Genomic DNA, 57,671 nt, shown 5'->3' with positions numbered 1-57,671 from the left:
AAGCTCTTGAATTAGGCGCTGATGTAGCGATTGATAGCAATGGTAACTGGAATGAGGCGTTAAATGGAGAAAAAGCAGATATCGTAGTTGAAACAGTTGGAGCAGCGACATTCCATAAATCACTTGGACAGCTTCGAAAGGGTGGAAAAATGGTAACATTCGGTGCGTCTGCTGGTGATTCTGTGGACTTCAATCTTCGTGAATTCTTTTATGGTCAATATACATTACTTGGCTCCACCATGGCGAGTACAGAAGAGTTTAATGAAATGTTGCAATTTGTCAATGAACATAAAATTAAACCTGTAATTGATAAAGTATACCCTCTGGAAGAAACTAAAAAAGCAATGCAGCGTATTGACGAAGCTGAACAATTCGGAAAAATCGTGATAAAAATCGAAGACTAAAACGTAAAGCTCAAGTCACCCTCACCAACAAAAAGACAAGAAAAGTGCTTTTTACCTTCAGAAGCTATTGACTTGTAACCCAAAGACGATGGCTAGTGAAGCTAGATAACTAGAACTGCACCTATAATAAAGGTGCAGTTTTTTTATCCAAAATAACTAGCTAACTTTTTCTTCATCTGCTCCTTGTTCTCAGCAAATTGTCTATGGCGGTGACCATTTCCACCTGAGGTATGTGGAAATCCATAAAGAACGTTATCTGAGGATACATACCCATTTTCTGCTAGGTAGTTGAACACTGCTGTCACATTAACCCCTAAAGGAATGATGAGTGGATTTTGAATACGCACTAACTCTTCTGTAAAACTATCCATAATATGCTTCTTTAACAATTCCGTATTTAACATCTTTGGAGTTGAGCCACTGTAATTTTTCCCCTTATAGAATACTGGATACCTAATAACAGAAGCTGTTTGAACAAGATGACTGGCAGACGTAAAAAGCTCACTGGTAGATTCAATTCCCAGGTATGAGTGTAACCCAAGTTCATCGAGCATCCCAATCAGATTTTTCCTCATCGGACCTTCAAAACTTGAATTCTTTTTCACCTCGTGTAAGAGTTGCTCATCAGATAGACCTTTATTTTTCGGATCAAGGATTGTTGAAAATGATTTTTTCATTTGATGTAGTCCTGGTGTAATTCCGACTATCATAACTTTTGCAGACTCATTTACGTATTCAAATGGGGCATAATAAATTTCGAGGTGCTTTTTTTCATCAACTTCCAATAAAAATGTCTTGCTCTTAATGTCTTCTTCCTTATAGTCCCTGGGCAAGGATAAAATTTTTTGTTTGTATGTTTCGAACTTCGAACCAGCCACGATTGCCACATGAATTCCTCCCTTAAGCTGTAAAAGGTATACCGGGTTGGTATACCTTTACGCTACTACGTCTCGTTCATTTTTAAATTTTTCGTATTGTTTTTCGTCCATTATTGTTTTTAACATCTGAACAACTTTCCAAACGTCCTCATAGGAATTATAAAGGGGCACTGGTGCAAGTCGGATGATATTTGGAGCTCGAAAGTCTGGAATCACTCCATTTTCTTTTAGCGCCTTACAAATTCGTGCTGCTTCCTTATGCTCGAGACTTACGTGACCTCCCCTAATAGAATTATCACGGGGTGAGCCAATCGTGAAACCCATACATGTTAGTTCAGAAGCGATTAGTTCAATTAAAAAATTAGTCAATCCAAGAGATTTACTCCGAATATTTTCAATCCTTGCCTCAGCAAACATTTCAAGTGAACCTAGTAAAGGTGCCAAACTTAATACATGAGGAGTCCCAATTTGAAAGGTCCCCGCATTGCCCGCTGGCGTAAACGTATGTTCCATATCAAATTGCTTTTCTTTATTCGATCCAAACCATCCCGCTAAACCCGGTAATATACCAAAGTGCTTACGATTCACATACAATCCTGCAACCGCTCCAGGCCCACCGTTAAGATGCTTATAATTGCACCAAAAGGCAAAGTCTACATCCCATTCAGAAAAGGAGTGTGGAATCGCACCGATTGAATGACAGCCATCAAACCCGATTAAAATTCCGCGCTTATGCGCTTCATAAGTGAGACGTTGCATATCTATGATTTGACCACTTCGATACAATATGCTGGGCAAAACCACCAGAGCCACCTCATCGGTCATAGCCGAAATGATGTCTTCTTCAGCAATATATCTTCCATCATGACTTTTTACCCTGATAAGATGCTCATCTGGGTTAAGTCCATGAATTTGCAACTGGCTTTGTAGGGCATAAATATCAGATGGGAAATTTAATTCATCTGCAACAATCTTTGTACGTTTCCCTTTTGGCTTATAAAAGGTGGCAACTAATTGATGGAGATTCACCGTCGTTGAACCCGTTACCATCACTTCCTCAGGTGATGCTCCAACAAGCGGAGCAAGTAATTCGCTTGCCTGTTCAGACATATAAAACCAAGGTTTCCTCCCTTGTGTCCATCCATCAATCCCATATTCTTTCCAATCCTCTAATGAACTAAGTAATGTACGTTCTGCCCGCTTTGATAACAGTCCAAGTGAATTTCCATCCAAATAGATGGTATCCGGTTTTATATAAAATTCATCACGGAACGGAGCTAACGGATCCTCTCTATCAAGTTTTCTTGCATACTCTAAAGAATTCAAAACAGATTCCCCCTTAAAAGAAATCATACATATATGCAGGACGATTCGGAATCATTTTTTCAAATGCTTCTATTTCAATTTCTGATCCTGCAATCATACCAACTGCAAAAAGTTCGTTCGGACGTTGATGACCGAAGAGGGCCGTGGACAATGCATTAATCGAAAGTTTAATCGCTCCATCTGTGTCGTCGGTAATACGAACCTTGCCATCTTTAATAAGGAATGTTTTTTCATTCCAAGGTGCAAATGGGTCTGTAATTTGAAGCTTAATCATCTCGTTTCCTGCAAATTTGTATTCTTGTAGAAATGACTCTACATCAACAATTCGCACCATAAAATATGGACTCACTTCACGTTTCACGGTCTTTTGTCTCTTTAATGCGAAAAACAATGGTTCTTGTTCATATGAAATCATTTCGAGCTCAGAAATCATTGAATCGTGTTGACATATAAAATTCCATAACCCATGTCGAGCCTCAACATTAACAGGGACAAATTCCTCTATTGTCATTTTTTGCTCTTTAATTTCATAGAGGACATAACCAGTTGGCTTATTAGCTGTATCGTAATAAACAGCAATATTCAGATCATCAACCACACTTTTCCACCAATCGCCCTCCCGAACCAGCATCCCCGAGAATGTAGTTGCATACTGCGCATAGATCTGTTTTAGCTCTTCCAGATTGGCGTTTTCAAATTGATAACGCTTGATCGTACCATTTGCAGGTTCAAACATAGTCAAATCAGCTTGCTTATGAAGCGTTTTAAGGCGATTGCTAAATAGTTCCCAGCCATATTTTCGGTAAAAAGATACATCAAATGGATGCAACATCGAAACGGTAAATCCCTGTGTCCTCATCGTTTCAAGCGCATACGTAAGCAATTCCTTCACATACCCACGTCTTCGGTATTCCGGATACGTCGCAACACCTGCTATTCCACCCATTTTAAACGATTGATCCCCCACATATGTGGAGAGTGGTATGAGATGAAACTTTGCAGCTAACTTATTATTTTCATAGATTCCATAAATTTGATGGTTTTTAAGTTTTTTAGGAACCTCATCAAGCTGTTGTTCTGAAAGCTTATATGTAAATGCATATTCTGATAAACGCACAGAATCTAAAAATTGTTCCTCAGTAAGTCTTTCGATTGTCATAGCCTACCAACTCCTGTTTAGAAAAGAATTAATCTATTTTGATCAATACTCATATTTACTCGCAGCTAACTTCGTCTAGACTAAAGATATTTTTCGCTTCAAATACAACAGTTTCCCCTTTGTCCATACACGCTTCTAAAATCTGTGTGTTCATTTCGTGGTTATCTCTAATTTCTAGTATTCTTACAACACCAAACGTTACAATCACAAGACTCCCAATGATTGCAATGAGGAGATTTCGTTTACTTTTACTCATTACTTCACCCCTTCTTTAGGGTAACATAGTTCCCACATTTTTCAATTTACAATATGAAATTTCGCAATTTTTGTAAAATTATTTTTGTGGATTTTACAGTTCATCGGGTGTAAGATAGTAACATTAACAATGGGGAGATGGTAGAAAATGAGGAAGCGATTCGCTCTAGCCATCATCATGTTTGTTGCGATCATGTCTTTTTCAGCTACAATCGCACATTCCCATGCGTTTAAATCACCCGACATTCAAGAAAACACAGTAACTATTAGCAGTGTTTCAATCGACAATTTTTCTTCCAATGATGATGGTAAACCAAAAATTTCTTGGGTGCTTTTTTCAATCACATCGGGTTTTATCGTCCTGCGAGGTGTTTTTAAAAACATCGAAGTCAACAAAACCTACCGAAAATTTATCTGGATAACACCCATTTTTTATCAATCTAATTATGTGGTAAAAGCTCTTTGATTTTTTTACATCATTATAAAAATCAAGGAGGAGAAAAATTATGTGGTTTAGATTCATTATGATCGGATTATGTTCGTTAACGGTGACTAGCCTGTTCATCTTTCAAGGTATCGAGATTACACAAGCCTTTAAAGATTTCTTTACAAATAAATAAATAAGATAAAAAAACGAATGTAGAAGTAAGCTCTACATTCGTTTTTTATTTAGGTTATTCCTGAGCCATTCTTACCGTTGTACGATACAGGAGCTCAGTACCTAGTGAGATATCTTCAAAGGTTGAAAATTCCTTAGGATTATGACTAATTCCATCTTTACAACGGACAAATATCATTCCATATTCACATTCATATGACATGGCTAATGAGTCGTGAAAAGGACCGCTCATTAATTCCATTGGTTCCAATCCTATGCTTTGCATTTCATTGCGCATAATATCTTTGATTCTTTCTGCACAATAACGAGGTTCGCTATTAGTATCTTCTGTAATTTTACTTCGTAGCCCGTGTTCCTCGGTAATTTCCTTAATCTTTTCATGTAATTGTGCCTCAAGCTTGTGACGTCTATTTAAATCAATATCTCTTAAGTCCACCGTAAAACTTACTTTTTCAGGAATGATGTTACGTGAATCCGGGAAAACCCGTAAACTTCCCACTGTACCAACGGTTGGCGCCCCAGGCTCCTGGCTTGCTATCTCGTTGAGTGCTATGATGATTTTTGCAGCACCTACAAGGGCATCTTTCCTCATTGGCATTGGAACGGAACCTGCATGCCCAGCAAAGCCTTCTAATTCAACTGTTAACCATAATGGACCCGAAATACCTGACACAATTCCAACTGGTTTATTCATATTTTCTAGAACAGGTCCTTGTTCAATATGCATCTCAAGGAATGAGCCAATGCTTCCTTTTGGATACTCTGACTCTTTAAATTTTGAAGGATTGCAACCAAATTCAATGAGAGCCTCTCTTCTTGTAACGCCATCTTTATCCTGACGATCTAACTCATCTTCTTCGAGTTTCCCTAGGATTCCCCTTACACCAAATAATCCTTTATTAAAGCGGCAACCTTCTTCATCTGAAAAAGCAACTACCTCAATTGGGCGATTTGGAACTACGTGATTTTCTTTCATTGTTTGAATGACTTCAAGTGCGCCTAATACACCAATTGTTCCATCAAATCTTCCTCCATAAGGCTGGGAATCAATATGCGATCCTAGCATTAATATCGGGGCATCCGGATTTTTCCCTTCCATTCTTCCAATTAGATTTCCAAAGTGGTCAATTCTAGCAGTTAACCCCACTTCCTCCATCCAGCCTTTAACCGTTTCTACCGCTTGCCGGTCTTCCTTAGATAAGGTTAGTCGACACACTCCCGTTTCACCGATTTTCCCTATTTTTGATAACTCTGTAATTCTCTGTTCAAGTCGTTCCTTATTAATGGTTAATGTTTGGATATTCATAGAATCAGCCTCCTATTTAAATAGTGGTTACAAACGGTAGATTATGAGCTCTTGCAACCCCTTCGTAAACGACTTTTCCACCAATCACATTTAGTCCTTTGTGCAAGGCTCTATTTTCCGCAAAGGCACGTTCATAGCCCTTATTTGCAACCTGTAGAATATATGGGACTGTTACATTCGTAAGTGCAATAGTAGATGTTCTAGGAACAGCACCAGGCATGTTACCTACTGCATAATGAACGACCCCATGTTTCGTATATGTAGGATTTGCATGCGTGGTAACATGGGTAGCCGTCTCAAATATACCCCCTTGGTCAATTGCAACATCGACAATCACTGACCCTTCCTCCATTAAACGAACCATTTCTTCTGTCACCAATTTCGGAGCTTTAGCGCCTGGAATAAGAACAGCACCAATCACGAGATCAGATTCTGCAACCGCTTGGCCAATCGTAAATGGATTCGACATCAAGGTTGTGATGGATTTCCAAAAATATCATCTAACTCTCGCAATCTTGTAGCACTGACATCTAATATCGAAACTTGCGCACCAAGGCCCACTGCAATTTTTGCAGCATTCATTCCGACTACACCACCGCCAATAACAGTGACTTTTCCACGACTAACACCTGGTACACCACCTAGTAGAACACCTTTCCCACCTTTTGTTTTTTCAAGAAAAGAGGCTCCAATTTGTGTCGCCATTCTACCTGCTACTTCACTCATTGGGGTGAGTAAAGGAAGGCTTTTATCCTCTAACTGCACGGTTTCATATGCAATCGCAACAACATTCTTTTGGATTAAAGCCTCTGTAAGCTCTCGATCTGCGGCTAGATGCAAATAAGTGAATAATAGTAATCCATCATAAAAATATTGAAATTCCTCTTGGATTGGTTCTTTTACTTTAATCACCATATCGCAAGCCCATGCATCTGCAGCAGTTGGAACTATTCTTGCTCCAGCATCAATATAAAGTTCATCAAAAAAGCCTGAGTTCAGGCCCGCACCAGTTTCAACAAAAACCTCATGATTATGTTGAACCAACTGCATAACACCTGCAGGAGTTAAGGCCACACGATTTTCATTATTTTTAATTTCCTTTGGTACTCCAATTCTCATCTCCATCCACCTTTCTTTTTTCTTGGGAAAAACACCCGCAATCTATTTCTATTATGAAAATAGATTACGAGTGTTGATACATACCCTTTTTTACAATGACTTTATTTCTTCAATTAGGGTTCTTTGGACAAATTCTAGGTCTTCCTCAGAAATTGAAAGAGGTGGTGCAAGGGTTAAGACATTATTGTACCCTGCTACTGTCGCTCCATTTTTTCCGATAATTAGACCCCTTTGTAGGCACCCTGCGATCACTTTATTGACTTGACTTACTTCAAGTGGTTCCTTCGTTTGTTTATCCTTGACGAGTTCAAGCCCAATCAATAAACCTTTTCCTCTAATATCACCAACATAAGGATGGTCCACTAAAGCTGCTATAAGGCCATCTTTTAATTTGTCACCGAGGTGCTTTGACCGATCAAAAAGCTTTTCCTTTTCCATAATTTCTAGGTTTTTAAGTGCCAATGCACATGCTGCTGGGTTTCCACCAAACGTATTAACATGACGGAAATAGTCATATTCCTCTGACCCTTTAAAAGCTTCGTATATTTCTTTTTTCACGGCTGTTGCCGATAAAGGAAGATACGCACTTGTAATGCCCTTTGCCATTGTAATGATATCTGGTTTTACACCGTAGTTCATAAATCCAAATGGTTTGCCTGTTCGCCCGAACCCACAAATAACCTCATCAACAATGAGTAGGGCACCATGCTTTTCACATACTTCCTTTACTCCAGCCATATATTTGTCAGGTGGAACAATGACTCCACCACCAGTAATGATTGGTTCCATGATCACGCCGGCTATTGTTTCACTTAGCTCCCATGTCATCACACGGTCTATTTCCTGAACAAACTTTAAATCCGATACTTCTGCACCCACCTTCTCATCAGATCGGTATAGGTCTGGTGGCGATACATGAATGAAGCCTGGTGCGAGTGGTTCATATTTATATTTACGCTGCGCTTGGCCAGTTGCGGCTAGAGATCCCATGGAATTACCATGGTAAGCACGATATCGAGAAATAAATTTGTAACGAGAGTGTTCTCCTTTTTGCTGATGGTATTGTCTAGCCAATTTAAAGGCTGTCTCATTTGCTTCCGACCCACTATTAGAGAAGAAAATAACATACTCGTCTCCTAGCATTTCATTAAGCTTTTCTGCAAGTTGGATTGCTGGTTCATGGCTTTGTGTTAATGGATAATAGGCCATTTGCTTTAGCTGTTCATATGCAGCATGTGCTAACTCTTCTCTTCCATATCCCACATTTACACACCAAAGCCCCGACATTCCATCAAGATACCGTTTCCCATTATGGTCTGTCACCCATGACCCTTCTGCTTTCGTAATGACTAGCGTAGAATTTGGATTATATGGCTTCATGCCATGCCATACATAATCCTTATCCTTTGTTAAAAGGTCTTCCCCTTGCGTAACCTTCGTCATACCGCTTCCCTCCTCATCCAAATTAGTAATCAAATCGGGATGTAATCATCTTTTTGCGCGTATAGAAATTTACTCCATCTTTACCATTCACATGAAGGTCTCCATAAAACGAATCTTTCCAACCAGAAAATGGGAAAAAGGCCATTGTAGCTGGTACACCCACATTAATGCCAAGCATACCCGCTTCTGCTTCTTCTCTGAATTGTCTTGCTGCCCTAGCATCCTTTGTATAGATGGTGGCGCCGTTTCCAAAACGGGATTTCCGAATATAATCAAGACCTTCGTCTAAATCTTTAGCTCTTAGTAGACTTAAAACCGGTGCAAAGATTTCTTCTTTAGCAATCGTCATTTCTGGGGTTACATGGTCAAAAATGGTTGGACCCAAAAAATTTCCTTCTGGCATTTCATCCATTTCTTTTCTGCCGTCTCTAATAAGTTGCGCACCTTCTTCAAGCCCTTTTTCTACATAACCAAGTACTTTATTTAGATGTGACTCGCGGATAACAGGTGTTAAGAGCACCTCATCATCCATTCCATTTCCAATCGTGAGTCGATCTGCAGCATCCTTTAACGCAGATACAAACTTTTCTCCATCTCCTACAACGACAACGGCACTACAAGCCATACATCGCTGCCCTGCACTACCAAATGTTGAGCTTATGATATTGGCTACTGCTTTTTCCATATCTGCATCTGGCATCACGATATGATGGTTTTTCGCACCTGATAAAGCTTGAACGCGTTTCCCTTGTTGCGCTGCACGTTCATATACATATTTCGCAACTGGCTGTGAGCCTACAAATGAAATTGCACTGACATTTGGATGATCTAACAAACCATTTACAACATCATGTGCCCCATGAACAACATTTAAAATGCCGTTTGGTGCACCCGCTTCTGTAAATAATCTAGCAAGCTCATTAGCTAGCATTGGCGTCCGCTCTGATGGCTTTAAAATAAACGTATTTCCACAAGCAATTGCCAATGGGAACATCCACATTGGGACCATCATCGGGAAATTAAATGGAGTAATTCCTCCTACTACTCCTAATGGATATCGGAACATTTCAGAGTCTATATCCTCTGCAATGTTTGATAATGTCTCACCCATCATTAAAGTAGGTGCACCTGCTGCAAATTCAACACATTCAATCCCTCGTAGAACTTCACCATGTGCCTCTTTATATGCTTTACCGTTTTCTTGGACAACAAGTCTTGCTAGTTTTTCATGATTCTCCATTAATAAATAGTGATATTTGTATAAGATCCTTGCCCTTTTGGGAACAGGAGTATTTTTCCATGTTTTAAATGCCTCTCTAGCCGCTTTTACAGCTAAATCTACATCTTCCTTTGAAGAAAGCGGCACACGAACTAATGTCTCTTTTGTTGCTGGATTGGGTACCTCAAGTGATTGAGTTCCAAGGGCGTCCACCCATTCCCCATTTATATAATTTTTCAGAACAACTGTTTCATTTTTGACTACTGACATTTTTTGTACAGCCTCCTTTTTCGTATTTCAATATTCGTTAATCCTTAACCTATATGTAAATTATCCCTCATAATGAAAATGCTTTCATTAGACATTCTGTAAAATAACTGCTTGTTATTTTTCCACATTATGAATACTCTTTGCACGAAAAAACCCACTAACTCTAGTGGGCTATAAAACTTGCTTTTTCTCTTTTAGTTGATTTGATGAAATTAAAAACTCATATGATAAAATCATAAATTCAATCGCGAGCCGTTTTTCGTGATTCATAAAGTCTGAGCCTAGTAGCTTTTCTAGTTTTTGAATGCGGTGATATAATGTTTGCCTTACTACAAATAAACGCTTTGCCGTTTCTTGTTTCGAGCCGTTACATGATAAATAGGTTTTAAGTGTATCCATTAGTTTTCCATTATATTTTTTATCATATTCGATTACCGGCTCCAAATACTCTAATACAACCTCCTGCAAATCGATATGTCTGTTAAGTAACGAAATAAGCCTAAAAATATGTAAGTCATCATAAAAATAGCTTTGGGCTGGTACCGACATACGGTTTTGAATTCGAATTGTTTCTATCGCAGTTTGATAGCTTTTATGTAGATCTGTGAGCTCTTCTATAAATTTTCCAACGCCAAGTATCGGTTTGACTTTGTCATTACCTAGTTGTGACTCAGAGTCCATTAATCTTTGGATTCCATCTTGGACTCTCGCTTTCCACGTCACATGATTTCGTTCATTGAGAAGGATAAAAACAATTGTGTTTCTTTTATCTGCTACGTAAAGGGAAAAACCCTGTTGTTCAAAAACGGCACGGGTAAACATTTTGAAATAAGTTAAATCACTTGTGGAATAATCTTCAATGGAATCTATTTTACAAATACATACAACCGCTCCTTTTGGTTTACTAGTTGAAGTAAGAGCTAGATAGTCTTTTATCGATTCTTCGTTTTGTTCACCTTCCAACCAATCATTGATCCATTCTGTTTCTTCTACTTTATGTTTTTCCTCTACATAAAGATTACGAAGAAAAAGCTGTGCAAGGGCAGTTGCAGTTCGATCCAGAATGAGTTGATCAAATTCGGTTAGCTCTCTTTCCTCCGAAATGATTGCAAGTTCTGCATAGCTTTCACCTAGCAAATGGATCGGAATTTTGGCTATATAAGTCGAATCTTCAGTATGGGATTGCAGGTTTTCTAGTAGTTTCTTTCGTTTTTGCTCGGTAGCTTCTGGAATAAATTGAGTTTCCCTGTTCGTAAAGAGGATAATTACTTGGACTTGGAGATAACTTCTAATAAATTTAAGAATTTCAACATAATGATCGATGGTTAATAATCGTTTATTTAATGCCTGTGAGTAACTTTCAAGATTGGAAATCATTTGATATTGGCTGTTAATAAGTAGCCCATGAATATCTTGCGTGATTTCAACAAAAGGTACTTCCTTTAAAAAAAGGATTATTGGAAATTGGGACTTGTTTGCGAGTTCAATGATTTCTGGTGGGATCGATGAGGTGTATATTCCTAATTCAATACAAATACCTGCTGCCTGCGAATCAATTAATTGCTCAATGACGGAGATAAATTTCTCCTTATTATCCCTCCAAGCAACACCGGTTGAAAGAATTAATTCATTTCCATTTAAGAGATTCTTAATATTAACAATTTCAACAACGTGGACCCATTTTACTTGTCGCCCGAGTCCCTCTTTACCTGCGATAACTTTAACACTTTCAAAGTTCTTTCGACTTAAAATATCATCAACTGTAATATATGATTTCAATCTACAGCTCTCCTAAATTGAATTTTCAGATTAGTTCCATTATACGCGATAACTTGTCAGTAAAGGAGTGTTTTTCCAAATATTTTTATACTTTCCTGTTAAATGGCCCAAAAAAGCCAGTACCCTTCCACTGGTACTGGCTTTCAACTATTTTTATATTGGAACAAAAAAACATTATGCACCTTCCTTTTGTTGCTTAATAAGCATTACCGCAAAATACTTACGACCTTCTGGGGTGATAATGTGTAAGGTTTCTTTTTCATCTTCTTTCTCAAAATCTACAAACGCTCCGCTAAGGTTTTCTATTACATTAGTGATTTTATAGCCTTTTTGAAGGAAATAATCCACTTTGTCTCTCTCTTGCAAAAATACTTGATACTCTGACATGTACTGACACTCCTTTGTTTAATGTTTCAGGTACTATGCAGTCGTTTCTCTATCGATATCAGCCTCATACATATTGGTGTCTTCTTCGACAGTCCCTCCAGGTAGAGCCCAATTTAATAACACGCCCAAAATAGCTGAAAGTGCCATCCCATGTATTTCGAAGTTAGCTGAAAACTTCATAATGGCTCCACCGATTCCGACAACTAAAATAACGGATGAAATAATGAGGTTACGCTTATCACCCAAATCTACTTTACTATCAACAAGCATCCGTAATCCAGATGCAGCGATAATCCCAAATAAAAGGAGAGATATGCCACCCATTACTGCTGTTGGTATTGAGCTAATGAGAGCTGTAATTTTACCGATAAACCCAAATAGTATCGCAAACACTGCTGCCCCGCCGATAACAAAGACACTAAACACTCTCGTAATGGCCAATACACCAATATTTTCACCGTATGTCGTATTCGGCGGACCTCCCATTAATGCTGCTAGCATTGTGGCAAGACCGTCTCCCATTATCGAACGATGTAAACCTGGCCTTTGAATGAGATCTTTTTGAACGACTTTACTTAACACCATTTGGTGTCCAATATGTTCAGATAATGTGACAATTGAAACAGGTACCATGAGTGCAATAATACTTAGGGTTACAGTGGGAGAATAATGAACAAATGGAAAAAGAAAATCAGGTACTTCGAAAATTTTTGCAATCTTAACACCGGATAAATCCACTAAGCCGACAATGGCAGCATAAATATATCCTCCAACTATTCCAATTAAAACGGGAATTAAATTTAAAAAGCCTTTAAGGAAAATGGAGCTTAAAATAACAATCGCTAAGGTCACTAATGCAACTGTAAAATGAAGGAGACTATATTCACCATTTGGGTTATTCATTGCCATACCAACTGCTGTCGGTGCAAGGCTAAGTCCAATTACGATAATAACTGGCCCAACAACTACTGGTGGAAGTAATTTAACTAGCCATTTATGGCCTGTAGCTTTAATAACTAAAGCAACAATCCCATAGACTAGACCGGCTAGAAAACTTCCAATCATTGCTGCACCAGGACCATCTGCTGCTGTTGCCGCAATGATCGGGGCAATAAATGCAAATGACGAACCAACATATGCTGGAACTTGACCTTTGGTTATAATCAGAAAAGTGAGTGTCCCAATTCCACTTGAAATAAGGGCTACACCTGGACTCAAGCCAACGAGATACGGAACTAAGATGGTTGCACCAAACATGGCAAACAAATGCTGGATGCTTAAAATCAAAAACTTACCTGGTGGCGGTGTCTCGTTTATCCCCAAAACAACCTTCGAATCTTCACTGCTCATACCAAATCCCCCTTTGCTTTTGCTATTGTTGGAATTGTTTAAACCTATCTCTTTAAGTCAACAGTTGTTTTATTAATGACATCAACGATTTCATTCTCAGAGATTTCCCAATCACGTCCTACTGTAATTCCTAAGTATTTCTCATCGTCTGGGTCAACAATTTCTGCTTGAGTAAACTTTTGAAAATACCAATATTTCGCTAATACATAGTAAATAACTGCTCCTACGCCAAAGCCTACAAAGAAAGAGTAAGCAGAAAAGAAATAAGCGGCAGTTCCTCCGATTACCCAAGCGATCATACCAGCCCAGTTGACTCCATTTGAATACCTGTACTGCCCCTCACTCTCATAAAGTTCTGGAACATTAACCCTTCTCTTTCTTAAAACGTAATAATCAGTAAATAAAATCCCTACAATAGCTGAAAGAATTCCCCCTATTATTAAAAGTGCTGGAATAATTACCCCAAATAAATTCCAAGGCTGAACAACAATTCCTACAATCCCTGCAGTAATAACCCCTGCCCAAAATGGAAATTTAGGCCCTCCCACGTTTGAAAAGATTGTTGCAGCAGGTATTACATTAGCAGATGTATTTGTTGACCATTGTGCAAGTACAATCATTAATAAAAGGATAACGAGTACAATTCCTCCTGCTGCTTCCTGCAATGCAACAACAGGGTCATAATTTAATACAGCAACGTATGCAACTGCACCAATGATAATCATAAATAAGTTAACAAGTGGCATAACAACTACATTTCCTGCAATTTGTGCCTTGTTTCGTTTTAACCAGTTCCTCTCATACTTTGGGGCTTTAAAGAACCTGGATAATGAGGGCATGTCAGCAGCCAGCGTTGCCCAAAAGCCCATGTTTGCCATTACGACAACCATAAAAGCAGTTATTGCAGTACCGCCAGAAACTGGACTTTCAACCCATGTCCAAATATCTCTACCTTGATCAGCTGCTTTCCCTGAAAGGGATATAAACATCCATATCGAGATAAGAATGATGATTGGAGCAGCCAAATCTGCAAATCTCTCAATTGCTTTGATCCCAAGGGCAGTGTTTACTAACTGAAAGGCTGCAAATAATATAAAACAGACGAACCAGTTATCAAACCCTACGAGAGTATTTAATATCGCATTCATAGCTGTTGCACCAAAATAGGTATTTATACCAAACCAACAAGAAGCTGTTACACCACGTACTATTGAAGGTATATGAGTTCCGATTGTACCAAAAGGAGCCCTCATATAGACCGGAAACGAGAGCCCATGCTCAACTCCAATATCGCCAATAAACGTCATGAAAATACCAATTAACACTGAACCTATAATTGTTGCAACAATTACCCAACCAAGAGGTAAATGCTTAATGCCGTCTCCTCCAATTGCGAATGCCGCTAGTAATATCGCCATGCCTACCCAAATTACGGAGAAACCAAACGCACTTATCCTTCTAGCCCCATGCCCTATTGGAAACAAATCTGGAGATTTCAGATAATTACTGCTTTTTTTCATTCCAACACCCTTCCTGAAAATTATTTTAAATATTCTGAATTATATCAGCGTATATTCACCTCATTTCCTCATTTCAAATGGAGGAAGGAGTTATACTCCCTCCTCTTTAACCCAGGAATTAAATTGTAGTCGTTTTATCTTTTACAACTTCGTAATTTTCTCCGTACTTTGAACGTTTAATAAATTGACCTGCTCCTAATTTTCCAACAAACCTCTTATCACGGATAACAAATTCTCCTCTAGAAAGAACGGATAATGGTTCTCCGGTAAATTTCATTCCCTCAAATGCACTGTAATCGACTGCCATATGGTGAGTCTCGGCAGATATTGTTCGCTCGATATTCGGATCAAAAATGACAAGATCGGCATCAGCACCAACCGCAATCGTGCCTTTCTTTGGGTACAACCCAAACAGTTTAGCCACTCTGGTAGATGTTAGATCGACAAATTGATTAAGTGAAATTCTTCCCTTTTTGACACCTTCTGAGAAAAGCACTGTTAAGCGGTCCTCAATCATTGGACCTCCATTAGGAATTTTCGAGAAGTCACCTAACCCTAGCTCTTTTTGTCCTTTAAAATCAAACGAACATTGATCTGATCCAAATGTTTGAAGTTGTCCGGTTCTCAGTGCATTCCATAACACCTCTTGGTTCCACTTTTCTCGAAGTGGAGGAGACCAAACGTACTTAGCTCCTTCAAAATCTGGCTTTTCTAAATAGGTTTGATCAAGTACTAAGTATTGGGGACATGTTTCTCCCCACACATCAAATCCTTTTTCTCTTGCTGCTGTGATTGCTTTTACTGCATCTGCACAAGTAACATGAACAACATAAAGTTGAGAATTTGCAAGTCCTGCGAAGGTCGCAGCCCTTTCTGTAGCTTCCCCTTCGATTTCCTGTGGTCTTGTTAACGCATGATAGATTGGATCTGTTTTTCCTTCAGTTAAAGCCTTTTTAACAAGATAGTCAATGACGTCACCATTTTCAGCATGAACCATGACCAGTGCTCCTAAATCTTTTGCCACAACTAAAGTTTTAAATAAAGTTTCATCATCTGCCTGAAGCACATTTTTGTACGCCATAAATACTTTAAAGGATGTGATTCCTTCATTTTCGATCACGGATGGAAGCTCATTTAAGACAGCATCCGTTACCTCTCCGATAGAGAGATGAAATCCGTAATCAATTACTGCTTTCCCTTTTGACTTCTGATGCCATGTTTGAATGGCATCCTTTAGAGGTTCCCCTTTATTCGATAAGCAAAAATCAATAACCGTCGTTGTTCCTCCAAAGGCAGCTGCAATTGTTCCAGTTTCAAAATCATCTTTAGAGACTGTTCCTCCGAACGGCATTTCTAGATGAGTATGCGGATCAATTCCGCCTGGAAAAACATAGCATCCATTTGCATCAACTACATCTGCACCTTCAGTCGAGAAATTTCTCCCAATTTGACTAATCACACCATTTTCCACAAGAATTTCTGCTTGATACGTATCTGTTGCTGTTACAATTGTTCCATTCTTGATTACTTTTTTCATCCAAAGTCCCCCTCAAAGAACGAAATAGCTTTTATTTTACAGAGTCAATTTTACAACTAACTGCACCAAGTGCCGCCTGACGCTCATTCCAAGTCATAGGAGGTAATCCACTTGGGACTTCAACCATATCAATTGCCCCATCAACAGGACAAACAATTGAGCATAAATTACAGCCGACACAATCTTCCTCTCTTACTTTTAAAATGTTGTAGCCATTTCCATCTTTAAGCATGTCGATACATTGATGGGATGTATCTTCACATGCAATATGACATTTATTACAGTTGATACAAACATCATTATTAATCCGAGCTACAATTTTATAGTTCAGGTCAAGGTCACCCCAGTCAGAATATCTCGGCACCGTTTTTCCGACTATATCCATTACAGAAGCAATCCCTTTTTGTTCCAGATAGTTATCTAACCCTTCAATCATGTCCTCAACAATCCTAAAGCCATGATGCATAGCGGCAGTACACACCTGAACCCCAGAGGCTCCCATCAACATATATTCAACTGCATCCTGCCAAGTTGAGATTCCACCAATTCCTGATATTGGAATGTTGATATGGGGACTTCTTGCGCATTCGGCAACCATATTAAGAGCAATAGGCTTTACAGCTGGACCACAATATCCACCATGCGCACCTTTCCCCCCGACATGTGGAATCGTATTCCACGTATCTAAATCAACTCCAGCTAAACTATTAATTGTATTTATCATACTGATGGCATCGGCTCCTCCTCTAGTAGCAGCTTCTGCAGTTGCCGTGATATCTGTTATATTAGGAGTAAGTTTCACGATAACCGGTGTTTGTGCAACTTCTTTTACCCAATAGGTTTGTTGTTCTACCAAAGAAGGTACCTGACCAGATGCAGAACCCATTCCTCTTTCTGCCATACCATGTGGACATCCAAAATTGAGTTCTAGTCCATCTACACCTACTTCTTCAACTCTCTTTACGATTTCATGCCACTTTTCTTGTTTTGGTTCAACCATGAGTGAGGCAATGATTGTATGGTTCGGAAAAAGCTTTTTCGTTTCTTTAATTTCTTTTAGATTCACCTCTAATGGACGATCAGAAATTAATTCAATATTGTTAAAACCTGCTACTCGTTGCCCATTAAAACTAACAGCTCCAAACCTGGAAGTGACATTTAAAATGGGGTCGCCTAATGTCTTCCAGACTGCTCCACCCCAGCCTGCATCAAATGCCCGTTGCACTTGGTAACCAGAATTTGTTGGAGGAGCAGAAGCCAACCAAAATGGATTAGGGGATTCTATACCTGCTAAATTTATTCGTAAATCTGCCATAGATATGCCTCCTTTTCACCTTTTCATTTATTACACGATTTCAGATACTGCACCAAAAATGACCTTGTGAATCGCATATGCCGCATCCTTCCCTTGCTGTGCGGCTGAGACAACCATTGCTTCCCCTTGCCCCTTTCCAAAAATCACATCACCACAGGCAAAAACCTTTTTATTGGATGTTTGAAGGGTTTCTGGATTGATTTTCACAACTCCACCCTTATGCTCAAGACCAAATTGTTCAATCAGCCCTGTATATCTTGTTTGACCAATGGCTTTAATTACAGCATCGACCTCTAAGATGAACTCAGAGCCCTCAATTGGAATAGGACTTCTCCGCCCATCTTTACCCGGCTCACCAAGCTCCATTTTGATGCATTCGATTGCTTTAACACGGCCTTGTTCGTCACCAATAATTTTTTTAGGCGCTGTTAGCCATCTAAATTCAACACCGTCCTGTTTGGCAAATTCATATTCAAAATCATAAGCAGTCATCTCTTCAACCGTTCTTCTATATAAGATTTTTACATTTTCAGCTCCTAATCGGACTGAACATGTCGCTCCATCAATTGCTGTATTTCCTGCACCAATGACTACCACCCTCTTACCCAAGAAACGGTCCGAAATTGGCTTTGTTTTGGTTTCCATTACAAAATCAATGGCATCAAATACTCCATCCAAATCTTCACCATCAATACCAAGTGAAGGTACTTTTGACATCCCAATTGCTAGAATCACAGCATCAAAGTTAGTAAGAATTTCATCTACCGAAATATCCTCTCCAACTCTAGTATTGGTTTGGATTTTTACATCTAAGCTTTCTACCTGCTTAACCTCCCAGAATGAAATGTTCTGTGGAAGCCTAAATGAGACAATTCCGTAAGTGTTTAAACCTCCAGCATTTTCCGCTGCCTCAAAAATAGTAACATCGTAACCGAGTAATCCTAGTTCTCTTGCTGCCGAAAGACCAGCAGGACCACCCCCAACAATTGCAACTGTTTTTCCATTTTTCTTTCCTGGTTCGAATAGTACCTGTTCATTTCGTATAGCCCAGTCTGTCGCGTATCTTTGTAAGTTACCTATCATGATAGGTTTTGTAGAACGATTTAAAACACATGCTCCTTCACAAAGTTCCTCTGTTGGGCAAACACGAGCACAACTAGCACCGATAGGATTTGATTTCATTATCGTTTTTGCTGATCCTTTTATATTTCCAGAAGCGATTTTTTTAATAAAGGTAGGGATATCAATACCGGTAGGGCAAGCAGTAATACAAGGGGCGTCATAGCAATAAAGGCAACGATTCGATTCTTCAATGGCTTCGCGGTCAGTTAATCCAGGGTTCACTTCATTGAAATTCATTTTTAAATTCTGATAGGATATTCTTGTGTTTGAAAGACTCATAGATTTACCTCCTTTATATAGTGGAAGTTGCAATATCTTAAAGCCACAACATTGCAACTAAATAAACCTATAGATAGAAAGCGTTTTCAATAAATAATAGTATTAACTGCCCTTATTTATGACTAAGCTAGAGCAGTTGTCCGAAAAATACGAACTTTATGTCTATTTTACTTATTACCTAGTATGATTGCATTATACAGAGTGTTAAAAGATAAAAGTTGTTTTCTACTCATAATGTAAAAGACAAAAAGGAAGAAATCGATTTGATTTCTTCCCTTGAATAAATAATTCGTTACATATTAGTTTTGTCCGTTTCCGTTTTTGCCTTGGCTGTTACCATTGCCTTGACCTTTACCGTTGTTACCTTTGCTTTGGCCATTGTTTTTGTTCGCATGATTATTATTTTTGTGTTCTTTTGCTTCTTTTTGTTTTTCAGTCTTATTAACTTGTGCTTGTTGTTTTTTCTCTTGTGACTTTTCAAGAGCTTGGTCACGCTTTTCATTTACTTTTACTTGTTTCTTCTCTACTACTGGAGCAGCAACTACTGGTTGTACATCTGTTTCAGTTGTTTCTTCCACTACTACTGGCTCAACAGCTACTTCTTCCTCAACAACTGGTACTTCAGTTATTTTTTGGATCGCTTCATTTTTATGCTTAGCTTCAAACTTTTCAGACTTTCCCTCAAGTTTTGCAAGCTTCTTATCTAATTTTGCAAATGATTTTTGAATATTTTTCATTAACGCTTTTTGAGCAGTTGGATTTTTAACATTTGCTAGTGCTGCCGTTAATGCGTCAATGTTATTTGCAAGCTTCACTTCAACTTCTGTGCCTTCATCTAAATCAACAGTTATTTCTTCTTCAGTAACTACTGAATCTTCTTCTGTTTTTTCTTCTTCAACAGAATCTTTTTCTGTAGCTTCTGTTTCTTCGTCAGAAACCTCATCCGATTCTGGTAGAGTTTCAGTTGCAGCTTCTTGAGTTTCAATTGCTTTTTGAAGTAACTCTTCAGCTTCTTCTGTTTTACCTTCAACTAATAATGCATTTGCTTCCGCGATACGCTCTGCAGCGAAATCAGCTAGAAGTTTTGCTTCCTTGTAATCATCCACTGTTACTGCAAGACGTACTTTTTCAATCATTTGTTTTACAAAGTAAAAGAAATCTCCAGGTACTAAAGATGGTGTTTCTTCAGCTTGAACTTCCTCCTCAGTTGACTCTTTTTCAGTGCTTTCTCCATTTTCATTTGATTCTACATCTTCAGTAGCTTCTTCCTCTGCCACTTCTTCGCCAACGTTTTCTTCTACAATCTCTTCTTTAGAAGCCCCATAGTTTACTGGAATTTCTTCTACAACCGTTTCTTCCGCAACAACTGTATCTTGCTCAGTTCCTTCCTCATTTGCAAAAGCGGCTGGTGTTGCTAATGATAAAATAAGTGCGGATGCTACTGTGCCACTTACAATCGTTTTCTTGAAATCCCGTTTCGTCATTTATGTGATCCCCCTATTTATAAATTACGTTAAAAGCAATTCGACGAAAGCTGACAAATATATGTCCGTTTATCACATAAAAAGTAATAGATGATTCATAAGTCTATAGAAATGTTAAAAGATTGCCAAAAGACCTAGTGCAATTGGCACTAGGTCTTAGTTACTCCATTAGGACTTTGTTGGTGACTTTAACATTTTTTCTGTAATAAGCTCTTTAATTAATTGGGTAGCTTCTTCTACTTTTTTCACATGCAGTACTTTGCTTCGGTCCTCTGGTATTTGTTCTGCTGTGAAGTGATACCTTGGATCATAATAATATTCTAATAGTAGTTTCACGGCTGAATGATAATCTCCGGATTCAAGATCTTTCTCGATTTGTGTTGCAATAGGAGTATGAATTCTCCTTTTGATGCGTTGGAAGGCAGCCATACAATCGTTTGGAAACTCCCATGGACGGTAATCTTCTAAAATGTTTAACACGCGCTCCTCCATCGGCAGGTCAACAAAAATATGGTATCCTTCTTCCTTTAATTTCAGTAAAAAGTCAGGTAGAGTCGCACGTCCAACACGTTTGCTTTCTGCCTCCAACAATACATATGGTGATTTTTTTATCTGCAGAATCCGTTCTACAAGCATCAAGTCAAACACTTTTTGGTTATGTGGCTGCTTCCCAATCATCCCAAAAACCGAACCACGATGGTTTGCCATCCCTTCTAAATCAAGAACAGGATATCCTTTACCTTGAAGCTCATTTAAAATTTTTGTTTTCCCGGAGCCTGTGTATCCATTAATGACCAAGGCCTTTGGTTTAAAATCGGTGGCAACCTCTTCTAGTTTTTCTACCACCCATTCTCGATACCCGCGAATTCCCCCAATAAGTCTTTTCGAGCTGATTCCCATTAAATCAATAAGGGTTGCTGATGTTTTACTACGCATTCCTCCGCGCCAACAGTAAACAACCTTTTCATCTTCAGGGAGTTTCGAAAACTCTTTTATAAAATTAGGAAGCTTGGCAGAAACAATTTCAAGTCCTTTTTCCTTAGCTGCGTCTGGACTGATTTGTTTGTAAACTGTTCCAATTTCTGCACGTTCTTCATCCGTAAAAATGGGGATATTTACACTACCAGGTATATTCGATTCAGTAAATTCAGAAGGGGAACGCACATCAACAATGGCTATCGGTTTCTCCTTCTGTAATTCCCGTAATTCATCAACAGAAATATCTTGAAACATCTATTTTCTTCCCTTCTATTATATGTTCAAATTGGAGGTTGAAAAGGACCACTTCAGCGATGGCGCCACGTCCTGTGGCGACGCCGACACTAGCACATCCTGTGCGTCGAAAGTTCGAGGCGGCGCAGTTTTGAGTAGTGGAATATGTTACTGATACGTGAGCAGACGATTTTGAACGCCGTAAAAGTGGTTTTCTTTTCCAAGGAACGGAAAAAACAAGCCAACGAGCTTCCACAGGATGTGGTGACTTCGAAGTTCGACACAGGACGTGTCGGTAGTTAGTCGAAGTTCCTCTATCGAAGTGTCAATTTTCACCGGACTATTTGAACATCCCTTCCAAAGTGTCTATCTACACTATTTCCACATTCTCTCTCTCCTATTATAAAACAGAATAACTTCTTTAGCTTTAAAGATGCAATTACATTATTTTTTTGAAATGATAGAATGAATATAATGATTGATTTCGGAGGAATCTTTATGCTTATACCATCCCTTGCTAAAAAAATTATTAAAGAAGTACGTAGATTAATTGATGAAGATATTATTATCGTAGATATTTCGGGAACGATTATTGCAAGTACGGATTCAAGTCGAATCGGAAGTTTTCACGAAGGTGCCCTCCTTTCAAGTAGGGAACAAAAGAAAATGATCATCACAAAAGACTTGGAAAATCACCTAAAAGGGGTAAAGGCAGGCATCAATTTACCCATTCTTTATCAGCACAATGTTGTTGGGGTAATCGGTATAACCGGAAACCCTGAAAAAGTATCCTCATACGGGGAGCTCTTGAAAAAAATGACGGAGCTCTTAATCCAAGAGAGCTATTATGCTGAGCAAATGGAATTAGAGTCTCGAGCACTTGAAACCTTTGTGTTTGATTGGCTTCACATTAATGAAAAAACCCCAGAGTTTGTTAAGCGTGCAGAGCATTTGAATATTGATCTTAATCTTAAACGTCAAGTGGTAATGGGCTTCATTAAGAGTGAAACAGAAATTCCACTCCGGGATATATCCAATCACCTGCAACAAAGTCCATTTTTAACAGAGAATGAAATTTTTGTCAGATGGGGAAATGAACGTTTCCTACTCCTTTTAACTGACCGTTCAAAAGAGCAAACACAAAACATTCTTCAATTAATTAAAAGAAATTTAGAAGATAGTTTTACTGTAAAGATATCGTTTGGAGTTGGGAGCGAGGAACCCTTACTAAAAAGATCTTTTGAGGAAGCTGAACGCGCTCTTAAAGTTGCAAAACGGAATGACTCTATACAATTTGATGAAGAACTCATTTTAGAAATGCTTGTTCATGAAACTAGCGGACATGTGCAGTCGGAATATGTGAGACGTACCATCATTAAGCTCTTAGATAAGGATCGAACACTAGTTAAGACGTTAATTGAATTTATTTTAAATAATCAGTCCATCAAAGAAACTGCTGAGTCTCTTCATATTCATGTGAACACTCTTTCTTATCGTTTTGATAAAATAGAAGAGCACACCGGCTTACATCCAAAGAACTTTACAGATTTAGCAGCACTTTATCTGGGGATATTACTTTTGGATAAATCTATAAAAATTTTTGATTAACGCCACAAATATTTGTGGATTTCTACATAGCGGAAATATCCGCTTTTTTTTATGCTTATACATAAGAAGATTTTTTGGAGGCGTTCTCATGATTGATACAAAAGCAAAACAGCAATTTATTAAAATTGTCGGACCTGAAAATTACGATGATTCAAAAACAGGTCGACTTGTGTATTCGTATGATGCGACACCACAATTCCAGTCGATGCCGGATGCAGTGATTTCTCCTCGAAACAAAGAGGAAATATCCGAAATCGTCAAGGTTTGTAATGAATACAAGATTCCAATTGTCCCTCGCGGCTCAGGGACAAATCTATGTGCAGGTACTTGTCCAACTGAGGGTGGAGTAGTCCTTCTTTTTAAACATTTAAATAGGATACTAGAAATTGATGAAGAGAATTTAACAATCACAGTCCAACCTGGGGTAATTACTCAGGAGGTGACAACTGCTGTAGAGGCGAAGGGTTTATTTTATCCACCAGATCCTGGTTCGATGAAAATATCAACAATTGGAGGCAATATCAATGAGAATTCCGGGGGTTTGCGTGGCCTTAAATATGGGGTAACACGAGATTATGTCATGGGGCTAGAGGCTGTATTGGCGAATGGTGAAATTATTAAAACCGGAGGAAAGCTAGCAAAAGATGTTGCTGGATATGACCTCACTCGCCTCTTTGTCGGCTCAGAAGGCACACTTGGTATCATTACCGAAGCCACGCTTAGGCTCATTCCAATGCCTGAAACGAAAGAAACAATTCTTGCCCTTTATCAGGATTTGGAGTCGGCAGCAAAATCGGTTTCAAAGATTATTGCAAGTAAAATCATCCCAATTACCTTAGAATTCCTTGACCAACCTACTCTTGAAGCGGTCGAAGCCTTCGCAAAAATCGGACTTCCAACCGATGCAAAAGCAGTCCTTCTCATTGAACAGGATGGTCCTGCAGAAATAGTAAAACGAGATATTGCTAGAATCAAAGAGATTTGTAAGGAAGAAAATGCAGTATCTGTGAAATCTGCGGAATCTGAGGAAGAAGCAGAAGCCTTACGTACAGCAAGGCGGGCTGCACTTTCTGCTCTTGCACGCTTAAAACCGACTACCATTTTGGAAGATGCAACTGTACCACGTTCTGAAATTGCAAACATGGTAAATGCAATTGGTGAAATCGCAAAAAAATACGACTTGAATATTTGTACCTTTGGACACGCCGGAGATGGAAACCTACACCCTACTTGCTTAACAGATGTTAGAGACCGTGAAGAAATTGAGCGCGTTGAAAAGGCATTTGAAGAAATTTTTAAAAAGGCGATTGAGCTTGGCGGTACAATTACGGGTGAACATGGTGTCGGCGTAATGAAAGCACCCTATCTTGAAATGAAGCTAGGTGCTGCAGGGATTGCAGCGATGCAAGCGATTAAAACGGGGCTTGATCCTAACAACATCATGAATCCAGGCAAAATGTTTGCAAAGGATTCTAGAAAACGTGTGGTGGTTTCAAAATGACAACGATTCAAGAGCAACATAAAATCCAAAAAGAATTCCAATCACGGATGGACCAAAATGAATTATTAAACTGTATGCGTTGTGGGTTCTGTCTTCCTACCTGCCCTACCTATATTGAATCCGGCTATCAAGAATCTCACTCACCAAGGGGCAGAATTGCATTAATGAAGGCAGTTGTAGACGGACTTATTGAACCTGATGAAGACTTTGAAAAATCACTAAATATGTGTTTGGGCTGTCGAGCTTGTGAACCAGTTTGTCCTTCAGGCGTCAATTACGGGCACCTTTTAGAAGAAGCAAGGGATATCGTTCATCAAAATAAAAAGCATTCGCTACCTGTGAAAGCTGTAAGAAGTACGGTTTTTGAAGGTCTCTTCCCTCATCAAAATAGGATGCGTACGTTAACAGGTTTACTTGGAGTCTACCAGCGCTCTGGCATGCAAAAAGTGATTCAAAAAAGTGGTCTTTTGAAGTTTTTACCTGATAGCTTTGCGACAATGGAACGCGTACTTCCTGAAGTGCCATCCTTAAAGGAACTAAAGAACAGGCCATACCATCTTGAACCAATTGGTGTACGAAAGAAAAAGGTCTCCTTTTTCACAGGATGTTTAATGGATACGATGTTTATGAAAACAAATGATGCCACCATGAAGCTTCTTCAATTGGCTGGTTGTGAGATTGTCATCCCAAAAACACAGGCTTGTTGTGGGGCCTTACATGGACATAGTGGCGAGAAAAACAAAGCAAAGGAACTGGCGAAACAAAATATTGCGGCATTTGAAGAGATAGAAGCTGATTATATCATCACAAATGCAGGCGGCTGCGGTGCATTTTTAATCGATTATGACCACTTACTAAAAGATGACCCCCAGTGGGCAGAACGAGCGAAAAGTTTTTCGAATAAGCTGAAAGATATTTCATCTGTTTTGGTAGAATTAGAGTTTCATAAAAAAGATCTTTCCCTTCCTGCACAAGTTATCACTTACCAGGATTCATGCCATTTGCGAAATGTAATGAAGACGGCGTCTGAGCCTAGAACGCTACTTCAATCTATTGATGGCGCAACTTATATGGAAATGAAAAATGCGGACAGCTGCTGCGGCTCTGCTGGCATCTATAATATTGTAGAGTCTGAAATGTCGATGAAAATATTAGATTCAAAAATGAAAAACGTTAAAGATACACAAGCCAAAACAATTGTCACAGCAAATCCCGGTTGTTTGCTACAGATGAAACTTGGCATCGAACGGGAAGGTTTGTCGGAACAAATCCGTGCTGTCCATATTGTTGATTTATTACTTGAATCCATTGAATAAGATAAAAAAGAATCGTCTTGGTAATCCTAGACGATTCTTTGGTTTACATATATATCTAATTGCTTTGTTTTATTTGGGTCCGGAACAGCATTTCTGATACAGTAACAAATTCATATCCATCTTCCTCTAGTTCTGTGAGTATTTGGTCTAATGCTTGAACGGTTTGCGTTCGATTTCCACCTGAATCATGAAAAAGAATGATGTTCCCTGGTTTTACACCTGAAATAACCCTTTTCGTGATCCTGCTAACCCCTGGATTTTTCCAGTCCTTCGTGTCTTGATGCCAAGACCATAGCACAACATGGTATCCATTTTCTGCTGCAGTGTTAATAATAACGTCATTGTAACTCCCACCAACTGGACGAAAAAGAGTTGGGCTAAATCCAGTTATTTCCTTAAGAGTGTCGGTGGTTATTTCAATCTCATTTTCAAGTTTTTGGGAATCACGTACTATGTTTGAATGATTAAAGGTATGGTTTGCAATTTCATGCCCCTCCAATACTTCTCGACGAATGATTTCGGGGTGTTTAATTGCATGTTTTCCAACAACAAAAAAAGTGGCTTTTGCTTTATGCTTTGCTAAAACGTCTAAAATTTGTGGTGTGTAAACTGGACTTGGTCCATCGTCAAATGTGATGGCTACCATCTTCTCATCTGTCTTCACTTCCCAGGTAGCCTTACCCGTTTTTTCAAAGTCAAAGCGCTCTGTTGCCTCTGCAGGTATATGATTTAAAAATAGGAAAAGAACAACCATTACTATACATCTTCCCAAAAAAGTGCCCCCTTTTATCATTGAGCTTTATTGGGTAGTTTATGGATTTTTTTTGATAATTATTAGGCAAGTCAATGGAATTCTTTTACTACAAAAAAATGACGAGATTATCTCCTCGCCATTTGTGATGCATGATTATTTTATTTAAAGAAAAACTTTTCTACATAATATTTTGTTACGGACAACTACTCGCGACCGTATGCTTTTACCAAAGTAATTCTTGGAGTTTTTGCCGGTAGTCCCTTGACCTTCAACTTAGCGTCTTTGGCAATTTGGACTGAACGGTAAAGATGATAATCATTTGTCACTACAATCCCTAACTTCGCATCCTCAGGTATTAATTCTTTTGAGAATTTAATATTTTCATAAGTACTTGTTGAGCGGTCTTCAAGATATATTCTTGATGTAGAAATCCCTGTTTCCAAAAGCTTTCTTCTCATCGCTTCCGCTTCTGTAATATCCTCACCCGGCCCCATGCCACCTGAAGCGATTAAGATTGTGTTCTTATTTTCCTTCGCATATTTGGCTGCCGCATCGATTCGGTATTGTAACGCAAGTGATGGAATTTCACCATTCACCTTGGCACCAAGAATAATCAAATAATCGGCGTTTTTGGGAGGAACTGCATCCACGTACTGAGATATCTTATAATGAATACTTCCGAAATATACAACCCCAATAATGAGTAAAATTCCAATAAAAAGTAGCATCATTTTCCTCTTTTTCAAATTAGTAACAACCCCTTCAAGGTTATTCTATTATTATATCAAAAGGAGAATGAAGGACTCTAGTAGTAGAAGTAATTTCTAAAGAGATAAAAAATGTAATAATTAACCACTTGTGTATCGATTTTAAGAAAAAAATCAATAAAAGCATACGTAAATAAATAATGCATATGCTTTTATCTAACTTTGCAGTATAAAACCATTCGTAAAATCCAAAAAAAGGAAGTAATCATTCAAAAAGTGATAGGAATTGTAAAATCCATCCATTTGTGTATCGTTTTTTAGGAACAAAACGATAAAAGCATACGTAAAAAAGATTTGCGTATGCTTTTATCTAGCTTTGCAGTATAAAACCATTCGTAAAATCCTACACTTGGTGTGCCTTAGCTTTATTTTAGTTTAGCCAATTTTGATTTTCCAGATCTTCGTAATATGGCTGTGAACTATCCATTTTGATATCAGCTTGTTCTAAAACGTCCTGCGCATTCATCTTTGAAACATATCCAAGCTCACGTGTTGCATTAACCGTTGACCAAGGTTTGTCCTTGTTATCTGATACCCCATAATATGTCCCAAATTTTACCGTTGATTGAATGGCTAAATCAAATAACTGAATCACATCCTTGTGACTAAGTAATGTTTTGTTTATCCGGGGATTAGTTTGTAAATCCTCCACTTCATTACGCCTGACACTACCGATTCGCAAATTAATGACAGAAAGATTGTTTTCCTCCTCATAAGCCAAAATATGCCCGATATTTTCTGATGCCAATTTGAGAGTGCCATATAATGATTTTGAGTAGGGATAATCATCAACAGTAATTTCACGACCAAATACTGAAACTCCACCATTCTCATAAAAATCAGTTACATGGTTGCTGCTTGCATAGACCACCTTAGCTATCCCGAGCTCAATTGCCGCCCTAAAAATGTAAAAAGATGCAAGGAAATGAATCTCAGTCTTTTTGCGAAATTGAGTAACATCTTTAAAATCGTTTTTCGTTTTAACATTCAACAGGTTAACGAGTGCATTACAGTCAGCAGGAATTTTATGAATCAGTTCTTCAAAATCCGTTGCATCTACCTCGACGTGATTTGGATGGTTGTCTACCTTTTTATCGAGAATAGTGATGTCGTACTTGTCACCAAGCCCTGCTTCCAGAATTGAACCGATTAATCCATTCCCTCCGATGATGGCAATTTTCTTTTTCATTGTATTGGTCCCCTTTAGATTTGACTTACTTGTTAAAATTTGTTTTTTAGAAAAAAACATACCTCAAAAAAGATGTTTAAAGGGTCATGATTTTATTTGGGGTGACAAAATAGAGCTGTTTGTCTGCCACTTGTTCACCCGTGATTCTTTCCCAAATTCGCTGGTATAGGTCGATTTGGCTTCGATAGTATTTTGTTAATTCTGGTAGCATCTCAACATCCCTTGGCCTGTCTGTTTTATAATCAACAATCTTCCAAAAACCCTTCAGTTTATAAACGAGATCAATGATTCCATTTACAAAAACAATCTCAGCATTGTCCCTTTTTTTGACATATTGATACAAAGGATCTTTTGCATCGATTTGTATAGTGAAAGGAACTTCTGTTAGAACTTGATCTGCAATTTTGAGCTCTGCCCAAATCGTCGATTGTTTAAAACGTTCCACAACTTGCGCGATTTCTTCCATTCGTCCTAAAGAGATTTCGTGTTTTTTCATGGTGGATACAATAACGATTTCAGCTTCTTTACCTTTAACGACCCCCTCAAAAACCTCATGAACGGCAGTTCCCCATGCCAATCCTCCACCCTCCTCACGTTCAATTCCGAGCGTGAATATATCTTGTTTTTCTCCAGAAGGGCTAAATGTAGCATAGGAAGGTTGTTTTCGGTCCTCGAGCCAGTCCAGTAATCCTTGTGTTTCAAGTCTGTAATCATCTTGAGTTGTGATATTTCCCTTTCTGTCATTTTCATCCGTTATCGCTTCTGGGATATCTATATCCTCGAGCACAGGTAGTCCATCTAATAGAAGACTCCATGGATTTTTCGTATTTTTAGACTCAAATGTACTAATGATCATGGCTTTCTCAGCTCTAGTAGCAGCAACATACAGAACGCGAATTTCTTCAGCTAGTAAGTATGCTTCCTCCTCGTCTAAGTGTTCCTCCCAAAACAGGGGTTGTGCAACAGGTTTCGTCGTTTGACCATGCTTTCTTCCAAACATAAAATACCCCGTAGCGCCATTGTCTTCACGTTTGATATGGGACCATATTTTATTGCGAATTTCAGGTTTTTTACCGGGATGGGCTATGAATACAATCGATGCCTCCAAGCCTTTTGCTTTATGAACATTCATGATTCGTACCGCATTTTCGTCTTCCTCAAGGCTGATAACATTTGTTTTTTCCTCAATTTGCGTTTTTACAAATTGAACAGCTTGTCTAAAGGTTAATGCCTCTTCTTCCTCTTTTACCCTCAGTGCTTCAAGGATTTGGATGAGATTTGTCATTTCCCTCTTACCATAGGTTTTAACGGCGAATATTGGGTATAAACCGATATCCTCCACTATTTTCACAATTGCGACAAGCGGTGAAAAGGTAGTTTTCCATTTGACATATTGTTGTAGCTTTGAGATTGCAACATCAAAATGCTGTTTCGTTACTCCATTTAGACTTTCGGGAGTTTCCGAATATAAAGAAAATGCTCCTCCTGCCTGTCTCCATTGGAATAGTTCCTCATCACTGATACCAAACCAGACACTTCGAAGTGCTGCAACGAAAGCAATTTGATCAGTCGTATCCACAAGAGCATCGAGAAGGCGAAGAAGGTCCATGAATTCGGGAATTGTTCCAATTTCCATTTCACCGCTGACACTCACTGGAATCCCTACTCCCTCCAAAACGCGCGCGTAAACATCAATACCCTCTTTCTGACGAGTTAAGATCATGAATTCAGCTGGCTCATGACCTTCATTGATTAATTTTTGGATATAACCCGCTATACACTTTGCATCTTCATCTAGCGTTGTCGTTTTATTTTTTGCGAAATTATCCGACAATACTAGTTTCTTAATCCCTGCTATAACGGAATTACCTGCTTCTTTATAGGAATACAATGGACGGTATGCGGCCTGATGGACTGTTTCTTTTTCGGGTAGATGCTCCTGAAATACGCCATTTAGTAGGCTTGTAACAGTTTCAACCGTTCTGAAATTCATGATTAACTGAAGAACTTCACCACCATGAGCTTCAATCAGTTCCTTCACTAGATTGTAAATATCAATATCGGCACGTCGGAAACGGTAGATTGCTTGCTTTGGGTCTCCCACAACAAAAAGGGAGCCAGGACGTGGTTTACACTTTGTCCAATTTCGTTCCGAAACATCGTCTCCTGTTAAATAAAACATAATTTCCGCTTGAATCGGATCCGTATCCTGAAACTCGTCTACAAGCAACCTTTTGTATTTCTGCTGAAAATACGTACGTACTTCTGAATTGTCCTTTAAAAGGGCTGCTGTTTTCATCAATAAATCCTGAAAATTCATTAATGAGCGTTCTTGTTTCATTTTTTCGTATTCTTTTAGAGCTTCATTAAATAAGTCAATGACAAATGGATGACAAAATTCATTCCACTTATTCAGCAATGGCTTGATTTGCGCATCAACAAAATCGGTTATTCTAGCTTCATATTCCTTAGCATCTTCTTTTGAAGTCCATCGGTTCTGCGTAACCTTTAAGTTTTTATCAAACAATCGAAAAATGGTAATCATTAGAGAGTCCGTTTTGGCATTGAATCTTATTTGACGTAGTGATTCTTCCACGGCTTCCTGGAGTTTGTCGGGTCCCTTGGGAATATCCTCTGGTATGCAACGACTTGCTTCTGATAAAAGTGATATAAAACGACGAAACACATCATCAAGATATGGTTTTTCCACTGCATCACTAGCCCAATGAACATCTGGATAGTTTTTCATATATCGGAAGCGATCTAACAAATCCTGTTCCTCAATCGCAAGTTCCTTCATCATTTTCGCTTTCTGTGGGTTATCTTGTTCTAACTTATGTATGTAAACAAGCCATGCAGCCTCAGCAATTTTTTCATCTTCTGAATCTTCAAGTTCCTTAAATTTAACATCAAGACCCCCTTCAATTGGCCTTTCTCGTAGTAATCGAGCACAAAAGGAATGAACCGTACCGATAAAGGTTTGTTCAATATTTTGCAATGCTTTTTCAAGCAGAAATTTTACGTCCAGGTCTGATTCTTCTTTACACTTTTTTTCGAGAACGGTTAAGAATCGTGTTTTAAGCTCATCTGCTGCCTTTTTTGTAAATGTGATCGCGACAACCTCATCTATTTTCGCCGTTCCTGTATATATAAGATTGACCATTCGATCAACTAGGCTTGTCGTTTTCCCCGAACCCGCTCCAGCTTCTACGAGAAAGTTTTGATTCAATACATTTGTAATCTTTTCTCTTGCCTCTTGATCAACAATTACCTTAGTCATAGGCGCGCACCCCCTTAAAACTTGTTAATCCTTTTGCCGTCTCGTCTTGTTGTTTTTGTTTTAATGTTTCTTTGTCATATGTGGAACGTCTGCATATTTGTTTAAACTCACAGAATTTGCATTCATTCTCATCATCAGTCATCGTGAAATGCCCATGTTCCACAATCGAAAGAAGCTTGTCTAAAATGTCCTTTCCATTTGTACGGGTGGCTTCTTCCTGCTCTCGTTCAAATCGTTTCCCTGCTCCCTTTCGGGTTGGAAATAAATAAGAGCTCTTTTTCACCGCTCCATCTTTTATTCCCAAATGCGCTTCAATTGCAAGTGTGTAGAGGAGATGTTGGAGTTGTCTTCCACCTTTAAAAAACTCTTGTGTCTTATATCCCCAACTACTTCCCGTTTTATAATCAATAATATGGTATGAACCATCAGGTAACTGATCAACTCGGTCGATGATTCCCCTAACATGAACCTTTCCTGATGGAAGTTCAATCACTGCTGGTGCGTCTTCACCAAAGGAATATTCAAAATACAAGGGTTCCCCTAACTCATTATTTTCTTCTTCGATTCTCAAAAAGGTTTCACACGACTCGATTATTTCCTCCTTCTCAAGTCTTTCCGTTCGTGCATTTGGTGGTGGAACGAGCGTTTTTACAAATTCTATCCTCTCTTTTGCTATTTTGGTTAGCAAGAGTATATGTTTTTCGAAGGAAGGTCTTTCATTACGGGCTTTGATTTCTTTATAGAACTTCTCAAAAATCTCGTGTAGCAAACTTCCCCTCGTTTTTGCGTCAAGCCATCGAGTCGGGTCATAGGAAATATCCTCAATTACTTTTAGTCTCAAAACATTTTCTAAAAAATAGGCATATGGGCATTTAGCAATCTTTTCAAGTTTTCCTGCAGAAATCGTAATATCTTGGTTGTTACGAGGATCAAACTCTGACGTATCACTTTCTATTTTCCCTTCATACACGGTGAAGGCAGGGTCTTGCCTCATCCTTTCAGCATGAAGTCCTCTTGCAATATTTGCATGCCCATCTAATACAGATTCCGCTTTAAGATTAGTTTGAGAATCTATGATGTGGTAGGTCCACCAATCTTCTCTAGCTACTATGTGTTTTCTATCCACACCAGGAACATTCTTTTGTAGAGTTGTAAAATCTGCCGAAATATCACCTGATTGAATTCGGTAGCATTGCAAAAACAAAAAGGCGGGTGATATTACTCGGTTTTCATTAACGTTAAATCTACAGTAACTCACGGTAATCTCATGGTTTGCAGCTGAGGCTAATAGCTGAGACATGAGATAGAGATTGCGTTTCGCCTTGTCCTTTTCTAACGGAAGGAATCTACCTAATTTCTCACGTTCTATATCAAGCAATAATGGGTCTTCCCCTGAACTCCCTGGAAACCGTTGATTGTCCATTCCAACAATAAATACATGCTCACGATTCAAATAGATACCATTTTTATAGGACGAAATATGTAAAAAGCCAGGCTTTGGTCGGGAATGGCCAATATGTATTGACAAAAAATCATCCTCAAATTTTTGATAAACTTCTATTATAGCCTCATTTGCATAGGGCAACAGGTCATCAATTCTACCTAATAATGTCTCTTTCGCTAGTTGGTCAAATACGGAAGAAACTTTACAATAGTTTTGCAGAAAATATTTAATCGTTTTTAGCAGATCACTATAGACAATGGTTCCATCATGTTGGATTGTAGGTGTTTGTTTGAATACAGATGAGAACCATTTTAATAGCCATTGATAATGCTGGATTCGTTCCTCTGAAGTGTTTTGTTGATTGATTTTGTCATGGATTTGTGAAAGATAACGCTCTTTCCCCCAACCAATATGTGCATCCCTTAGCAAGTTTGCAATTCTAGCTTTTGACGGCGCGTCTTCTCTCAAATCCAGTAAATTTTCCTGAAGAAGGTCCAAGAAGACTAGCACACTATAAACTTCCTTCATCCAAGCCAGGATGCCTGCCACAAACTTTCCAGGACGCGTAAAACCAATTGGAATCCCCTCACCGTACGTCACAGGGAGTTGCATTCGTTCCGCTAGATGATACATAGTGGTTATATATTTCGAACTTGCTGTGTAAAAGATTACTGCCTCATCAAACCTGATTCCTTTTTCCTTCATGCGAAATAGTACTTCCTTTAGCTCCGTATCCTCCGTTTTAGCAGAAAAAAGGGAAAGTGTCGGAATCGTTGTTTGGCAATGTTCTACATCAAAAAGATAGCTTAATGGTGTTTCGCCACCGAAAACAACCTTTGAAAAAGAAGTGCTTTCAGGTATCTCCATACCTCGTACTGCTTCCATCGGTAAATGGAAGTAATTTGCTGGAAGTATACTCTTTATAAATTCTACTTGAAGGTAAGCTAACCTTAAGTTGCTCTGAAAAATGAAGACTTGGTTTCTAGAGTGATATTTTCCTAGAGCACTCCTGAAAAGCTCGGCTTCATCAATCATTTTATTTTTATGAAGAAATTCTTCATAAGTCGCTAATATTCTTATCATATCTTCGCCTTTTGCAGGTGAAACAAAATCTTCCCTCGAAACTGAGCTACTTGTGTAGCCATCCAGGCGCAATAACTTTACTGTTTGGTACATCCTTTGGCTTAAAGTCGGCGTGATTTCAACCTCTTGAAAATAGCGAAAGTCCATCTTTTGCTCCGACAGTAGGGAATACATAAAATGAGTTCCTAGTGTGTCACTGATGAGTTGGTTTTCTTCTTTAGAGTAGGCATCAAGTGCAAGATCCTTAACAGTTTTGATTTTGATATTTACCGCATTATTTTTATTTTGAGTAAATTGCCTTAGTATTTGTTCGCCAATCATATATGAATCCACAAGTAAGATTTTTTCCGTTAATAAATGCTTATTACATATCGTTTCGAGGTGTTTAATGAGAACTTCCAAGGTTTTCACTCTCCATTTTCGTGACTAGCCGTAACTTCTTTGTTTCTAACGGCGTGATATCTGTTCAATCGATTTTTACCAAAATAAAAGGACGTCTAAATCTACATTCAGACATCCATGTTGTATTAACCTAATATTTGTTTTATCGTACTAATAGTATTCCCATTTATCGGTTCGCTAAACTTCCCATTTATTCGAACCGCAGAGCCGAAATGGTATTCGGTTGCATGAACTTTTTCATGAATTTCTACAATATTGTTGTGTGATAAGCCAGATCCTGGCATAACGACCGGTGATGGCTTTTCGTTAGCTAATGCAATCATTTCCTTAAGATTTTCTACACCTTCTAACGCCTTTGGCGCTCCTCCAGAGGTTAATACCGTTTGGATAGAATCACTATATTTTTGAAGGGTCTTATATGCCTCAATAATATCCTTTGCTTCATCAATTGCACGGTGGAAGGTAATTTTCATTCCATCCGCTGCTGCAATCACTATGTCAAGAAAGGCTTCATCAATCTCTCCGCTTTCCGTTAATGAACCAAAAACAATTCCTGTGGCACCAAGGTCCTTACAAACCTTTATATCTTCCAAAATCACTCGCTTATCTTCCTCTGAATATATAAATGAGTACCCATGAGGACGAATCATAACATGAACAGGAATGGAGACCGCTTGAAGAACATCCTTTATAATTCCATACGAAGGTGTTAAACCTCCTTCTGTCATTGCCGTTACTAATTCTAAACGATTTGCACCATGTTCTTCGGCCATTCTTGCATCTACTGCGTCTTGTACAATAATTTCAAGTAACATGTTTATTTCCTACCTTTTATGTAATTTGGTACCGCGGGGACGGTTCTTATGGTCCTTATAAGGAACCAAGAGAACCGTCCCTCTGGTCACTTTGACACTCTTCCCCACTTACCTTATTTTAAACATCTTGTACATATAATACCCCATTGTCCCAAAAAGAGACACAAAAAAACCAATCATGTACCACATGCCTAGACCTTCATTTCCTTGGGCGACGTTAATCATTTCCAATGCACCAATCACTAGGAAAAACGTAAGAAGGAAATTCATCACGACGAGCATTTTTCGAGATGCTCTATATATGCCTTCTGCGTTTTCGGGTGTCACCTCAACAGGGTAATTATGAATATGCGGAAACTTACTCAAGATAAACATGGTCTTGAATAAAAAGGTTGCAATGATTGGGAGGATGAGAACACTACCTTTACCGCCCCAGCTATTTGGCTCACCAGAGATATTAAAGTGGGTAGGTACTCGATCCGGGATTTCACCCCAACTTACGATGATGTAAACATAAATACCAACTAAAAATAAAATTGATAGCGTTTCTAGTATTCTTTCAGATATTGTTTTTGGGAGTTTAAGCACTGGTTTGTTGGACATAAAAAAACCACTCCTTCCTCATACTTTTAATACGATGAAGGGGTGGTAAGGGTTTCAATTTAAGACATTAATTTCATAAAAATGTATTTCATGGTTGATATTGTATCTGTTACACTAAAAAAGAAATATAACACAATCGTGTTAGGTTAATAGCACGTTGCAAAGGAGAATACATATGAGTACGTTCGAACAAATGTTAGAGAAATATGCTGACTTAGCTGTGCGTGTAGGTGTTAATGTACAGCAAGGACAAAACCTACTTATCAATGCACCTATCTCAGCTGTAGAATATGTTAGAAAAGTTGTAAAAAAAGCTTATGAGGCCGGAGCAAGAAATGTATATGTCGAGTGGAATGATGACGAAATTACACGCACTCGCTTTGATTTAGCACCAGATGAAGCATTCCTGGATTACCCAATGTGGAAAGCGAAAGGAATGGAAGAACTCGCTGAAAACGGAGCTGCCTTTTTGTCTATCATTTCATCAAATCCAGATTTACTGAAAGGTGTCAATCCTGAGCGCATTGCCAATGCAAATAAAACTGCTGGTCAAGCACTGGAAAAATACAGGAATTATTCTCAAGCTGATAAAGTAAGCTGGTCCGTTATTGCTGTGCCATCAGAAAGCTGGGCTGAAAAAGTATTCCCAGACCTCTCCTCTGCAGAACAAGTTGAAAAGTTATGGGAAGCGATATTCCAAGCAACTCGTGTAGATACGGAAAATCCCGTACAAGCTTGGAAGGATCACAATGCAACTTTGCATGCAAAAGTGGAGTACTTAAACAAGAAAAAATATAAAAAATTGCATTATACAGCGCCTGGAACTGACTTGATGGTAGAACTTCCTGAGGGTCACGTTTGGATTGGCGGTGGTGGTGAAAACGAACAAAATATTCAATTCGTAGCCAATATGCCAACAGAGGAGGTCTTCACCGTTCCTGCAAAAGAAGGTGTAAATGGTTATATAAGCAGCACGAAGCCACTCAATTACGGGGGAAGCTTAATTGATAACTTTACGCTCACATTTGAAAATGGACGAATCGTGGATGTAAAGGCTGAAGCTGGTGAAGACACACTCAAACGCCTTGTGGAAACAGATGAAGGCAGTCACTATTTAGGTGAGGTTGCGTTAGTTCCACATAGTTCACCTATTTCACAATCAAAAATTCTGTTTTACAATACTCTTTTTGATGAAAATGCCTCCAATCACTTTGCAATCGGAAACGCATATGCCTTCTGTATTGAAGGTGGTAAAACAATGTCGCGGGAAGAGCTTGTAATAAAAGGAGCAAACTCAAGTATCACACACGTTGACTTCATGGTCGGTTCAGGTGAAATGGACATCGACGGCATTACGAATGATGGCACCACCGAACCCGTTTTCCGTAAAGGGGACTGGGCATTCTAATATAATATTGTCTCTAGTAAATTTAACAAGTCATATATAGGCATCATTGGAGGATTTTCTCTTCCAGTGGTGTTTTTTTCTTTTTAATTATAAAATAGCCAATAATTTTATTTATTGATGCTATTGAATTTTAGATAGTATTATGTAAATATAGATGACAAGACACTTGTATTTCCAGATGTATCCCTTAAACTTTTTATAACCAAAAATTACCTTACCTAAGTTTGTGAAATTATTATCAAACTTATTTATCCTAGGAGGAAAAACTATGAATCTATTAAAATTGCGTAAAATGTTACAGGAGTTCTTACTTGAAGATTTAGGTGAACTGGATGTAACAAGTCAATCAATTTTCCCAATTGAACAAACAAGTCAAGGCGTATTTATTGCTAAAGAGGAAGGAATTATTTCTGGATTAGCCATTATTAAGGAAGCCTATCGCTTATTAGATTCTACCATTGGAGTCGAGCTTCGTTTTTCTGACGGAGATTATGTTTATGCTGGCGATTCAATCGCAACAGTAAGTGGACCGACATCCCACCTACTCACTGGTGAAAGAGTGATACTGAACCTTATCCAACGAATGAGTGGAATTGCAACCGTTACAAACAGATGTGTAGAAGCTTTAAACGACCCTTCCATTCGTATTTGTGATACTAGAAAAACCATTCCAGGACTTCGTATGCTTGATAAGTATGCAGTTGTAACGGGTGGTGGCAAAAATCACCGTTTTGGGCTCTATGATGGGGTTATGATTAAGGATAACCATATCGCCTATTGCGGTTCGATTACAAAAGCGGTTGAAGCGGTACGCGAAAAAATTGGCCATATGGTAAAGATTGAAGTTGAAACGGAAAACAAAGAAGAAGTCTTGGAAGCTGTGGAAGCTGGAGCAGATGTGATTATGTTCGATAATCGTAGCCCTGAAGAAGTGAATGACTTCACAAAGTTAGTACCAAAGGGAATCATCACCGAAGCCTCTGGCGGAATAACTTTAGATAATTTAGCCACCTATTCCGGTACCGGTGTCCAGTATATATCATTAGGATTTTTAACCCATTCAGTAAAAGCCCTTGATATTAGCTTGCAAGTAAAAGAAGGTAACAAGAAATCTTCTTTCAATGAATGATGATATGCTACCCGAGTACATCTGACTTGTTAAAAGTACGGGTGGAACTCGGGTAGCATGACCTTTGGGGGTAATGTGAATGTCTAAAAAAAATTGGATTTATTCTTTCTTACTTTTAATTAGCAGTATTCTTTTAGCAGGTTGCTTGAATAAAGTTGGTGCGGTGTCTGTCGCTGATACTGGCGATATTCGAACGACTATTATTGGCGGACGGACAGGTGGCGCATGGTCTGTTTTTACAGAAGGTATCGCCGAGTCGATTCGTCGTGAAAATAAAGGTTCACTTATTACGGTTGAGCCTGGCGGAATTGTTGAGAATCCGGCTAGTGTTGGAACAAACACGGTCCCTTATGGTATCTCCTATGCCATGACAGCTTACGCAGCATTTAGTGGAACAGAACCTTATAAAGAAGCCTATCCAGATATACGGGCGATTAGTGTGGTGATTCCTGCTAACTATTATCAATTAATCGCACGAGCTGACGTGGAATTCGATTCATTGGACGAGGTGATTCAAAAGGAAGCACCGATGCGGCTAGCAGTTGACCAAAGGGGCTCTGCGGGTGAAATCATAACCCGAACGATTTTACAAGAGTACGATGTAACCTATAAAGATATAGCATCTTGGGGTGGTTCTGTTGATCATTTAAGTGGTTCAAAAACGTTTGAATTGATGGGAGATAATCGAATCGATACAACAGGAGATGCAGTATCCGTCCCATCCAGTGATATTTTAGAGGCGGCCATCACAAATGACATGAAATTTATTTCGATGGACCAAGATATACTTCAAGATGTAGCAGATAAGCTAGGAATGGAGCTAGGTACAATAGCGGCAGGGAGTTATAATTTTTTAAATCAAGATATACACACCCTATATACCCCTGCTATTTTAATTGTTCACAAGGATGTTCCTGAAGAAGAAGTGTATCGCGTTACAAAGGCTATCTATGAAAATGTAGAATATCTAGGCACAGTCCATAAGGAATTTAAGAAGCTATCAGACGAAAACTTTAGCAAAGTCGGGAAGGTCCCTCTTCATCCTGGTGCAAAGAAATTTTTCGTAGAAAAAGGACTAATCCATTAAATTTAGAAGGGAGTTCCCGAGATAATGGGCTTTACAAATTATATAACTAGAACCTTTTCTGAAGGTGAAAAGCGTGACTTGACAGGTCCCGCTGCTAAATATTTTAAAAGTATTGCATTCATCTTATCACTATTCCAAATTGTGTCTGTTGTCTGGGGAAAACTAGATCCGATCCAACTGTTGGCAACTCATCTAGCTTTCATTCTAATCTTGACCTTTTTATATTATAGTTTTTCAAAACAAAGCAGAACAAGCGCTACACCGACAATCCCTGACTATATTTGTTCACTCTTAGCTTTAGGTGCCGGATGTTATTTTAATATCCACGCTGAACGAATTTCGGAACGGATTCCAATTGTCGACCCTATGTCCCCTTTGGATATTTTTGTTGGCTTCGTATTTGTCCTATTAAGTATCGAAGCAGCACGTCGCACGATTGGAATGCCGATCGTCATCATCGTTTTAATTGGAATCAGTTATGCACTTTGGGGCCATCATTTAGGAGGACTCATTTGGCATAGGGAATTTTCGTTTTCCGAAGTAGTTGAAGATCTAGCTTATAGCTTTAACGGCCTTTGGGGTTCACCAATTGCAGTTGCAGCATCATTCGTGTATATGTTTTTACTATTTGGAGCGTTTTTACAAAAGGCGGGTGCGGGTGAGTTCTTCTTCCAGTTGTCGACAGCTCTTGCTGGAAGAACCCGCGGTGGAGCAGCCAAGGTAGCCGTCATTGCGAGTGCATTTTTTGGCATGATTTCTGGTAGCCCAACAGCGAATGTTGTAACAACAGGCTCATTTACGATTCCAGTGAGTAGGCGTTCCGGATACAAACCAACATTTGCGGCAGCAGTTGAGGCAGCTGCATCGACTGGAGGTAGTATTTTACCACCAATTATGGGGTCCTCTTCCTTTTTAATGGCAGCAATTACTCAGATTCCATATATTTCGATTGTTATTGCTGCCATTATTCCTGGAATACTTTACTATACTTCATTGCTTGCGATGGTTCATTTTGAGGCAATAAGATTAGATTTACCAAAGGCGAATAAAGAAGACATTCCTAACGTTTCAAACGTGTTAAAAGAAGGCTGGTACTATTTTATCCCATTGGTTATCTTACTCTTCTTTCTTTTAAATGGCTATAGCGCATCTAGAACTGGTTTTTACGGTGTATTAGCAATAATCGTAGTTAGCTGGTTTCGTAAAAAAACCCGAATGGGTGTTAAGCAAATTTTTGAAGCGATGCTTGATGGTGCAAAATCCTCTATCCCAGTAACAACAGCTTGTGCAGCGGCTGGGCTAGTTATTTCAGGTATCATGTCAACGGGACTTGGTGGTAAATTAACGAGTATTGTCCTTGGACTAACTGAAGGTATGCTCCTTCCTACCTTGATTCTAGTTATGCTCATTTGTATTATTTTAGGAATGGGAATGCCGGTTGCTGCTGCTTATATTTTAACAGCGATGTTAGCTGCTCCAGCCTTAATGGAATTAGGTGTTTCATTAATGGCTGCCCATTTATTTATTGTTTATTTCTCTATTTTTTCAGCGATTACACCACCTGTTGCAGTCGCAGCTTATGCCGCTGCCGGTATTGCCGATAGCAACCCAAACCAAGTTGGGATAGAAGCAGTTCGACTAGGTTTAGTGGGCTTCATCATTCCATTTATGTTTGTTTTAGAACCTGCACTTCTGCTCGATGGTCCACCTATTGAAATTTTTGTTTCATTCTTAACTGCGGTTATCGGTGTTATTGCACTTAGCGCAGGCGTGATTGGCTGGCTACAAAAATGTGCGACTTACCTTGACCGCATACTGTTAATCTCGAGTGGTCTATTGCTGATATATCCACATGTTTTATTCAGTAGTATGGGCATCATTTTATTTGTATTGGTGATTGCAGTACAAAAAAAGCGCCCAATACAATACACTCCACTCGAAAAAGGGGCTTAAAAGAAAAAGAGTTCGGTGTTGAAGTGACGGGTTCCAAATTTGGGTAGTAAAAGAGTAAATCACAATACATTTTAAGCGTGAATTCACAAACGAATTCACGCTTACATTTTTTATATTGACTTCGGACACAACTACCATAATTTTGCCTTGGCTTTTCCGAAGTTACCTCTACTTCGGACACACTAACGATGATTTTGCCTTCCCCTGTCCGAAGTTACCTCTACTTTGGACACAACCGCGATGTTTTTATCTTCCCTTGTCCGAAGACACCTTGACTTCGGACACAACAGTGATGATTTTGCATTCTCTTGTCCGAAGTTACGTCTACTTTGGACACAACTGCGATAATTTTGCCTCCCCTGTCTGAAGTTACCTTGACTTCGGACACACTAACGATGATTTTGCCTTCCCCTGTCCGAAGTTACCTCACCTTCAGACAAGACTGAGATGATTTTGCCTTCCCTTGTCTGAAGTTACCTCTACTTTGAACACAACCGCGATGATTTTGCATTCCCCTGTCCGAAGTTACCTCACCTTCGGACACACTAACGATGATTTTGCCTTCCCCTGTCCGAAGTTACCTCACCTTCAGACAAGACTGAGATGATTTTGCCTTCCCTTGTCTGAAGTTACCTCACCTTCGGACAAGACCGCCGTGATTTTGCCTTCTCCTGTCCGAAGTTACCTCACCTTCGGACAAGACTGCGATGATTTTGCCTTCCCTTGTCCGAAGTTACCTCACCTTCGGACAAGACTGCGATGATTTTGCCTTCCCTTGTCTGAAGTTACCTCACCTTCGGACAAGACCACGATAATTTTGCCTTCACTGTCCGAAGATTTGATGTTGTTTTTGCTCAGTTGCTTTTTTTGACAATGAATATGATTCGTATATGTTTTTATTTTGATAATGGGGCTGTTTGGAACATAAAAAGGAACTCGTCAGTGTTGAAGTGACACTGAACTTTTTTCTCCTTTTTAAGGCTTTCATAGTTCTCTTTTCTTTTTCATTAACGCTAACAATTTTTTGTCTAACTCCTCGTACATCGGGTCATCCTTTGAAAGTAAAGATAATTTGCCGATTGTCGCACTTATCTCATTGTCAAGTAGTAGCTTTTCTTCTTCCTTGTTTTGTATTGTCTTAGGTTCTTGATGATTTTTTTGCTGATATTCTTCTAGTCCTATCTCAACTCTTTTAATGACTTGATTGTCAAAAACAAGTAGTTTCTCACACATTTTTTTAAGAAAATAGTGATCGTGGGATACCGTTAAAATTGTACCTTGAAAGGACTGTAACATTTTTTCTAATGATTCCCGACTTACAAGGTCAAGGTGATTGGTTGGTTCATCTAATATCAGTATATCAACTTCATCCAATAAAAGTTTAACAAGCTTAATTCTCGTTCGTTCACCTAAGCTTAATGTGGAGATGGGCTGTTTGATTTTATCTGCATTAAACCCGATGTTTGCAAATATCGTTCTAGCTTCACTTATCTCGTCTCTGACGGTAATCCCAAGATATTCTAGAATGGTCTTCGTTTCCTCTAAATCTGTCACATCTTGAGATAAATAGCTAATTTTCAAAGAATCACTTTTCCATAACTCCCCACTTGAAATCCGTTCTTCACCCATTATTATGCGAAGCAAGGTCGTCTTCCCACATCCATTTTCACCAAGTATGCCTATTCTTTCCCCAAACTTTACATAAAAGTGGCTATTCTGAAACAGGATTCTTTCTCCAAATTGCATTTCTCCATTTTTCACTTCAACGATTCGTTTTCCTCTCTTTTTATTTTGTTTGAAGTGAAATTGCAGCTCATCCTTTTCGATCGGCTTTTCAATTTTATTCTTTTCAAGCTCTTTTTCAAGCCGTTTCATTTTTGACTTAATTTGTTTATCCATTTTCTTTGCTTTAACCCGATAGAATTCCTTAAAACCTTCTTTTTTCGTCGATTGGCGATGCGCTTTATCCGACCAAGTTTGTAAATTGCTCATTTGGTTTTCTATTTTTTCTTTATGCTTTTGCTGAATGTCGTAGCGATGAAGCTGGCTTTGATACAACCTTTCTTTCTCCTTATAGTAATTCGTATAATTTCCTTGATAAATGAATGAATTGCCTCCTTCAATCTCCAAAATTTGACTAACCGTTTGATCAAGAAAATATCGGTCATGTGAAATAACTAGAATGGCTCCCTGATATGCCTTCATTTCTTCAATCAGCCATTCCACACCTTTAAAATCAAGATGGTTTGTCGGCTCATCAAGTATTAAAAGGTCAGAGGACGATGACCATACCTTTGCAAGGGATAGCTTTGTTTTCTCTCCACCACTTAAATGTACTGCTCTTTCTTGGTCCCAGGTGTGTACCTTCATTAACCCTAGTTGACTCGTTTGTTCCAATATCTCCCCGGAAATAGTCGCTTCTTCGATTTCTTCATATGTTACTTCTGCAGCCTGTTTTACATATCCAATTGAAATAGGGCCAAAAGGCATGTCAATTGACCCTTTATCCATTTCTATCTTCCCAGTTATGATATTTGCTAACGTTGTTTTACCTGAGCCATTATCCCCGACAATCCCAATTCGGTCCCCTTTTTGGACCGTGAATTCAATATTATTTAAAATAATCTTATCTCCGTAACTTTTTTGAATCCCGGTCATCTTTAAAATCGTCATAAAAAAACCTCCCTAGACGGTATCTAGAGAGGACGTATTTTCCCATCACAAATAAACGTACATTTATAATGTACTAATGGACATGGAAATGGGCAGACTAATCCTATTCTCTAGATACACGTTTTTTCTTTAGAGGATGTTCAAAAGTCCGGTGAAAATGACACATCGAATTTCTGCGTTGACTTGCTTCTCCGTTCCTCACGTATTAATTGCATACGCTCCGGTACTCAAAGCTGCGTCGCCTTGAACTTCTTGGTCCTTTTCATCCTGCTTTTGGACTCTCATTCTTTTTGAAAAATCGGTACGAAAATAAGATTAGTTATCCATTGCCCCTTACCCATTCCTTTCGAATTTAGTTAACTTTAGTATATATTTTTTGTTTATTTCCTGTCAATTCCTACTAACAAGATTCCGCCTTTTCCCTAATTGCCATTATTCGCTATAATAGAAGGTATTCACCTTTAATTAGGAAAATATGTACTATTAAAATGAGGAGTTTTTATGGAAAAAGTTGAGGTTTTTATTTTATCTGGTTTTTTAGGAAGTGGTAAAACCACTTTATTACAAAATATTCTTACTCAAGAAAAGCAATTAGGTCGAAAAGTTGCTGTAGTTATGAACGAATTAGGTCAGGTTTCGATTGATTCAAACGCAGTTTCAGATAGCACTCCGCTTAAAGAACTGCTTAATGGATGTGTATGCTGTACGATTCAAGGACAGCTTGAGGTTCATTTGCAAGGACTATTACAGGATTATGACCTAGATGCTATCTACATTGAAACAACGGGTGTTGCACATCCAATTGAAGTATTAGATGCATGTATGTCACCGCTTTTTGCCGATCAATTATTTGTTCAATCAATTGTAACCCTAATTGATGTGATTCGTTGGAGAGAAAGAGATTCCCTAAGTCCTCAATTACAAATGCTATTACGCGAACAGATTCGTCATGCGGATGTGCTTTTACTTAATAAAATCGACCAGTTATCTGAAATGGAACAAGGACAAATGCTCTTTGAAATTCAATCCATCAACAGCGAGGCAAGAAGTTTGCTAACGAAGCATGCATCGGTGAAGCTTGATGATCTCCGTACAATTAAAAAAGCTGAACGAAAACCACATGAGCGAGCACATGTACATCTCGATTTGAAGCTAAAAACATTTGTGCATACATTTTCAAATGCACTTGATCTCGATTTGTTTGAAGAATGGCTCAGAAAGATGCCTGAAACAATATACCGAATTAAGGGCTATTTAAAGTTTACCCATTCGAACAACACATATTTATTTCAATACTCCTATGGAACACCCATTTACTTAAAAGAGTTGATGAATTATAAACCAACTTTGGTATTTATCGGTGAAAAATTAGACCCAACATGGATGAAGGTCGAAATGGAGAAACTACAGGAAGAAAGTTTGAAGATTGAATAGTTTCTTAAGGAAAAATTTAACCCGTTTTAATGTCATTGTGAAGTTGTTCTGAATAATTGTGACCAACTGGCCAAGATTCTGACCTAACTAAAGTTAATTTTCCCCTACCCATATTAAGGAATAATATTGGTCTTGATTCCCAAGCATGTTTATTTTATTACGTGGAAAGTTAATTATGAGTAATCATTTGGTTACTCAAAAAACTTCTGTCGGGAGTGATGTATCATGGCAAGAAACAAACTATTGGTTCCTGGTAGCGAAAATGCTCTAGATCAAATGAAAGAAGAAATCGCCAATGAGTTTGGAGTTCAGCTTGGTGCAGATACGACCGCACGTGCGAACGGCTCTGTTGGAGGCGAGATGACGAAACGCCTTGTTGCAATGGCGCAGCAGCAGCTTTCAAACGGTTCACAACAGTAACAATTCACCTATAAGGGGGTCCATATACTGGGCCTCCTATTTATTACAATTAAAAAACCGTCATTCCCCTAGAAATGAACGGTTTTTTCAACATATAATTCATCTGAAGTCTTCATCACTGTTGGATTTCCCTTTGCCTCAATCGTTCTTACCCCAAGTAAAATCATTCCCACCACTAACAGTGCAAACAGTACTACAATAATACAATTTTTAACTAATGCCATCTTACCCACCCTATCGTTTTTAAACCTTCTATTTTATCCACTTTTTTCCGACATGACCATTCTATTCACGAAAACGATTTTTATTCCTGTTTATTAAAAAATGTGTAAAACATCGTTGTTTTCCTCACTTTCCTCTCAATTTGGACATATGATGAAGAAAGGAGGGAAAAATCATATGGAAAAAATGTCTATATTATTTTTAGCTTGTATTTTAGCAGGTTTTGCCCTTATTAAAGTAACAGAATATGATAACGTATTAACTAGCCTACATTCCGTATTTACTCTAGTTGGGGCAATTACAATTATCGTATTCTCATTTGTTCTAATCTTTAAAGGAATATTAGCCTTATTAGGTAAGTGATAAGCTACTTTGGCTTATCCTTTTTAAAATTTTAGGGGTTTGTACCTTTCACAATTCCATAGGAGCCATATGCTAGTACTACGAAGATGAACGAAGGTGGTGCAAAGCATATGGCTTCTATCTTTTTAGGACCGATTGAAATTAACAGCAATGAGGGTATTATCATCACCGGTAATTCCTTTTATGTCTCCCCTACTTCAACCAGTAAAACAATCGCTGGGTCGGGATCATTTAATACAGGTTTTCATGTGACAAACAATAATCGTGTGAGTACTTCAAATACCCTTGACCCGGATGGCGTCGACTCAAATGTTGTTTCCGGCACATAAAAACCGTCTACCTATTAGGTAAGACGGTTTTTAATGTTATACGTACATGGCTTCTACTTGTTTTTGAAGTTCAGTATTTTCAAGGTATTCATCATATGTCATTTGCTTATCTACAAGACCATTTGGTGTGATTTCGATAATACGGTTTGCAATTGTTTGAACGAACTGATGGTCATGCGATGTAAATAATACAGAACCTTTAAACGCAATTAAACCATTATTTAAAGCTGTAATAGACTCAAGGTCTAGATGGTTTGTTGGGTCATCGAGTACAAGCACGTTTGCACCACTTAGCATCATTTTTGAAAGCATACAACGTACCTTTTCTCCTCCAGATAGCACGCTTGGCTTTTTCAATACTTCTTCCCCTGAGAATAGCATTCTGCCTAAGAATCCTCTTAGGAAACTCTCACTTTGATCATTTGGAGAGAACTGACGAAGCCAGTCCACTAATGTTGGCTCATCTCCATTAAAATATTTCGTGTTGTCTTTAGGGAAATAAGCTTGTGATGTAGTCACACCCCATTTGAATGTACCACTGTCTGCTTCCATTTCACCCATTAAAATCTTGTATAATGTTGTGATTGCAATTTCACTTTTTCCTACAAATGCTATCTTGTCGCCTTTGTTCATAATAAAGTTCACATTATCAAGTACTTTAACACCATCAATTGTCTTTGTAAGACCTTCTACACGTAATAAGTCATTACCGATTTCACGCTCTGGTGTGAATCCGACAAACGGATAACGACGAGAAGATGGTTTGATATCATCAAGTGAAATTTTATCTAAAAGCTTTTTACGGGAAGTTGCTTGTTTAGATTTAGATGCATTTGCACTAAATCGCGCAATAAATGCCTGTAGTTCTTTAATTTTCTCTTCTTTTTTACGGTTTGCATCTTGAGCCATTCTTGAAGCAAGCTGGCTTGATTCATACCAGAAGTCATAGTTTCCAACATAGATTTGGATTTTTCCATAATCGAGGTCAGCCATGTGCGTACATACCTTGTTTAAGAAATGACGGTCATGGGATACAACAATAACAGTATTTTCAAAGTTAATTAAAAATTCTTCAAGCCACTGGATTGCTTTTAAATCCAGGTTGTTAGTAGGTTCGTCTAGTAATAGAACATCTGGCTTACCAAATAAAGCTTGGGCCAATAACACTTTTACTTTCTCAGAACCTGTCAATTCTGCCATTTTCTTCGCATGAAGATCTTCAGGTATTCCTAGTCCTTTTAAAAGGATAGCTGCCTCCGATTCAGCTTCCCAACCATTTAACTCAGCAAATTCCCCTTCAAGCTCAGCAGCTCTCATTCCGTCCTCATCTGAGAAATCAGGCTTCATATAGATTGCGTCTTTTTCTTGCATCACTTCATATAGACGAGCATGTCCCATAATTACAACTTTAAGAACTTCATGTTCTTCATATTCAAAATGGTTTTGTTTTAAGATCGCGAGACGCTCACCTGGTGTCATATGCACGTCACCTGTTTGTGGTTCAATCTCACCTGAAAGAATCTTTAAAAAGGTAGATTTTCCGGCACCATTTGCACCTATTAGTCCATAACAATTTCCCGGTGTAAACTTTATGTTAACATCTTCAAAAAGCTTGCGGTCACCGTAACGCAAACCTACATTTGTAACTGTAATCATGTAGTATAAATCCTCCATTTCATATCATTGCTACTGATTATACCATTTTCATAGAAACAACACTAGTTTTCGGTCCATAGTTTGTTGACATAAGACCCATCCATATTGTGACAAGTTTTTTTCCGAAAAATAGAAATGACCCTTCCCACAGTATTCCTGCAAAAAGAGTCATTAAAACAAACCACGTTTTTCTTTTTTTATTTGTTTACAATCAAATAACATCATTCTTATTAATGGTCTCCTGTTCCTGTTTTTTTGGTGGCAATTCGTTTGGCAGATCTGTTTGTTTTCCTGCGCCAAATCCCTGTATAATTTTTTCACCGCCGTAACCTGCTAAAATCGAAAGGAATATGACTCGAAAAATCGATTCTGTGTCACTTGAAGCTACAATTAATACTGCTGCAATGGTTCCAATAAGCATTTCTTCTAAGAATCCTAGGTAGATGAAGCGTTTTGTTACACGAGGTTTCTCTATTTTCCCCCTTTTTTTAGCATGTCCCAGTAAGCCCATAGAGCCACCAATAAAGATTGCTAGCACGAGATGCAACAACATGTCATCACCCCCTAAAGTCCAGATTGGGTAATGCTTGACCTTAGGCAACAAATGGAAGCTTCCTTATTAACATTATATGCCAATTATGAATAAGAAAGCTTGGGTATATTTTCCGAAAATTACGAATACTTTCATGCTACCAATGTCCCATTTTCATTCTAAAAACTATTTCGACCCCCTAAAGGACTGCATATAACTACCTAGCCACTCTTCCGTTTGTCATAACTTGGATAAAATCAGTTATGAACTTTTCATAATCAATGCGTAATGCAATCCGATCTAATGTTTCAACAGGCTCCTTGTCCGGATTAGCACGAAAATCCGCGACGCTCACTCCTTTTAAAATCCCAGACATTTCGATCCTTACTCTACGTCTTGCATATTGCATAATGGATGGATTTACAATTGCGCTAAGGGCAACAACATCATGTAGTGGTGTCCCTTTAATACCAGGCATGCTTTTCTTATAGAATTCATAATAATAATCAAAAATTGGACGAATCAAATTTCGGTAAGGATTATTTGTTCCCTGCCTTACAATTTGATCAACAATTTCAGAAGTTAAGATAGCTTGGATGGTTACATTAAGAGGATGTATTGCCAAGTTATGTGCACGTTCACAGATAAGATTTGAGGCAATTGGGTCACCATAAAAATTGGCCTCTGCTTCAGCGGTGACATTTCCAGGAACAAAAAAAGCCCCTCCCATTATATAAAACCCCTTAACTTTTTCCATCACCTCACCACCCAGGATGAAGGCAATCGCAAGAGATGTTGATCTTCCTACATCGACAATATAGATTTCGTTTTCATATTTTTCGATTATTTTAAAAATCTCATCAAAGTTTAATAACTCAGCGGTAGGAAGTGTATCAGGTGGTTGAATCGGGCCAAGCCCCTCTTCCCCATGTATTTCAGGGTAATACGCTGTGACCTCTCCTGATAATGGTCCCTTTGCACCTGCTATAATTGGGATATCCGTTTTGCCTGCAAGCGATAATAGATAAGCAACATTTTGAGTAGCTTGTTCTTGTTTTACATTACCATAGCTAGGAACGATTCCAACAATCTCAATCTCTGGATTAAGCAGTCCATACATAATTGCGATCGAATCATCAATTCCTGGATCCCCGAAAAACAGTACCTTTGCTGTCATTAACACCGCTCCCCTTTCAAAAATCATTCATAATATTCACTATATGTTGGGATGTTAAAAAAAACACCCACTTCGCTATGACACGAAATGAGTGTTTTGAAAAGTATTATTTTGCAAATCGATGATTTCCAATGACAGTTGTTACTTCTCTATCCATCATAAATGGATTTGAGCTTTTATCTGGATTAAAGAAAAATAATGACCCTTTTCCTTGTCCGCGGAACGTAATGGCTTCGTCTACTGCACGTTTTGATTCTTCATCAGCTGGCTGGTTGATTGAACCATCAGCTACAGGGCTAAATGCAAATGAACCGCCAGTTGTTTTTTCGTAAATGACTTCTTTAATCGTATTAGGGAATTCAGATGAGTCGACACGGTTTAACACTACAGTAGCCACTGCAACCTTACCTGCATATGGCTCCCCTTTTGCTTCCGCATGTACAAGTTTTGCTAGTAATTCCTTATCTTGAGTCGTCACTACCTCTGGTATTTCAAGCTCTTCACCTGGATAGATCATATCACTTGTTCGGTTATTTGCTTTCTTAAGATCTAAAACTGATACTCCATACTTCATGCCAAGATTCCAAAATGTATCACCTGTTTTTACAGTATGAGTTGCTGCCGATGCACTCACACCTGATGCTAATAGGGTAAATGTTAATGCTGTTGCAAATCCAATCTTTTTAAGGTTTTTCATGTTTTTTCCTCCTAGTAATCGTCGTTTTTTGCTCTACTAGAAGGTTAACAGCTGTAATATTTCGTTTCATTGCCCAAAAAGTGGTAGAATACTTGAGCCTTACAGACACTTTGCCTCAAAATATGAGTGGAAAAAATATCCTCGCTAAATATACCACCTATATATTGGTTAGGATGGAAAAATACAGATTGAATTTTACAAACATCTCAGTCATGTTATTAACATAAATAACATTTTACTGTTATTTCATTATCATCTTAATCAGCTTCAAACCATGTTTGGTTGTTGAGTAGCGCAAAGGAAGGTCAAACTTTGTCGTTTGCTTCATGATCCCTTTTTCATGAGAAAATACATCAAAGCTTCCTTTCCCATGGTAGGCACCAATTCCACTATCACCTACACCGCCAAATGGTAAATGGGGTGAAGTAAAATGGTAAACTGTATCATTCACACAACCACCACCGAAAGAGATGGATTCTAGCACTTTATTTTGCACTCGTTCCACTTCTGAAAAAATATATAACGCAAGGGGTTTTGGGCGTTTATTAATCTCATCAATGGTTTGTAGGATATCATCGTATCCCATTACAGGCAAAATTGGACCAAAAATTTCATCTTCCATGATCGGGTGTTCCCATGTAACATCAGTTAAAACTGTAGGCTCAATCAAAAGCTTATCAACATCAGCATCTCCACCATAGAAAATAACCCCACTATTATGGATAAAGGAAGTGAGTCGATCAAAATGGCGCGCACTTACAATTTTCGTAAACTTACTTTCTTTACTTAAGGCATTCCCATACAATTCCTGAATAGCCTCTGTTAACAGATTCAGAAATTCTGCTTTCACTTCATTATGAACATACAGATAGTCTGGTGCGACACAAGTTTGTCCAGCATTTGTATACTTCCCCCATGCAATTCGCTTTGCCGCATATCGAAGATTCGCATCTTTGTGGACAATACAAGGACTTTTCCCTCCAAGTTCAAGGGTAACAGGTGTTAAATGTTTAGCTGCAGCCTCCATAATCACTTTTCCAACGGCCACACTACCTGTAAAAAAGATATAATCTGTCTTTGCCTCTAAAAGGGCCGTGCTTGTCTCAACACCGCCTTCAACAATTGCTATGTAATCCTCTTGAAAATGTTCACGAATCAGTTTTGTTAGTAATTCAGACGTTTTTGGGGTTAGCTCAGAAGGTTTTAAAATCGCACAATTTCCTGCTGCTATTGCCCCAATTAATGGTGCAAATGCAAGCTGAAATGGATAATTCCAAGGGGATATGATTAAGACCACCCCATATGGTTCTGGATAAATATAATTTTTACTTCCAAAACCTGATAAGCTTGTTTTTACCTTTCTTGGTTTCGCCCATTTTTCAAGATGCTTCATCGTAAACCTAAGCTCTTCTAACACAAAGCCAATTTCGGTTGCATATGATTCAAACTCGGATTTGTTTAAATCTTTATGTAATGCGTCCATAATTTCCTTTTGATTTGTTTTTATAATGTTTCGAGTCTTTTTAAGAGCTTCCATTCGATAAGCAACTTCTTTTGTTTTCCCTGTAGAAAAAAATTCGCGCTGCTTTTTTATTAATGCACCATAGCTTTCCACTACATCTCCCCCATTTCAACAGGATTTCCAACTATTTATAAATAGTACATACTATTTTTTAACAAAAAACAAGATAATACTACTTGTAGAGTAGAAAAAAGGTAAGCCATCTTTTTTTTGGCTTACCCTTGATATAGTATTAGATACTTGCAATTTTTTCTTTTACTTGTATATGACCGGATTTTTCAACCTTCGTAGCTAAATATTTTTTATTGTATTCAGAAACATCTCCCCAAAGTGGGACATGAGTATCTGATAATAGTCCGTATTCTTGTAATGCAGCTAGTTTTTTCGGATTGTTCGTGATTAAGGTAACTGGCTTCGAACGTAACTCAGTAAGCACGCGAATGGCATCTTCATAGTTGCGACTATCATCGTTAAAGCCTAATGCAAGGTTTGCTTCAACTGTGTCTAACCCTTCTTGCTGGAGAATATACGCTAAGGATTTTGAAAATAAGCCAATCCCTCTTCCCTCGTGATTAGCTAAGTAAAAGAGAGCCCCAGATCCATTTGAGACAATCATTCTCATGGATTCCCGTAATTGGAAACCACAATCACAACGCTTGCTTCCAAATATATCACCAGTATGGCAAATACTATGCATTCTAATTAGCGCATCATGTTCTGAGTCAAAATCACCATATACAAGAACAGATGATTGCTGCATTTCTGCTAAATTAGTTGTAGGGAGAGCATCTAGTACTTCCTCTTTACTCATTCCACTCTCCATTTTTAGCCATGTATACCATTTAAAAGTTACCACTTGATCATCTAATTGAACGGGTAATGTTACAGGTCCAACTAAGCAAATATCCTGTTCCCCTTGTTTATGGATCATGCTCATTTTATTTAATAGAAGGTCTTTCACCTTTTCTGAAACCATAAGAATTCTCCCTTTCTAATGTTACCACTTGTAAAATTTATTCTACTCTATGTTTTGAAAGTATAGAATTATTAAAAAGGGAGGTCAAGAAATATACACTTTATATCCTTATAGAATAGTCCCTCATTTAGTAAGTTTTACAGTTTGTCAGCATGATATCCAAGCTTTTTCAATAGCACCATCATTTCTTCTTTTTCAGAATCAGACAGCACCCCAACAATTTCTTCAATAGCCTGTTCATGCTTTGGAAATATCGTATCCATAAATTGTTTACCTTCCTCTGTGATGGACGCCCATGTTACACGTCGATCCTTTGGACATGGTTTTCTTGAAATATAATTCTTTTTTTCTAATTTATCCACAACATATGTTATACTTCCGCTCGATAATAAGACCTTCTTACCAATATGTTGAATTGGTTGGTCCCCTTTATGATAGAGAAGTTCTAACACAGCAAACTCAGTTAGATTTAATCCGTATCCTTTTACATCCTCTTCTACCCGCTCATTTACAGATCGAAATGCTCTAGATAGTATGACAAAAAATTTCAAGGAGAGGTTAGGAACATTTACTGCTTCATTCGCTTCCATACGATCCACCCTTTTTCATTATCTCGAATTCAAGATAATTTTACTAAATTTTTATGTTCTCTGTCAAGTTGGGTTCTGTGACTTTTTTCCCATTAGCTCCTTGCAGCTTCCGTATATCTATACATGACATCCCCACCGTGATGGGCAATTCCTCTAAAATGCTTAAAATCTTCCCGCTTAACCAACGTATTTCGGAACTCCAAAAATTGATCCTTCTTCACAAGGTATTCATTTAACTCTCCATCCCGGAGCTTATTTAAAATTTCATTTACAAATTCTTCATTCATATGTATACACCTCTTTTTAGATTATAATTGTTCAAAAAATAAGAAACAAGGCTAATACCCATTTATACCTCTATCTTACACACTATACATACTTAGGCATAAGATATGGGGGAAATGTCTAGTAGGCATTATGTCGAAATATAAAATTAAAAAGCTCTCTCAAAAAATTGAGATTATGTTTGCTGGCTTTTAACTGTTTGAATACAATAACGAGGTGGTTTTTTATGAAAAATTATCAAAACCCGTTTGGTTTTAATCCGAATATGAGTAACCAACAAGGCTTGGGATATGCGCCTGCGCAAGGAGCTAGCTTCGGACAAGAAGGAATACCTATGGGAATGAATATTCCACAAATGGGATACCCAGGAACTGGCTTCCAACAAGAGGTTCAAGGTAGCTATCCTTCACCCACCCACCAACACATGATGGGCGATGATTGTGGATGTGGTGCTGGTCCAAACGAAGGCGAAGTTGTAATGCCCGCAGCATTTAATTCGTATGGTCCTGGAATGGCGCCAAATATGATGATGCCTCACGGACCTCATGGCCCTGGCTGCACTTGTGGACAACAACAAGGTCCAATGGGCGGACCTGGAATGATGGGCGGTTTTGATCCTCAAGGATCCAGTGTGGGGCCGATGAGCGGTTTTGGTCCTCAAGGACCTGGTGTTGGACCCATGAGCGGTTTTGGTCCTCAAGGTCCTGGTGTTGGACCCATGAGCGGTTTTGGTCCTCAAGGTCCTGGGATGGCACCTGGTGAGATGGGTGGATTCGGACCTGGGGGACCGGGTAATCCTGGGATGATGTCTCCTCAAGGCCCTGGAATGGCACCAAATCTGATGATGCCTCATGGACCTCATGGCCCTGGCTGCACCTGCGGACAGCAGCAGGGCCCGATGGGTGGCCCTGGAATGATGGGCGGTTTTGGTAGATAGATTTACATTATTGGTGTCTCCTGTGAGGCACCTTTTCATATCATTTATGCCAAAACCCATTCATGAAACTTTTCAAACTGAGCATGTGCATCCTTAAGCCCAAGCTCGTAAAGGTTCGTTAATTTAACAGGATCCCTTTCAATCCTTCCCACCTCAAGTGGCTCTGACGGGCTAAATACAAAAACCCTACCCGCTTTTTCTTCTTTCTCTAAGTAAGCAATCGTCTCATTATAAAGCTGATACCGTTTTTCAATTGCTTTAACCAAATTAGGATATTGTTTATAAGAACGCCTCACAACCCATGTCAAATTTGATTTCTTTTTCAAATAACCGCGATTGCGAGTCAAAATGACGACATTTTTCTGATTTCCATCCTGTTGAGCTTTTATCAATGGAATGGGATCCGTAATGCCTCCATCCAGTAATTTCTTACCATTAAATTCAATGATTGGCGCAACAAACGGCAAAGAACTGGATGCCCGAATGACCTTTAACATGTCATTCCCATAATCCTCTCTGTGAAAATAAATAGGTTTGCCTGTTTCACAATCGGTTGTACCCACGACGAATTCTTCTTTTGCTTGATAAAAAGATTCATAGTCAAAAGGGACATGCTTATTAGGAATTTCATCAAAAATAAAATCCATTCCAAACAGCTGCTTATGCTTCACAAAATTCCTGAATGATAAGTAGTTTGGGTGATTCACAAAGTCTATATTAACCGTACGATTTCTTCCCATTTGTCTTGATAGATAGGAAGCTGCCATACACGCCCCAGCAGATACGCCGACGACATATGGGAAATAGATGTTTTGTTCCATAAAATATTCAAGGATGCCTGCGGTATAAACACCACGCATGCCTCCACCTTCTAAGACCAATCCTGTATCGTTCATTATTCTCGCTCCCTTTAGACAGGCATATTAAATAATATAAAAAAAAATTTATAGATTGTCACATTTTTTACATAAATTTTAAATAAAATATTATGAAAACGCTTTACTATTTTACAAAAGTAAGGCAAAATATAAAAAAATGGATTTTTTGTAAGTAAAAGCATGACTTGCTTTTACTTGGAGATTAATAGAATTTCTATGGAGGTGACATTATGAAAATTGCAGAAATTGGGGATGTCATTGAGTTCAAAGAAGGACTAAAAGGCGTCGTTGAAAAAGTAAATGAAAACTCAGTTATCGTGGATTTAACATATATGGACAATTATAGAGATTTAGATTTAGAGAGTCGTACTGTTGTAAATCATAAAAACTATAAGATTGTCACAGCAATATAAAAGTAAGGGAGCCGACCATTTGTGTCGACTCCTTTTTTATTATGCACCTAACGATTTATCTTTCGTAAATTTCGGTTGAATCGATGTTAAGAATTTTGTTTTTGAGAGGGAGTATATAAGTAATGCAGTCCAGATACATAAAAATGTAACGAAATGCGCTTTTGTAAAATGTTCATGAAATAAAAATACTCCTAATACAAGGCTTATAGTTGGCGCGATATATTGCAAGATTCCAATCACAGACA

The 57,671-nt window shown here is 38.5% G+C and carries 50 protein-coding genes and 1 pseudogene (2 of these 51 cut by a window edge); 15 read left to right on the top strand and 36 right to left on the bottom strand.

Annotation, left to right across the window (positions count from 1 at the left end; genetic code table 11):
- Positions 1 to 404: the end of a zinc-binding dehydrogenase gene (locus AC6CHV_RS14805; RefSeq protein WP_121445216.1), read on the top strand. It extends 592 nt beyond the left edge of the window; only the last 404 of its 996 coding nucleotides appear in the window; its start codon lies off the left edge, out of view; its stop codon occupies positions 402 to 404.
- Positions 405 to 547: 143 nt separating this feature from the next.
- Here the strand turns inward: AC6CHV_RS14805 and AC6CHV_RS14800 are convergent, their stop codons facing one another.
- The 4 genes from AC6CHV_RS14800 to AC6CHV_RS14785 are packed head-to-tail and all read right to left on the bottom strand — an operon-like array spanning position 548 to position 4,023.
- Positions 548 to 1,291: a hypothetical protein gene (locus AC6CHV_RS14800; protein WP_341332179.1), complete on the bottom strand. Its 744-nt coding sequence runs from the start codon at positions 1,289 to 1,291 to the stop codon at positions 548 to 550.
- 48 nt (positions 1,292 to 1,339) lie between these two features.
- The gene (kynU, locus tag AC6CHV_RS14795; protein ID WP_341332180.1) at positions 1,340 to 2,635 is read right to left on the bottom strand and encodes a kynureninase; all 1,296 of its coding nucleotides are present in this window, start codon (positions 2,633 to 2,635) and stop codon (positions 1,340 to 1,342) included.
- Positions 2,622 to 3,767, bottom strand: a complete 1,146-nt coding sequence (locus tag AC6CHV_RS14790) for a GNAT family N-acetyltransferase (protein ID WP_498079116.1) — start codon at positions 3,765 to 3,767, stop codon at positions 2,622 to 2,624. Before AC6CHV_RS14790 ends, kynU begins: the two co-directional genes overlap by 14 nt.
- Before the next feature lie 55 nt (positions 3,768 to 3,822).
- Positions 3,823 to 4,023: a hypothetical protein gene (locus tag AC6CHV_RS14785; protein WP_498079115.1), complete on the bottom strand. Its 201-nt coding sequence runs from the start codon at positions 4,021 to 4,023 to the stop codon at positions 3,823 to 3,825.
- A 147-nt stretch (positions 4,024 to 4,170) separates the two neighbouring features.
- Here AC6CHV_RS14785 and AC6CHV_RS14780 point away from each other — a divergent pair, with 147 nt between their 5' ends.
- Positions 4,171 to 4,488, top strand: a complete 318-nt coding sequence (locus AC6CHV_RS14780; RefSeq protein ID WP_341332183.1) for a hypothetical protein — start codon at positions 4,171 to 4,173, stop codon at positions 4,486 to 4,488.
- A 208-nt stretch (positions 4,489 to 4,696) separates the two neighbouring features.
- Here AC6CHV_RS14780 and AC6CHV_RS14775 read toward each other — a convergent pair whose 3' ends face one another.
- The 13 genes and pseudogenes from AC6CHV_RS14775 to mnmH form a co-directional block, all read right to left on the bottom strand.
- Positions 4,697 to 5,947 (bottom strand): hydantoinase/carbamoylase family amidase, encoded by a 1,251-nt coding sequence (locus AC6CHV_RS14775; protein WP_498079114.1) that lies wholly within the window; start codon positions 5,945 to 5,947, stop codon positions 4,697 to 4,699.
- A gap of 16 nt (positions 5,948 to 5,963) precedes the next feature.
- Positions 5,964 to 7,066, bottom strand: a pseudogene (gene ald, locus AC6CHV_RS14770) (alanine dehydrogenase).
- Positions 7,067 to 7,156: 90 nt separating this feature from the next.
- Positions 7,157 to 8,509, bottom strand: a complete 1,353-nt coding sequence (locus AC6CHV_RS14765; RefSeq protein ID WP_498079113.1) for an aminotransferase — start codon at positions 8,507 to 8,509, stop codon at positions 7,157 to 7,159.
- Between the two features lie 22 nt (positions 8,510 to 8,531).
- Positions 8,532 to 9,998, bottom strand: coding sequence for a CoA-acylating methylmalonate-semialdehyde dehydrogenase (locus AC6CHV_RS14760; protein WP_498079112.1), 1,467 nt, complete (start codon positions 9,996 to 9,998; stop codon positions 8,532 to 8,534).
- A 171-nt stretch (positions 9,999 to 10,169) separates the two neighbouring features.
- A complete protein-coding gene (locus tag AC6CHV_RS14755; RefSeq protein WP_498079111.1) occupies positions 10,170 to 11,777 on the bottom strand; it encodes a PucR family transcriptional regulator ligand-binding domain-containing protein in 1,608 nt (535 codons plus the stop codon).
- A gap of 174 nt (positions 11,778 to 11,951) precedes the next feature.
- On the bottom strand, positions 11,952 to 12,164 hold the full coding sequence (locus AC6CHV_RS14750) for a hypothetical protein (protein ID WP_121445227.1): 213 nt from the start codon (positions 12,162 to 12,164) through the stop codon (positions 11,952 to 11,954).
- A 33-nt stretch (positions 12,165 to 12,197) separates the two neighbouring features.
- Positions 12,198 to 13,514 (bottom strand): solute carrier family 23 protein, encoded by a 1,317-nt coding sequence (locus AC6CHV_RS14745; protein WP_121445228.1) that lies wholly within the window; start codon positions 13,512 to 13,514, stop codon positions 12,198 to 12,200.
- 44 nt (positions 13,515 to 13,558) lie between these two features.
- Entirely contained in the window at positions 13,559 to 15,034 is a 1,476-nt protein-coding gene (locus AC6CHV_RS14740) for a cytosine permease (RefSeq protein ID WP_498079110.1), read from the bottom strand.
- 118 nt (positions 15,035 to 15,152) lie between these two features.
- Entirely contained in the window at positions 15,153 to 16,571 is a 1,419-nt protein-coding gene (hydA, locus tag AC6CHV_RS14735; RefSeq protein WP_498079109.1) for a dihydropyrimidinase, read from the bottom strand.
- Between the two features lie 31 nt (positions 16,572 to 16,602).
- Positions 16,603 to 17,886, bottom strand: coding sequence for an NAD-dependent dihydropyrimidine dehydrogenase subunit PreA (gene preA, locus AC6CHV_RS14730; RefSeq protein WP_498079108.1), 1,284 nt, complete (start codon positions 17,884 to 17,886; stop codon positions 16,603 to 16,605).
- A 30-nt stretch (positions 17,887 to 17,916) separates the two neighbouring features.
- Positions 17,917 to 19,287, bottom strand: coding sequence for an FAD-dependent oxidoreductase (locus AC6CHV_RS14725; protein ID WP_498079107.1), 1,371 nt, complete (start codon positions 19,285 to 19,287; stop codon positions 17,917 to 17,919).
- A 299-nt stretch (positions 19,288 to 19,586) separates the two neighbouring features.
- A complete protein-coding gene (locus AC6CHV_RS14720) occupies positions 19,587 to 20,771 on the bottom strand; it encodes a DUF5667 domain-containing protein (RefSeq protein ID WP_341332193.1) in 1,185 nt (394 codons plus the stop codon).
- A 168-nt stretch (positions 20,772 to 20,939) separates the two neighbouring features.
- Positions 20,940 to 22,004 carry a tRNA 2-selenouridine(34) synthase MnmH gene (gene mnmH / locus AC6CHV_RS14715; RefSeq protein WP_341332194.1) on the bottom strand — a complete coding sequence of 355 codons (1,065 nt, stop codon included), beginning with the start codon at positions 22,002 to 22,004 and terminating at the stop codon, positions 20,940 to 20,942.
- A gap of 477 nt (positions 22,005 to 22,481) precedes the next feature.
- Between mnmH and AC6CHV_RS14710 the strand changes: the two genes are divergently transcribed.
- The 3 genes from AC6CHV_RS14710 (at position 22,482) to AC6CHV_RS14700 (ending at position 26,408) form a co-directional block, all read left to right on the top strand.
- A complete protein-coding gene (locus AC6CHV_RS14710) occupies positions 22,482 to 23,591 on the top strand; it encodes a CdaR family transcriptional regulator (protein ID WP_341332195.1) in 1,110 nt (369 codons plus the stop codon).
- Positions 23,592 to 23,679: 88 nt separating this feature from the next.
- Positions 23,680 to 25,092 (top strand): glycolate oxidase subunit GlcD, encoded by a 1,413-nt coding sequence (gene glcD, locus AC6CHV_RS14705; protein ID WP_498079106.1) that lies wholly within the window; start codon positions 23,680 to 23,682, stop codon positions 25,090 to 25,092.
- Positions 25,089 to 26,408 carry a (Fe-S)-binding protein gene (locus tag AC6CHV_RS14700; protein WP_341332197.1) on the top strand — a complete coding sequence of 440 codons (1,320 nt, stop codon included), beginning with the start codon at positions 25,089 to 25,091 and terminating at the stop codon, positions 26,406 to 26,408. Before glcD ends, AC6CHV_RS14700 begins: the two co-directional genes overlap by 4 nt.
- A 55-nt stretch (positions 26,409 to 26,463) precedes the next feature.
- On the opposite strand, the gene AC6CHV_RS14695 is transcribed toward AC6CHV_RS14700, so the two are convergent.
- The 7 genes from AC6CHV_RS14695 to AC6CHV_RS14665 all read right to left on the bottom strand — a co-directional run bounded on the left by AC6CHV_RS14695 (position 26,464) and on the right by AC6CHV_RS14665 (position 36,745).
- Positions 26,464 to 27,180, bottom strand: a complete 717-nt coding sequence (locus AC6CHV_RS14695) for a polysaccharide deacetylase family protein (protein ID WP_498079105.1) — start codon at positions 27,178 to 27,180, stop codon at positions 26,464 to 26,466.
- Positions 27,181 to 27,365: 185 nt separating this feature from the next.
- On the bottom strand, positions 27,366 to 27,908 hold the full coding sequence (locus AC6CHV_RS14690; RefSeq protein WP_498079104.1) for an ElyC/SanA/YdcF family protein: 543 nt from the start codon (positions 27,906 to 27,908) through the stop codon (positions 27,366 to 27,368).
- A gap of 391 nt (positions 27,909 to 28,299) precedes the next feature.
- Positions 28,300 to 29,118, bottom strand: coding sequence for an NAD-dependent epimerase/dehydratase family protein (locus tag AC6CHV_RS14685; protein WP_341332199.1), 819 nt, complete (start codon positions 29,116 to 29,118; stop codon positions 28,300 to 28,302).
- 76 nt (positions 29,119 to 29,194) lie between these two features.
- Positions 29,195 to 32,398: a UvrD-helicase domain-containing protein gene (locus tag AC6CHV_RS14680; RefSeq protein ID WP_498079103.1), complete on the bottom strand. Its 3,204-nt coding sequence runs from the start codon at positions 32,396 to 32,398 to the stop codon at positions 29,195 to 29,197.
- Positions 32,391 to 35,327 carry a PD-(D/E)XK nuclease family protein gene (locus AC6CHV_RS14675; protein ID WP_498079102.1) on the bottom strand — a complete coding sequence of 979 codons (2,937 nt, stop codon included), beginning with the start codon at positions 35,325 to 35,327 and terminating at the stop codon, positions 32,391 to 32,393. The genes AC6CHV_RS14680 and AC6CHV_RS14675 overlap by 8 nt, the downstream gene beginning before the upstream one ends.
- A 125-nt stretch (positions 35,328 to 35,452) precedes the next feature.
- Entirely contained in the window at positions 35,453 to 36,142 is a 690-nt protein-coding gene (locus tag AC6CHV_RS14670) for a copper homeostasis protein CutC (RefSeq protein WP_498079101.1), read from the bottom strand.
- Positions 36,143 to 36,250: 108 nt separating this feature from the next.
- Positions 36,251 to 36,745: a DUF1648 domain-containing protein gene (locus AC6CHV_RS14665; protein ID WP_440272692.1), complete on the bottom strand. Its 495-nt coding sequence runs from the start codon at positions 36,743 to 36,745 to the stop codon at positions 36,251 to 36,253.
- Between the two features lie 175 nt (positions 36,746 to 36,920).
- Between AC6CHV_RS14665 and AC6CHV_RS14660 the strand changes: the two genes are divergently transcribed.
- From AC6CHV_RS14660 to AC6CHV_RS14645, 4 genes are all read left to right on the top strand, one after another.
- Positions 36,921 to 38,153 carry an aminopeptidase gene (locus AC6CHV_RS14660; protein ID WP_341332204.1) on the top strand — a complete coding sequence of 411 codons (1,233 nt, stop codon included), beginning with the start codon at positions 36,921 to 36,923 and terminating at the stop codon, positions 38,151 to 38,153.
- Positions 38,154 to 38,421: 268 nt separating this feature from the next.
- The gene (nadC, locus tag AC6CHV_RS14655; protein WP_341332205.1) at positions 38,422 to 39,282 is read left to right on the top strand and encodes a carboxylating nicotinate-nucleotide diphosphorylase; all 861 of its coding nucleotides are present in this window, start codon (positions 38,422 to 38,424) and stop codon (positions 39,280 to 39,282) included.
- Positions 39,283 to 39,361: 79 nt separating this feature from the next.
- Positions 39,362 to 40,369, top strand: coding sequence for a TAXI family TRAP transporter solute-binding subunit (locus AC6CHV_RS14650; protein WP_341332206.1), 1,008 nt, complete (start codon positions 39,362 to 39,364; stop codon positions 40,367 to 40,369).
- A 24-nt stretch (positions 40,370 to 40,393) separates the two neighbouring features.
- On the top strand, positions 40,394 to 42,322 hold the full coding sequence (locus AC6CHV_RS14645) for a TRAP transporter fused permease subunit (protein ID WP_498079100.1): 1,929 nt from the start codon (positions 40,394 to 40,396) through the stop codon (positions 42,320 to 42,322).
- A 984-nt stretch (positions 42,323 to 43,306) separates the two neighbouring features.
- On the opposite strand, the gene abc-f is transcribed toward AC6CHV_RS14645, so the two are convergent.
- Positions 43,307 to 44,995 (bottom strand): ribosomal protection-like ABC-F family protein, encoded by a 1,689-nt coding sequence (gene abc-f / locus AC6CHV_RS14640; protein ID WP_498079099.1) that lies wholly within the window; start codon positions 44,993 to 44,995, stop codon positions 43,307 to 43,309.
- Between the two features lie 501 nt (positions 44,996 to 45,496).
- Between abc-f and AC6CHV_RS14635 the strand changes: the two genes are divergently transcribed.
- Together AC6CHV_RS14635 and AC6CHV_RS14630 are read left to right on the top strand one after the other, a co-directional pair.
- Positions 45,497 to 46,429 carry a CobW family GTP-binding protein gene (locus AC6CHV_RS14635; protein WP_341332210.1) on the top strand — a complete coding sequence of 311 codons (933 nt, stop codon included), beginning with the start codon at positions 45,497 to 45,499 and terminating at the stop codon, positions 46,427 to 46,429.
- Positions 46,430 to 46,654: 225 nt separating this feature from the next.
- The gene (locus tag AC6CHV_RS14630) at positions 46,655 to 46,849 is read left to right on the top strand and encodes a small, acid-soluble spore protein, alpha/beta type (protein WP_121445252.1); all 195 of its coding nucleotides are present in this window, start codon (positions 46,655 to 46,657) and stop codon (positions 46,847 to 46,849) included.
- A 68-nt stretch (positions 46,850 to 46,917) separates the two neighbouring features.
- On the opposite strand, the gene AC6CHV_RS14625 is transcribed toward AC6CHV_RS14630, so the two are convergent.
- Entirely contained in the window at positions 46,918 to 47,073 is a 156-nt protein-coding gene (locus AC6CHV_RS14625) for a hypothetical protein (RefSeq protein ID WP_165918085.1), read from the bottom strand.
- A 175-nt stretch (positions 47,074 to 47,248) separates the two neighbouring features.
- On the opposite strand from AC6CHV_RS14625, the gene AC6CHV_RS14620 reads away from it, so the two are divergent.
- Together AC6CHV_RS14620 and AC6CHV_RS14615 are read left to right on the top strand one after the other, a co-directional pair.
- The gene (locus AC6CHV_RS14620) at positions 47,249 to 47,434 is read left to right on the top strand and encodes a hypothetical protein (protein ID WP_341332211.1); all 186 of its coding nucleotides are present in this window, start codon (positions 47,249 to 47,251) and stop codon (positions 47,432 to 47,434) included.
- A gap of 110 nt (positions 47,435 to 47,544) precedes the next feature.
- Entirely contained in the window at positions 47,545 to 47,763 is a 219-nt protein-coding gene (locus AC6CHV_RS14615) for a spore germination protein (protein WP_440272688.1), read from the top strand.
- Positions 47,764 to 47,799: 36 nt separating this feature from the next.
- Here AC6CHV_RS14615 and AC6CHV_RS14610 read toward each other — a convergent pair whose 3' ends face one another.
- The 8 genes from AC6CHV_RS14610 to ykzS all read right to left on the bottom strand — a co-directional run bounded on the left by AC6CHV_RS14610 (position 47,800) and on the right by ykzS (position 55,200).
- Entirely contained in the window at positions 47,800 to 49,419 is a 1,620-nt protein-coding gene (locus AC6CHV_RS14610) for an ABC-F family ATP-binding cassette domain-containing protein (protein WP_341332212.1), read from the bottom strand.
- 211 nt (positions 49,420 to 49,630) lie between these two features.
- On the bottom strand, positions 49,631 to 49,972 hold the full coding sequence (locus AC6CHV_RS14605) for a DUF4257 domain-containing protein (RefSeq protein ID WP_121445256.1): 342 nt from the start codon (positions 49,970 to 49,972) through the stop codon (positions 49,631 to 49,633).
- 196 nt (positions 49,973 to 50,168) lie between these two features.
- Complete coding sequence (locus tag AC6CHV_RS14600; RefSeq protein WP_341332213.1) at positions 50,169 to 51,128, bottom strand: nucleoside hydrolase; 960 nt, start codon at positions 51,126 to 51,128, stop codon at positions 50,169 to 50,171.
- Positions 51,129 to 51,234: 106 nt separating this feature from the next.
- Positions 51,235 to 51,825 (bottom strand): cell wall hydrolase, encoded by a 591-nt coding sequence (locus AC6CHV_RS14595; RefSeq protein WP_341332214.1) that lies wholly within the window; start codon positions 51,823 to 51,825, stop codon positions 51,235 to 51,237.
- 241 nt (positions 51,826 to 52,066) lie between these two features.
- The gene (locus tag AC6CHV_RS14590; protein ID WP_440272687.1) at positions 52,067 to 53,440 is read right to left on the bottom strand and encodes an aldehyde dehydrogenase; all 1,374 of its coding nucleotides are present in this window, start codon (positions 53,438 to 53,440) and stop codon (positions 52,067 to 52,069) included.
- A 139-nt stretch (positions 53,441 to 53,579) separates the two neighbouring features.
- Positions 53,580 to 54,323 carry a GTP cyclohydrolase II gene (locus tag AC6CHV_RS14585; protein WP_440272686.1) on the bottom strand — a complete coding sequence of 248 codons (744 nt, stop codon included), beginning with the start codon at positions 54,321 to 54,323 and terminating at the stop codon, positions 53,580 to 53,582.
- 137 nt (positions 54,324 to 54,460) lie between these two features.
- Positions 54,461 to 54,913, bottom strand: a complete 453-nt coding sequence (locus AC6CHV_RS14580; protein WP_099364562.1) for a MarR family winged helix-turn-helix transcriptional regulator — start codon at positions 54,911 to 54,913, stop codon at positions 54,461 to 54,463.
- 92 nt (positions 54,914 to 55,005) lie between these two features.
- A complete protein-coding gene (ykzS, locus tag AC6CHV_RS14575) occupies positions 55,006 to 55,200 on the bottom strand; it encodes a protein YkzS (protein WP_341332216.1) in 195 nt (64 codons plus the stop codon).
- 224 nt (positions 55,201 to 55,424) lie between these two features.
- Here ykzS and AC6CHV_RS14570 point away from each other — a divergent pair, with 224 nt between their 5' ends.
- A complete protein-coding gene (locus AC6CHV_RS14570; RefSeq protein ID WP_341332217.1) occupies positions 55,425 to 56,135 on the top strand; it encodes a hypothetical protein in 711 nt (236 codons plus the stop codon).
- Between the two features lie 44 nt (positions 56,136 to 56,179).
- Here AC6CHV_RS14570 and AC6CHV_RS14565 read toward each other — a convergent pair whose 3' ends face one another.
- A complete protein-coding gene (locus AC6CHV_RS14565) occupies positions 56,180 to 57,034 on the bottom strand; it encodes a patatin-like phospholipase family protein (RefSeq protein WP_341333556.1) in 855 nt (284 codons plus the stop codon).
- A 209-nt stretch (positions 57,035 to 57,243) separates the two neighbouring features.
- On the opposite strand from AC6CHV_RS14565, the gene AC6CHV_RS14560 reads away from it, so the two are divergent.
- Positions 57,244 to 57,426 carry a YkvS family protein gene (locus AC6CHV_RS14560; protein ID WP_099353856.1) on the top strand — a complete coding sequence of 61 codons (183 nt, stop codon included), beginning with the start codon at positions 57,244 to 57,246 and terminating at the stop codon, positions 57,424 to 57,426.
- A gap of 39 nt (positions 57,427 to 57,465) precedes the next feature.
- On the opposite strand, the gene rarD is transcribed toward AC6CHV_RS14560, so the two are convergent.
- Positions 57,466 to 57,671 carry the 3' portion of an EamA family transporter RarD gene (rarD, locus tag AC6CHV_RS14555; RefSeq protein WP_341332218.1) on the bottom strand. It continues 736 nt past the right edge of the window, so the window shows 206 of its 942 coding nt (coding positions 737-942); the start codon falls outside the window, past its right edge — the gene reads right to left on this strand; the stop codon is at positions 57,466 to 57,468.

This window comes from Ferdinandcohnia sp. GQ5 (assembly GCF_059759275.1).
This window is presented reverse-complemented; position numbering and strand designations above follow the sequence as displayed.

Coding starts and splice junctions, on each gene's coding strand:
- AC6CHV_RS14580 (WP_099364562.1), bottom strand. CDS start 54,913: ATGGAAGCGAATGAAGCAGTAAATGTTCCTAACCTCTCCTTGAAATTT.
- AC6CHV_RS14600 (WP_341332213.1), bottom strand. CDS start 51,128: ATGACAGCAAAGGTACTGTTTTTCGGGGATCCAGGAATTGATGATTCG.
- AC6CHV_RS14560 (WP_099353856.1), top strand. CDS start 57,244: ATGAAAATTGCAGAAATTGGGGATGTCATTGAGTTCAAAGAAGGACTA.
- AC6CHV_RS14605 (WP_121445256.1), bottom strand. CDS start 49,972: ATGTTGTTGCATCTCGTGCTAGCAATCTTTATTGGTGGCTCTATGGGC.
- AC6CHV_RS14780 (WP_341332183.1), top strand. CDS start 4,171: ATGAGGAAGCGATTCGCTCTAGCCATCATCATGTTTGTTGCGATCATG.
- AC6CHV_RS14740 (WP_498079110.1), bottom strand. CDS start 15,034: ATGAAAAAAAGCAGTAATTATCTGAAATCTCCAGATTTGTTTCCAATA.
- AC6CHV_RS14650 (WP_341332206.1), top strand. CDS start 39,362: ATGTCTAAAAAAAATTGGATTTATTCTTTCTTACTTTTAATTAGCAGT.
- glcD (WP_498079106.1), top strand. CDS start 23,680: ATGATTGATACAAAAGCAAAACAGCAATTTATTAAAATTGTCGGACCT.
- abc-f (WP_498079099.1), bottom strand. CDS start 44,995: ATGACGATTTTAAAGATGACCGGGATTCAAAAAAGTTACGGAGATAAG.
- AC6CHV_RS14700 (WP_341332197.1), top strand. CDS start 25,089: ATGACAACGATTCAAGAGCAACATAAAATCCAAAAAGAATTCCAATCA.
- AC6CHV_RS14725 (WP_498079107.1), bottom strand. CDS start 19,287: ATGAGTCTTTCAAACACAAGAATATCCTATCAGAATTTAAAAATGAAT.
- AC6CHV_RS14670 (WP_498079101.1), bottom strand. CDS start 36,142: ATGTTACTTGAAATTATTGTACAAGACGCAGTAGATGCAAGAATGGCC.
- AC6CHV_RS14790 (WP_498079116.1), bottom strand. CDS start 3,767: ATGACAATCGAAAGACTTACTGAGGAACAATTTTTAGATTCTGTGCGT.
- AC6CHV_RS14595 (WP_341332214.1), bottom strand. CDS start 51,825: ATGAAAAACCTTAAAAAGATTGGATTTGCAACAGCATTAACATTTACC.
- AC6CHV_RS14760 (WP_498079112.1), bottom strand. CDS start 9,998: ATGTCAGTAGTCAAAAATGAAACAGTTGTTCTGAAAAATTATATAAAT.
- ykzS (WP_341332216.1), bottom strand. CDS start 55,200: ATGAATGAAGAATTTGTAAATGAAATTTTAAATAAGCTCCGGGATGGA.
- AC6CHV_RS14785 (WP_498079115.1), bottom strand. CDS start 4,023: ATGAGTAAAAGTAAACGAAATCTCCTCATTGCAATCATTGGGAGTCTT.
- mnmH (WP_341332194.1), bottom strand. CDS start 22,004: ATGTTTCAAGATATTTCTGTTGATGAATTACGGGAATTACAGAAGGAG.
- preA (WP_498079108.1), bottom strand. CDS start 17,886: ATGGCAGATTTACGAATAAATTTAGCAGGTATAGAATCCCCTAATCCA.
- AC6CHV_RS14775 (WP_498079114.1), bottom strand. CDS start 5,947: ATGAATATCCAAACATTAACCATTAATAAGGAACGACTTGAACAGAGA.
- AC6CHV_RS14765 (WP_498079113.1), bottom strand. CDS start 8,509: ATGACGAAGGTTACGCAAGGGGAAGACCTTTTAACAAAGGATAAGGAT.
- AC6CHV_RS14630 (WP_121445252.1), top strand. CDS start 46,655: ATGGCAAGAAACAAACTATTGGTTCCTGGTAGCGAAAATGCTCTAGAT.
- AC6CHV_RS14635 (WP_341332210.1), top strand. CDS start 45,497: ATGGAAAAAGTTGAGGTTTTTATTTTATCTGGTTTTTTAGGAAGTGGT.
- AC6CHV_RS14710 (WP_341332195.1), top strand. CDS start 22,482: ATGCTTATACCATCCCTTGCTAAAAAAATTATTAAAGAAGTACGTAGA.
- AC6CHV_RS14660 (WP_341332204.1), top strand. CDS start 36,921: ATGAGTACGTTCGAACAAATGTTAGAGAAATATGCTGACTTAGCTGTG.
- AC6CHV_RS14665 (WP_440272692.1), bottom strand. CDS start 36,745: ATGTCCAACAAACCAGTGCTTAAACTCCCAAAAACAATATCTGAAAGA.
- AC6CHV_RS14745 (WP_121445228.1), bottom strand. CDS start 13,514: ATGAGCAGTGAAGATTCGAAGGTTGTTTTGGGGATAAACGAGACACCG.
- AC6CHV_RS14620 (WP_341332211.1), top strand. CDS start 47,249: ATGGAAAAAATGTCTATATTATTTTTAGCTTGTATTTTAGCAGGTTTT.
- hydA (WP_498079109.1), bottom strand. CDS start 16,571: ATGAAAAAAGTAATCAAGAATGGAACAATTGTAACAGCAACAGATACG.
- AC6CHV_RS14615 (WP_440272688.1), top strand. CDS start 47,545: ATGGCTTCTATCTTTTTAGGACCGATTGAAATTAACAGCAATGAGGGT.
- AC6CHV_RS14720 (WP_341332193.1), bottom strand. CDS start 20,771: ATGACGAAACGGGATTTCAAGAAAACGATTGTAAGTGGCACAGTAGCA.
- kynU (WP_341332180.1), bottom strand. CDS start 2,635: ATGATTTCTTTTAAGGGGGAATCTGTTTTGAATTCTTTAGAGTATGCA.
- AC6CHV_RS14610 (WP_341332212.1), bottom strand. CDS start 49,419: ATGATTACAGTTACAAATGTAGGTTTGCGTTACGGTGACCGCAAGCTT.
- AC6CHV_RS14680 (WP_498079103.1), bottom strand. CDS start 32,398: ATGACTAAGGTAATTGTTGATCAAGAGGCAAGAGAAAAGATTACAAAT.
- AC6CHV_RS14570 (WP_341332217.1), top strand. CDS start 55,425: ATGAAAAATTATCAAAACCCGTTTGGTTTTAATCCGAATATGAGTAAC.
- AC6CHV_RS14585 (WP_440272686.1), bottom strand. CDS start 54,323: ATGGTTTCAGAAAAGGTGAAAGACCTTCTATTAAATAAAATGAGCATG.
- nadC (WP_341332205.1), top strand. CDS start 38,422: ATGAATCTATTAAAATTGCGTAAAATGTTACAGGAGTTCTTACTTGAA.
- AC6CHV_RS14750 (WP_121445227.1), bottom strand. CDS start 12,164: ATGTCAGAGTATCAAGTATTTTTGCAAGAGAGAGACAAAGTGGATTAT.
- AC6CHV_RS14625 (WP_165918085.1), bottom strand. CDS start 47,073: ATGGCATTAGTTAAAAATTGTATTATTGTAGTACTGTTTGCACTGTTA.
- AC6CHV_RS14645 (WP_498079100.1), top strand. CDS start 40,394: ATGGGCTTTACAAATTATATAACTAGAACCTTTTCTGAAGGTGAAAAG.
- AC6CHV_RS14685 (WP_341332199.1), bottom strand. CDS start 29,118: ATGAAAAAGAAAATTGCCATCATCGGAGGGAATGGATTAATCGGTTCA.